Annotated in this window: 44 protein-coding genes and 1 pseudogene (1 of these 45 running past the window's edge); 24 read left to right on the forward strand and 21 right to left on the reverse strand. The window is 71.7% G+C overall.

Going from position 1 to position 57,671, the window contains the following annotated elements:
• Both ACZ5VQ_RS29285 and ACZ5VQ_RS29290 read left to right on the forward strand, forming a co-directional pair.
• The coding region (locus ACZ5VQ_RS29285; protein ID WP_469107499.1) for a cbb3-type cytochrome c oxidase subunit I at positions 1 to 435 on the forward strand (435 nt) is incomplete at its 5' end.
• Positions 432 to 788 (forward strand): hypothetical protein, encoded by a 357-nt coding sequence (locus ACZ5VQ_RS29290; protein WP_469107500.1) that lies wholly within the window; start codon positions 432 to 434, stop codon positions 786 to 788. The genes ACZ5VQ_RS29285 and ACZ5VQ_RS29290, both read left to right, overlap by 4 nt.
• A 184-nt stretch (positions 789 to 972) precedes the next feature.
• On the opposite strand, the gene ACZ5VQ_RS29295 is transcribed toward ACZ5VQ_RS29290, so the two are convergent.
• Entirely contained in the window at positions 973 to 1,734 is a 762-nt protein-coding gene (locus ACZ5VQ_RS29295; protein ID WP_469107501.1) for an SDR family oxidoreductase, read from the reverse strand.
• A gap of 106 nt (positions 1,735 to 1,840) precedes the next feature.
• Between ACZ5VQ_RS29295 and ACZ5VQ_RS29300 the strand changes: the two genes are divergently transcribed.
• Positions 1,841 to 2,725, forward strand: a complete 885-nt coding sequence (locus tag ACZ5VQ_RS29300) for a sigma-70 family RNA polymerase sigma factor (protein ID WP_469107502.1) — start codon at positions 1,841 to 1,843, stop codon at positions 2,723 to 2,725.
• An 82-nt stretch (positions 2,726 to 2,807) separates the two neighbouring features.
• Positions 2,808 to 4,043 carry a glycosyltransferase gene (locus ACZ5VQ_RS29305; protein ID WP_469107728.1) on the forward strand — a complete coding sequence of 412 codons (1,236 nt, stop codon included), beginning with the start codon at positions 2,808 to 2,810 and terminating at the stop codon, positions 4,041 to 4,043.
• A 63-nt stretch (positions 4,044 to 4,106) separates the two neighbouring features.
• On the opposite strand, the gene ACZ5VQ_RS29310 is transcribed toward ACZ5VQ_RS29305, so the two are convergent.
• The gene (locus ACZ5VQ_RS29310; protein WP_469107503.1) at positions 4,107 to 5,546 is read right to left on the reverse strand and encodes a M6 family metalloprotease domain-containing protein; all 1,440 of its coding nucleotides are present in this window, start codon (positions 5,544 to 5,546) and stop codon (positions 4,107 to 4,109) included.
• A gap of 186 nt (positions 5,547 to 5,732) precedes the next feature.
• Entirely contained in the window at positions 5,733 to 6,395 is a 663-nt protein-coding gene (locus tag ACZ5VQ_RS29315; RefSeq protein ID WP_469107504.1) for a TetR/AcrR family transcriptional regulator, read from the reverse strand.
• 156 nt (positions 6,396 to 6,551) lie between these two features.
• On the opposite strand from ACZ5VQ_RS29315, the gene ACZ5VQ_RS29320 reads away from it, so the two are divergent.
• The gene (locus ACZ5VQ_RS29320; RefSeq protein ID WP_469107505.1) at positions 6,552 to 7,802 is read left to right on the forward strand and encodes a YncE family protein; all 1,251 of its coding nucleotides are present in this window, start codon (positions 6,552 to 6,554) and stop codon (positions 7,800 to 7,802) included.
• A gap of 123 nt (positions 7,803 to 7,925) precedes the next feature.
• On the opposite strand, the gene ACZ5VQ_RS29325 is transcribed toward ACZ5VQ_RS29320, so the two are convergent.
• Positions 7,926 to 9,785 carry a cellulase family glycosylhydrolase gene (locus tag ACZ5VQ_RS29325; protein ID WP_469107506.1) on the reverse strand — a complete coding sequence of 620 codons (1,860 nt, stop codon included), beginning with the start codon at positions 9,783 to 9,785 and terminating at the stop codon, positions 7,926 to 7,928.
• A 98-nt stretch (positions 9,786 to 9,883) separates the two neighbouring features.
• Positions 9,884 to 11,851 (reverse strand): GTP-binding protein, encoded by a 1,968-nt coding sequence (locus ACZ5VQ_RS29330; protein WP_469107507.1) that lies wholly within the window; start codon positions 11,849 to 11,851, stop codon positions 9,884 to 9,886.
• Between the two features lie 259 nt (positions 11,852 to 12,110).
• On the opposite strand from ACZ5VQ_RS29330, the gene ACZ5VQ_RS29335 reads away from it, so the two are divergent.
• The 6 genes from ACZ5VQ_RS29335 to ACZ5VQ_RS29360 all read left to right on the forward strand — a co-directional run bounded on the left by ACZ5VQ_RS29335 (position 12,111) and on the right by ACZ5VQ_RS29360 (position 19,506).
• Positions 12,111 to 12,617: a (2Fe-2S)-binding protein gene (locus tag ACZ5VQ_RS29335; protein WP_469107508.1), complete on the forward strand. Its 507-nt coding sequence runs from the start codon at positions 12,111 to 12,113 to the stop codon at positions 12,615 to 12,617.
• Entirely contained in the window at positions 12,614 to 15,007 is a 2,394-nt protein-coding gene (locus ACZ5VQ_RS29340) for a xanthine dehydrogenase family protein molybdopterin-binding subunit (RefSeq protein ID WP_469107509.1), read from the forward strand. The genes ACZ5VQ_RS29335 and ACZ5VQ_RS29340 overlap by 4 nt, the downstream gene beginning before the upstream one ends.
• Positions 15,004 to 15,864 carry an FAD binding domain-containing protein gene (locus ACZ5VQ_RS29345; RefSeq protein ID WP_469107510.1) on the forward strand — a complete coding sequence of 287 codons (861 nt, stop codon included), beginning with the start codon at positions 15,004 to 15,006 and terminating at the stop codon, positions 15,862 to 15,864. The genes ACZ5VQ_RS29340 and ACZ5VQ_RS29345 overlap by 4 nt, the downstream gene beginning before the upstream one ends.
• A gap of 430 nt (positions 15,865 to 16,294) precedes the next feature.
• Positions 16,295 to 17,194 carry an AAA family ATPase gene (locus ACZ5VQ_RS29350; RefSeq protein WP_469107729.1) on the forward strand — a complete coding sequence of 300 codons (900 nt, stop codon included), beginning with the start codon at positions 16,295 to 16,297 and terminating at the stop codon, positions 17,192 to 17,194.
• 61 nt (positions 17,195 to 17,255) lie between these two features.
• On the forward strand, positions 17,256 to 18,410 hold the full coding sequence (locus ACZ5VQ_RS29355) for a vWA domain-containing protein (protein WP_469107730.1): 1,155 nt from the start codon (positions 17,256 to 17,258) through the stop codon (positions 18,408 to 18,410).
• Entirely contained in the window at positions 18,403 to 19,506 is a 1,104-nt protein-coding gene (locus ACZ5VQ_RS29360; RefSeq protein ID WP_469107511.1) for an XdhC family protein, read from the forward strand. Before ACZ5VQ_RS29355 ends, ACZ5VQ_RS29360 begins: the two co-directional genes overlap by 8 nt.
• A gap of 36 nt (positions 19,507 to 19,542) precedes the next feature.
• On the opposite strand, the gene ACZ5VQ_RS29365 is transcribed toward ACZ5VQ_RS29360, so the two are convergent.
• From ACZ5VQ_RS29365 to ACZ5VQ_RS29375, 3 genes are all read right to left on the reverse strand, one after another.
• Positions 19,543 to 20,481, reverse strand: coding sequence for an aminoglycoside phosphotransferase family protein (locus tag ACZ5VQ_RS29365; protein ID WP_469107512.1), 939 nt, complete (start codon positions 20,479 to 20,481; stop codon positions 19,543 to 19,545).
• 87 nt (positions 20,482 to 20,568) lie between these two features.
• Positions 20,569 to 21,084, reverse strand: coding sequence for a metallophosphoesterase family protein (locus tag ACZ5VQ_RS29370; protein ID WP_469107513.1), 516 nt, complete (start codon positions 21,082 to 21,084; stop codon positions 20,569 to 20,571).
• Between the two features lie 27 nt (positions 21,085 to 21,111).
• Complete coding sequence (locus ACZ5VQ_RS29375; protein WP_469107514.1) at positions 21,112 to 23,580, reverse strand: SpoIIE family protein phosphatase; 2,469 nt, start codon at positions 23,578 to 23,580, stop codon at positions 21,112 to 21,114.
• Positions 23,581 to 24,160: 580 nt separating this feature from the next.
• Between ACZ5VQ_RS29375 and lanKC the strand changes: the two genes are divergently transcribed.
• From lanKC to ACZ5VQ_RS29395, 4 genes are all read left to right on the forward strand, one after another.
• Positions 24,161 to 26,926 (forward strand): class III lanthionine synthetase LanKC, encoded by a 2,766-nt coding sequence (lanKC, locus tag ACZ5VQ_RS29380; protein WP_469107731.1) that lies wholly within the window; start codon positions 24,161 to 24,163, stop codon positions 26,924 to 26,926.
• A gap of 85 nt (positions 26,927 to 27,011) precedes the next feature.
• Positions 27,012 to 27,128, forward strand: coding sequence for a SapB/AmfS family lanthipeptide (locus tag ACZ5VQ_RS29385; protein WP_055617622.1), 117 nt, complete (start codon positions 27,012 to 27,014; stop codon positions 27,126 to 27,128).
• A complete protein-coding gene (locus tag ACZ5VQ_RS29390; protein ID WP_469107732.1) occupies positions 27,125 to 28,996 on the forward strand; it encodes an ABC transporter ATP-binding protein in 1,872 nt (623 codons plus the stop codon). The genes ACZ5VQ_RS29385 and ACZ5VQ_RS29390 overlap by 4 nt, the downstream gene beginning before the upstream one ends.
• A gap of 113 nt (positions 28,997 to 29,109) precedes the next feature.
• Positions 29,110 to 31,023 (forward strand): ATP-binding cassette domain-containing protein, encoded by a 1,914-nt coding sequence (locus ACZ5VQ_RS29395; protein WP_469107733.1) that lies wholly within the window; start codon positions 29,110 to 29,112, stop codon positions 31,021 to 31,023.
• On the opposite strand, the pseudogene ACZ5VQ_RS29400 reads toward ACZ5VQ_RS29395, so the two are convergent.
• A pseudogene (locus ACZ5VQ_RS29400) lies at positions 30,949 to 31,575 on the reverse strand (LuxR C-terminal-related transcriptional regulator); the annotation flags it as partial. The gene ACZ5VQ_RS29395 and the pseudogene ACZ5VQ_RS29400 overlap by 75 nt on opposite strands.
• Positions 31,576 to 31,736: 161 nt before the next feature.
• On the opposite strand from ACZ5VQ_RS29400, the gene ACZ5VQ_RS29405 reads away from it, so the two are divergent.
• On the forward strand, positions 31,737 to 33,890 hold the full coding sequence (locus ACZ5VQ_RS29405) for a SpoIIE family protein phosphatase (protein WP_469107515.1): 2,154 nt from the start codon (positions 31,737 to 31,739) through the stop codon (positions 33,888 to 33,890).
• Between the two features lie 177 nt (positions 33,891 to 34,067).
• On the opposite strand, the gene ACZ5VQ_RS29410 is transcribed toward ACZ5VQ_RS29405, so the two are convergent.
• On the reverse strand, positions 34,068 to 35,381 hold the full coding sequence (locus ACZ5VQ_RS29410) for a S1 family peptidase (protein WP_469107516.1): 1,314 nt from the start codon (positions 35,379 to 35,381) through the stop codon (positions 34,068 to 34,070).
• Between the two features lie 185 nt (positions 35,382 to 35,566).
• Here ACZ5VQ_RS29410 and ACZ5VQ_RS29415 point away from each other — a divergent pair, with 185 nt between their 5' ends.
• The 6 genes from ACZ5VQ_RS29415 (at position 35,567) to ACZ5VQ_RS29440 (ending at position 43,666) form a co-directional block, all read left to right on the forward strand.
• Positions 35,567 to 35,980: a PaaI family thioesterase gene (locus ACZ5VQ_RS29415; protein ID WP_469107517.1), complete on the forward strand. Its 414-nt coding sequence runs from the start codon at positions 35,567 to 35,569 to the stop codon at positions 35,978 to 35,980.
• 217 nt (positions 35,981 to 36,197) lie between these two features.
• Positions 36,198 to 36,893 (forward strand): type 1 glutamine amidotransferase domain-containing protein, encoded by a 696-nt coding sequence (locus tag ACZ5VQ_RS29420; RefSeq protein ID WP_469107518.1) that lies wholly within the window; start codon positions 36,198 to 36,200, stop codon positions 36,891 to 36,893.
• Positions 36,894 to 37,398: 505 nt separating this feature from the next.
• On the forward strand, positions 37,399 to 37,614 hold the full coding sequence (locus ACZ5VQ_RS29425; RefSeq protein WP_469107519.1) for a type A2 lantipeptide: 216 nt from the start codon (positions 37,399 to 37,401) through the stop codon (positions 37,612 to 37,614).
• Positions 37,615 to 37,729: 115 nt separating this feature from the next.
• Positions 37,730 to 38,536 (forward strand): biotin/lipoyl-containing protein, encoded by an 807-nt coding sequence (locus ACZ5VQ_RS29430; RefSeq protein ID WP_469107520.1) that lies wholly within the window; start codon positions 37,730 to 37,732, stop codon positions 38,534 to 38,536.
• Between the two features lie 44 nt (positions 38,537 to 38,580).
• Entirely contained in the window at positions 38,581 to 40,797 is a 2,217-nt protein-coding gene (locus ACZ5VQ_RS29435) for an NHLP family bacteriocin export ABC transporter peptidase/permease/ATPase subunit (protein ID WP_469107734.1), read from the forward strand.
• Position 40,798: 1 nt separating this feature from the next.
• Positions 40,799 to 43,666, forward strand: coding sequence for an NHLP bacteriocin export ABC transporter permease/ATPase subunit (locus ACZ5VQ_RS29440; protein ID WP_469107521.1), 2,868 nt, complete (start codon positions 40,799 to 40,801; stop codon positions 43,664 to 43,666).
• Positions 43,667 to 43,672: 6 nt separating this feature from the next.
• Here ACZ5VQ_RS29440 and ACZ5VQ_RS29445 read toward each other — a convergent pair whose 3' ends face one another.
• The 3 genes from ACZ5VQ_RS29445 to ACZ5VQ_RS29455 form a co-directional block, all read right to left on the reverse strand.
• The gene (locus ACZ5VQ_RS29445; RefSeq protein WP_469107522.1) at positions 43,673 to 44,197 is read right to left on the reverse strand and encodes an SRPBCC family protein; all 525 of its coding nucleotides are present in this window, start codon (positions 44,195 to 44,197) and stop codon (positions 43,673 to 43,675) included.
• A gap of 6 nt (positions 44,198 to 44,203) precedes the next feature.
• A complete protein-coding gene (locus ACZ5VQ_RS29450; RefSeq protein WP_469107523.1) occupies positions 44,204 to 44,614 on the reverse strand; it encodes an ArsR/SmtB family transcription factor in 411 nt (136 codons plus the stop codon).
• A 111-nt stretch (positions 44,615 to 44,725) separates the two neighbouring features.
• Complete coding sequence (locus ACZ5VQ_RS29455; protein WP_469107524.1) at positions 44,726 to 45,535, reverse strand: alpha/beta fold hydrolase; 810 nt, start codon at positions 45,533 to 45,535, stop codon at positions 44,726 to 44,728.
• A gap of 125 nt (positions 45,536 to 45,660) precedes the next feature.
• Here ACZ5VQ_RS29455 and ACZ5VQ_RS29460 point away from each other — a divergent pair, with 125 nt between their 5' ends.
• Positions 45,661 to 47,169, forward strand: a complete 1,509-nt coding sequence (locus tag ACZ5VQ_RS29460; protein ID WP_469107525.1) for an MFS transporter — start codon at positions 45,661 to 45,663, stop codon at positions 47,167 to 47,169.
• A 100-nt stretch (positions 47,170 to 47,269) separates the two neighbouring features.
• Here ACZ5VQ_RS29460 and ACZ5VQ_RS29465 read toward each other — a convergent pair whose 3' ends face one another.
• From ACZ5VQ_RS29465 to ACZ5VQ_RS29485, 5 genes are all read right to left on the reverse strand, one after another.
• Positions 47,270 to 48,565 carry an MDR family MFS transporter gene (locus tag ACZ5VQ_RS29465; RefSeq protein WP_469107526.1) on the reverse strand — a complete coding sequence of 432 codons (1,296 nt, stop codon included), beginning with the start codon at positions 48,563 to 48,565 and terminating at the stop codon, positions 47,270 to 47,272.
• Positions 48,558 to 50,435, reverse strand: a complete 1,878-nt coding sequence (locus ACZ5VQ_RS29470) for an ABC transporter permease subunit (RefSeq protein ID WP_469107527.1) — start codon at positions 50,433 to 50,435, stop codon at positions 48,558 to 48,560. The genes ACZ5VQ_RS29465 and ACZ5VQ_RS29470 overlap by 8 nt, the downstream gene beginning before the upstream one ends.
• A 15-nt stretch (positions 50,436 to 50,450) precedes the next feature.
• Positions 50,451 to 51,950, reverse strand: a complete 1,500-nt coding sequence (locus tag ACZ5VQ_RS29475) for an ABC transporter substrate-binding protein (RefSeq protein WP_469107528.1) — start codon at positions 51,948 to 51,950, stop codon at positions 50,451 to 50,453.
• A 69-nt stretch (positions 51,951 to 52,019) separates the two neighbouring features.
• Positions 52,020 to 52,553, reverse strand: coding sequence for a GNAT family N-acetyltransferase (locus ACZ5VQ_RS29480; RefSeq protein WP_469107529.1), 534 nt, complete (start codon positions 52,551 to 52,553; stop codon positions 52,020 to 52,022).
• Between the two features lie 16 nt (positions 52,554 to 52,569).
• Entirely contained in the window at positions 52,570 to 53,067 is a 498-nt protein-coding gene (locus ACZ5VQ_RS29485) for a hypothetical protein (RefSeq protein WP_469107530.1), read from the reverse strand.
• A gap of 315 nt (positions 53,068 to 53,382) precedes the next feature.
• Between ACZ5VQ_RS29485 and ACZ5VQ_RS29490 the strand changes: the two genes are divergently transcribed.
• A complete protein-coding gene (locus ACZ5VQ_RS29490) occupies positions 53,383 to 53,820 on the forward strand; it encodes an STAS domain-containing protein (protein WP_469107531.1) in 438 nt (145 codons plus the stop codon).
• Here the strand turns inward: ACZ5VQ_RS29490 and ACZ5VQ_RS29495 are convergent.
• The 3 genes in view from ACZ5VQ_RS29495 to ACZ5VQ_RS29505 are tightly spaced (at most 39 nt apart) and all read right to left on the reverse strand, a layout consistent with a single transcriptional unit that may run on beyond the window.
• Positions 53,741 to 55,714 carry a DUF2264 domain-containing protein gene (locus ACZ5VQ_RS29495; RefSeq protein ID WP_469107532.1) on the reverse strand — a complete coding sequence of 658 codons (1,974 nt, stop codon included), beginning with the start codon at positions 55,712 to 55,714 and terminating at the stop codon, positions 53,741 to 53,743. The genes ACZ5VQ_RS29490 and ACZ5VQ_RS29495 overlap by 80 nt on opposite strands.
• Positions 55,715 to 55,732: 18 nt before the next feature.
• Entirely contained in the window at positions 55,733 to 56,836 is a 1,104-nt protein-coding gene (locus tag ACZ5VQ_RS29500; protein WP_362076177.1) for a LacI family DNA-binding transcriptional regulator, read from the reverse strand.
• Positions 56,837 to 56,875: 39 nt separating this feature from the next.
• Positions 56,876 to 57,671, reverse strand: partial view of an extracellular solute-binding protein gene (locus ACZ5VQ_RS29505; protein WP_469107533.1) — the end only. The gene runs 863 nt beyond the window's last position; the window shows 796 of its 1,659 coding nt (coding positions 864-1,659); its start codon lies beyond the right edge, outside the window — the gene reads right to left on this strand; its stop codon occupies positions 56,876 to 56,878.

The raw sequence follows: 57,671 nt of genomic DNA on the forward strand, positions 1-57,671 counted from the left end.
ACCGGCAAGATGCTCGACGAACGCCTCGGCAAGATCACCTTCTGGACGCTGTTCATCGGCTTCCACGGCACCTTCCTCGTCCAGCACTGGCTGGGCACGAACGGCATGCAGCGCCGGATTCCCGACTATCTGGCCGTGGAAGGGCTGACGGTCCTCAATACGGTGTCCAGCATCTTCTCCTTCGTCCTCGGGCTGTCGCTGCTGCCGTTCTTCTACAACGTGTGGAAGACAGCGAAGTACGGCGAGAAGGTCGAGAGCGACGACCCGTGGGGGTACGGCCGTTCGCTGGAGTGGGCCACGTCCTGCCCGCCGCCGCGGCACAACTTCCTCACCCTGCCGCGGATCCGTTCCGAGTCCCCGGCCTTCGACCTGCACCATCCCGAAATCGGCGCCGCGGGCGCCCAGTTGCCTGTTGCGGAGAGGGTTCTGCGATGACCGCGATGGACGAACGGCCGGTCGATGCGGGTGCGCTGATCAACGAACTGGAGGGACATCTCCTGATCGAGGCCACCCTGGGTGAGGGGCGCGCCGAAGCGGGCCGCTTCACCCGGCAGTTCGGGTGGCTCACCGACAGTCAACGGGCCGAGGTGGAGGAGCGGTTCACCGAGGCGTACGTGGCGCTTGCGGGGGTTTCGTGGCAGCGGACGGTTCAGCGGGGCGCTGAACTGCGGGGTGAGTATGAGGAGGCTTATCGGGTGTTGCGTCGGCGGCTGCTTGCGGTGTGGTTGCTCGGGGTGGGGCTCATCTGCGGGGCTGCCGCTGTGGTCGTCCCTCTCGTCCGACCATGACGTGGAAGGCGTTCCGCTCCGCGGGGACCGTTCGATGGCTGCGGGCCGTCCGTGGCTGGTCACGCCCACGATGGGGGTCCCCCCGCTCGAGCGAAGCCGAGAGTGGGGGAGGAGCCGCAGAATGTCACAGCCCCGCGCCCCTTACGGGGGCGCGCTGTACTGCACCGGAACCCACCAGTCCCGCTCAGCCGACCCTCTCCGCCAAGAAGTCCTCCCACGTCCTTTTGCCCACCGTCGTGTTCGTGAGGGAGAGGTTGTCGCCTGCCCGGTACGCGTGGCCTGCCTTTCCCGGCATGCGGACCGGGAGCAGAGGGCGGCGCTTGCCGTGGGCCTTCAGGTAGGTGGTAAGCAGGTCGGCCAGGCTGTAGACCGTCGGGCCGGTCAGGTCGGGGACCAGGCCGGCCGGCTTGGCCAGGGTCAGTTCCACCAGTCGGGCGGCCACGTCGCGGGAGTCGACCGGCTGGAAACGGAGTCCGCCCGGGACCGGGATCACGGGCAGCCTTGCCATCCCCTGCGCCATCTTCAGGACCAGGTCGTGGAACTGGGCGGCCCGCAGTGTCGTCCACGGGAGGCCGGAGTCGGCCACGGCACGCTCGGCGCCCAGCTTGGCCCGGAGGTAGCCGAGCGGGACCGTGTCCGCGCCGGTCACCGAGATGTACACCAGGTGCCGTACCTCGGCGCGCGACGCGGCCCGCACGAGGTTGCGTGTCGCCTCGTCGTCGCCCTTGGGGCCGCCCGCGAGGTGGAGGACGGTCTCGACTCCGGCCAGCGCGGCCTCGATGCCCTCGCCCTTGAGGAGGTCGGCGGTCACGTACTCGACGCCGTCACCCGATGCGCGGCCGCGCCTGCTGAGGACCCGCACGTCGTGGCCGGCCTCCCGCAGGAGGGGGACGACGTGGCTGCCCAGGGTGCCCGTACCACCGGTGACCAGGATGGGAGTGGTCATGGTTCCTCCGTTATTCGCTCGGCCCGGGAGTCCGGCTCCCGGTACCTTCGGCTGGGTTTTTGTGGATCTACTGCCATGACCCCGGCCGACGAAGGAATGTGACACGGTGAACGAGCTCGACTGGCTGACCGAGGGTTTCAAGGAGCACCGGCCCCGTCTGCACGCGATGGCGTACCGGATGCTCGGTTCCGCGAGTGAGGCCGACGACGCTCTTCAGGACGCCTGGCTGCGGGTCGGTCGCGCCGACACCGACAGCGTGGAGAACATCGGCGGGTGGCTGACGACCGTGGTGGCGCGGGTGTGCCTCAACATGCTGCGCTCGCGGGAGCACCGGCGTGAGGAGTCGCTCGAAGCGCAGGTACCCGTTCCGGCACGTGGTCAGGACGACCGGCGCGATCCCGAGGAGGAGGCGCTGCTGGCCGACTCGGTCGGGGTGGCCCTGCTGGTCGTGCTGGACACGTTGTCCCCGGCCGAGCGGCTCTCCTTCGTCCTGCACGACATGTTCGCCGTGCCCTTCGACGAGATCGGTCCGATGCTGGAGCGTTCTCCGGCCGCCGTCCGACAGCTCGCGAGCCGTGCCAGACGCCGGGTCAAGGGTGCCTCACCGCTGCCCGAGGCCGATCTGGCCCGTCGGCGCCGCGTCGTGGACGCCTTCCTGGCCGCCACCCGCGGCGGGAACTTCGACGCGCTGGTCGCCCTGCTCCACCCGGACGTGGTGCTGCATGCCGACAGGTCGGTCATCCCGACGCCCGAGCCCGTAGTGGTGAGCGGGGCGCACACGGTGGCCGAGGGCGCGATGGCCGCCACGGGCCGGGCCCGGTTCACCGGTGCCGCGCTGGTGAACGGTTCGGTCGGACTCGCGATGGCTCCGCGGGGGCGGCTCTTCCTGGTGCTCACCTTCACGATCACGGACGACATGATCACCAGGATCGACGTCGTCGCGGACCCCGACCGCCTCGACGCACTGGAGCTCGCGGTGCTCGACGGCTGACGGTTGTGCGGCGCGTCGGCGTGCGGACCCTATGACCCGTACGGCACGCGCCGCCATACTGGCCGTCGTGCGAGTAGCGATCATGACGGCGGGGTCGCGGGGCGACGCCGCGCCGTACACGGGACTTGGGCACGGGCTGGCGCGAGGCGGGCACGAGGTCACCGTGGTGACGCACGCGTGCTTCGAGCCGCTGGTGGCGGCCGCCGGGGTGGGGTTTCATCCGCTGCCCGTGGATCCGCGGGCCGAACTGGAATCCGTACGCGGGCTCGCCCTGCATCGCAGTGTCACCGGGATCGGGAAACTGGCCCGGGTGGTCGAGATGGCCAGGTCGCTGGTCGGAAAGATGGTCGACGATCTGGTGGCCGCGGCCGGGGCCGCCGATGTGCTGTTGCTGTCCAGTTCGCTGGGGCCCCTCGGTCATGCCATCGCCGAGGGGCACGCGCTGCCGAGCATGGGTGTCTATCTCCAACCCCTGGCGCCCACCGGGGAGTTCGCACCTCCGGTCATCGGCACCCGCTCCCTGGGTGCGACCGGGAACCGTCTCGCGGGACGGGTCGTCAATGTCGCCGTCGAGCGCGTCTTCGCCGACACGACCCGGTCGCTGCGGGCCCGGCTCGGGCTGCCGCCGCTCGGTTCGCGTGCCGCCCGGCGTGCCCGTGAGCGGCAGAACTGGCCGGTCCAGCACGGCTTCAGCCCGCTGGTGGTGCCCCGGCCGCGCGACTGGCGGCCCGGTCTGGGCATCGCCGGGTACTGGTGGCCGTACGACGGCGAAGCCCAACTCCCGGGCGGGCTGCGGGACTTCCTGGACGCCGGGACTCCTCCGGTCTTCTTCGGTCTCGGCAGCGCGACCGTGCCGAATCCCGAGCGGTTGGGCGAGGAGGTCGTACGGGCCCTGCGCGCGGCCGGGGTGCGTGGTGTCGTGCAGCGGGGCTGGGCCGGGCTGGAGGCCACCGGGGACGACATGTTCACCGTGGACGAGGTCCCGCATTCGGCGCTCTTCCCGCGGATGGCCGCGGTGATCCATCACGCGGGTGCGGGCACGACCGCGGCCGCGCTGCGGGCCGGTGTGCCGGCCGTGCCCGTTCCGATCCAGTTCGACGAGGCGTTCTGGGCCGCCCGGCTCGTCGCGCTCGGGGTGGCGCCGGAGGCCGTTCCGCTGCGCGGGCTCGGTACCGAGGCGCTCGGCGGTGCCGTGGCGCGTGCCGTCACCGATCCCGTGTACGCGCACCGCGCGAGGGCGCTGGCCGGCCGGCTCCGTGACGAGGACGGGGTGGGTCCCGTCCTCGCCGCCGTGGACCGGCTGGCCGGAGGAAACTGAAGCGCCGTGAGCGGCCGGCACCCTGCCTCGCGGTCGGGGCACCGCGGCCCCGGCGACAGCCCTCTACGCCACGGTGATGTGCACCGTCATCTCGTCGGCCCCGGGGGTGCCCACCGTCTCGATGGTGACCCCGGTCCAGGTGCCCTGGGGCAGGTTCAGCGCCGGAGCCGTCTTCTCGCCGACGGTGGTGCTGTCCTTGAACGGGTACAGGTCGTTGCTGTCACCGCGGTTGCCCCGGCCGAACATCCGGGAGAGGTCGCCGCGGCCGTCCGCCTGGAGGAGTTCGATGGCCAGGTTCTGTTCGTCGTTGACGTTGTCGATCGACTCGTCGACGACGTAGACGGCGATCCCCTCGTCGGGCAGGAAGGCGTCCTGGCCGCGACGGCGACGGTACTCGACGAGTATGTACTGGCTGTCGGACATGGTCGCGGGGTTCTGGACGAACACCGCTTCGCCGTCCTCCGCGGCGGGCCGCAGCCTGATGTCCCGGGTGGTCTTGTTCACCACCTGGGGCTCGATCCAGCCGTGGAACATGCGCAGCATGGCGGTCGGGAAGACCGGGGTCAGACCGCCGTTGCCCCATGAACCGCCCGCCATCAGGCAGTAGTTGCCGAGCCCGGCCGAGCGGGTCAGCTGCTGCTGCCCCGTGTCGTAGTAGTCGGCCCAGCGTGCCGCGAGGTGGCCCCACTCGTGTGCGCAGACGCCGACGGCACTGTCCTCGGGGACGGTCAGGAAGGTGCGCGCGGACAGGCCCGGACCGACCTCGACGCCGCCGGGGATCGTCCACTTGAGGCTCCACAGGTCGCCGCGCTGGGTCGTCTGCTCGGCTCCGCGTCCGGCGTGGATGACGAACAGGGCGGTGACGACTCCTTCGTCGAGCGCGTCGAAGGAGGTGAAGTCGACTCCGGCGTCGCGGGCCGCCAGTACGGCGTCACGCGCCAACCCCTGTGAGTTGCGCGGGAAGTTGGCGTTCATGCCCGAGTTGCCGTCCGCGTAGAAGGACAGCGGTTGCGGCATCCGGAACCAGCCGTGCACCGCGCCCTGGACGTCGATGCCGGTACTCGGTGACGTGTCGAAGGCGCTGACGTCGCGGTAGAACGAGCGCATGCTGCCGGTCGGGAACTCGTCGAGGCCGAAGAGCATGCTGTCGTAGTGGCCGGGGCCGTGGTCGACCTCGTGCGGCTGGTCGGGAAAGTCGACGAGCAGCACCAACGTCCGGATGGTTCCCCGGAGTTGGGACGACGGCCGCGTGATGAGCTGTTTGTCGGTGCTGGGGCCCGGGTCGAGGGCTCCGTCGTCGAGGCCGACGAGGTTCTCGCCCCGTCGTCCCGCTCGCCAGACGGTGTAGTACTCCTCGAACGTCATGTTCCCGGGCAGGCGGCGCTGTTTGAGCAGTTCGAGATAGCGGGCGTACAGCTGCGCCAGGGCCTGCGGCGAGAGCGGTACGGGGCAGGCGGTGGAACAGTCGTGGACTGGTCGTACAGGGCTGAGCGTATGACGCATCAGGCACCCCCTTCAGGGGACGAACCCCTCTTGCCGGACACGGAACATCCAGAAAAATCCGGCCATGCGAAGGCCGTACGCCTTCTCATAGTTGGGGGCGGCTTCCCTGTCAATGTCCGCCCGTGGAGCGGAGCTTGACGCCCGGAAGCGGAACCCTCCGGTCCTCGCCCGCTCCCTCACCGGAGCCTACGCGTCCTCCGGCCGCCACCCCGCCGGTCGCAGAATCCCCAGCAGCAGCCCGACCAGTTCGTCCACCACCTCGTCGAGGCTCGCGTCGACCCAGCCCGAACTCCAGTCGTGCAGGAGGCCGTTGACGCCGCCGATGAACGCGGCCGCGGCGACCCGGTAGTCGCGGGGCGCCGCTTCGCCCCGGTCCGCGGCGGCCGTGGCCTCGGTGCAGATGAAGTCGACCCAGCGGGAGCGGCGGGCCAGCCGCTGCCGTTCAAGGCGCGGGCTGACGCCGATGATCTCGATGAAGGTGATACGCAGGCGGCGCGGATCGCCGGTGACGTTGGCGGCGTAGGCGCGGAAGGCTGCCGTGGCGCGTCCCTCGATCGGCAGTCCGTCCGCCTCGGCGAGGCCGGTCAGGGCGGCCTCCTCGGCCCAGTCGTTGACCTGGAGGTGGAGAGCGGCCAGTACGTCTTCGAGGGTGCGGAACTCTTCGTAGAACTGGCGGGTGGACAGGCCGGCGGCCTCACTCAGGGCGGAGACGGTCGTGGCGCGGTAACCGGGGGCGTCCCCGAACAGCTGGAGTCCGGCGTCCAGGAATCTCCGGCGACGCTCGGACTTCCGCTCCTCGGCGGTCTTGCCACCGTAACGGCCGGTCGGCGCTCTGAGCCTGCCCGCCACTGAACCTCCCTGATCGGCCCGATGGCCAATCTTGTCCTGTCCGGAGTCTTGTGGAGAGCGGGCCCCTCTACTTACTTTCCAGTAAGTCCAATCTGAACGCGTGCGTTTTCAGATTCTGTGCCTTGTCATGCTCCCCACACATAGGAGAGATCGGTCATGTCTGCCTTCAGAGCCCGGCACGCCTGGTCCATCGCGACCGCCCTCGTCCTGGCCGTCACCGCGCCGGCCACCGTGTCCGCCGCACCGAACGCCTCCGCGGATCTGCGAGAGGTGATGTTCGTCGGCAACAACTGGGAGGGCACCGCCGACGTCATCAAGCCCACGGGCGACTTCGCGAAGGTCGGCCGGATCAACGTCATCCCGGACAAGGCCGAGCGGATGGCCGAGATCAACGCCGATCCGATCAAGTGGATCGCCTTCATGACCATCCGCAACAGTGTGGGCGAGGGACACGACCAGTTCGTCGACGACATGTACTCCACCCCCGACGGCAGGTCGATGGTGGTCTCCCGCCCGAGCTTCGCCGACGTGGTCTCGATCGACCTGGCCTCGGGCGACATCAACTGGCGCTTCCCCGTGTCGGGTTTCCGCGCCGACCACATGGCGGTCTCCCCCGACGGCACCCGGGTCGCCGTCTCGGCCTCCACCTCCAACACCGTGCACGTGCTGGACATCAACACGGGCAAGCAGGCGGGCTCGTTCGCCACGGGCGACAAGCCGCACGAGAACATCTTCACCAGCGACGGCAAACAGATCTGGAACATGGGGATCGGCGACGTCAACACCGCGACCGACGCCCCCTGGCTGGACTGGACGAAGGGCGACCGCAAGATCACGGTCGTCGACGCGACCACGTTCAAGCAGGTCAAGGTCATCGACATGCGGCAGCGGCTCGACGCGATCGGCCTCACCGACTACTCCGACGCGGTCCGCCCGGCGGCCTTCAGCCCGGACGAGTCGAAGCTGTACTTCCAGGTGTCGTTCTTCAACGGCTTCTTCGAGTACGACATCGCCACGGACCGGATCACCCGCACCAAGACGCTGCCGATGAACCCCGCGACCAGCACCGACCGCACCACCTGGGTCAACGACTCGCGCCACCACGGCATCTCGATGAAGCCCGACGGCACGAAGATCTGCGTCGCGGGCACGATGGACGACTACGCGACGGTCGTCGACCGCGCCACCCTCCAGGAGGGCCCGCTCGTCACCGTCTCCAAGCCCTACTGGGCGACCGTCAGCGGTGACGGCAAGTCCTGCGTGGTCTCCGAGAGCGGCGCCGACCAGGTCACGGCGATCGACTTCGCCACCGGCAGGAAGACCGTGTCCGTGGCCGTCGGCGACCACCCGCAGCGCGTCCGGCTGGCCCACGTCCCAGCCAACTGGACGGGGACGACCACCGACTGACCTGCTCCGCCCGCCTTCCCCGCGCCCCTTGGGGGGCGCGGGGCTGTGACATTTTGCGGCTCCGCCGCGTGGGTGCGACCAGCCACGACGAGCCGGCAGACGGAACACCCGCCGACAGAGCCTCTAGTTGAACTCGGACGCCATCCAGGAAGCCAGCTCCGAACGCGCCGCGCTCAGCACCGCGGCGGACGGGGCGGTCGCGCCGTTGGTGACCAGGGCGTAGTGCAGCACGCCCGAGTCCGCCGCGGTGAGCAGCAGCCGACGGCTGCCGGTGCCGCCCGGCTCGGCCGCCGTGGCGATCGGGGTGGTGCGGGTGTACGCCGGCGGACCGAACACCGTTCCGAGGTCGGAGACCACCGTGGTCGACGAGTTCGGGAAGGACGCCGGAAGGTGCAGTTCCGTCGGCTCGGCGCTGCCGTCGGAGCGCCAGACCTGCAGCGCGTACTGGCCCGAGCCCACCAGCTGCGAGACGTTCGGCAAGGAGCTCGGCACCGGGTTCCACGTCAGCGTCGTGGAGCCGTCCCGTGAGCGGTCCTCGAAGGTGAACGCCAGCGAGCGGCCCGCGGTGGCGCTGGGGTAGACGCGGTCGAGCATCCGCGCGTCCTGGCGCAGCACGGCCTTGCCGGAGTCGTCGAGGCGTACCGCGGACAGGTCCTCGTCGTTCCAGGCGTCGCCCTCTGTCTGCACCTCGTTCGGGTTGTCGTTCATCAGCTCGTGGTGGCGGCCGTTGTAGATGTCCCACTGCCACTGGGAGCCGGACAGGACGGGACCCGAACTCGCCGGGTCAGCCCACCAGCTGGCGCCCTTCACCCGGGAGTCGAGGGCCTGGTACATCGCCTTGTAGACCGTCGGCGCCTTGTCGGAGACGGAGCCGGTGAGCGGGTGCCCGAACTCGCTGATGATCGCCGTCGTCCCGGTGGCCGTGGCCCGGTCGCGGACGGTGCCGAAGTCGCCGACGTACTGGCCGTCCTCGGCCTTGCCCCACATGAAGACGCCGGAGATGGCCTTCTGGTCGTAGAAGTGGGTGTTGAAGACGTAGCGGGACCCGAGGGTCGCGTCGAGCAGTCCGCCCTCCTGCTTCTGGAAGTCGATGTTGGCGTTCCAGAAGAGGTTCGGCTCGACGAAGGCGGGCTTGGCCTGCCAGCCCGCCGCGTCCATACGGGCGCGGAACTTGACGTAGAACGGCCACAGGACGTCCTTCTCCCACACCCGGCTGGTCTGGCCCGAGTCGTAGGTGCCCGCGTGCGGCTCGTTCCACGGGTCGAAGCCGACGACGCCCGCGAACTGGGTCGCGGTGAGGTTCTGCTTCACGTACGCCATCGTCTTCTGGGCGGTGTCGAGGAAGGCGTCCTGGAGCCCGTACTCGTTGTGCCAGAAGTCGTACGTCGCCTGTGTCACGGCCGCGTTCGAGGTGATGTTCTGGCCCCAGAACGGGCAGATGCCGCAGTACTCGTCGGGGTAGTCACCGAGGTCGACGGCCCACTTGGGGGCGCCGTCGCCGGTGTACCAGCTGTCCGGGTCGAACAGCCAGCGGGAGTAGAGGTCCTGGTGGAAGTCGGGGTACACACGGATCCCGGCGTCCAGGAACGCCCGTATCTGGTCGGTCGCGGCGGCCAGGTAGGCCGGGTCCACCTGGCCGCGCGTGGGCTCCGCGTACGCCCAGGAGAGCAGGAAGCGGACCGAGTTGCCGCCGCCGAGTGCCCGCAGCGCGGTCGCGGACTTCTTGGCGTCCGCGACCGAGGCGAAGGGAAGGCCGTTGTTCTCCTTGAGTTTCGTCTCGCCGGAGACGTTGTAGCCGCGGAGCACAACCTCGCGGCCGAGGCCGTCGGTGAAGCGGCCGTTCTGGACCGTGAGGGTCGCGGCGGCGGCCGGGTCGAACCACAGATCGTCGGGGAGGGCTGAGGCGGGCTGAGCTCCGGTGGTCGTCAGGAGACCGGTCAGGAGTACGAGGACGCCGAGCAGATGCGCACGCAACTTCGACATGTGCACAACAGTCGTGGGTGCGTCTTCGGCCCGTCAAGACTCCTGACTTGAGAGTAAGTCACCTTTTCCGGAATGGAGTTGTGCCCATAACCCGCCGATCACCCGCCGATTCGCCGCGTGACGTTCAGCAGGTACTCCTTTCGGTTGAGCGGGTTGTGATCGGTACGCGGCCGCTCCCGGACCGTGCCGCGCGCGAGCGGCGCGTAGTGGTCGAACGCGGCCTCCAGCTCGCCCTCTCCGCTGGTCAGACCCGGTAGCTGTTGTTCGAGGCCGTGTACCTGCGCCGCGGGGATCGCCCCCTCCAGCACACATGACGGGCCCCGCGTCTCCGTCGTCCGGGGCACCGCCCGCAGCCCGGCGAGGACCGGGAGCAGGGCGCCCAGGGTGTCCACCGGGGCCTCCAGGCGGAATCTGTGCATCGGCTCGTACACCTGACTGCCGGCCTCTCGCAGTGCCTCCATCAGCACGAGCGGGGTGAGGCCGCGGAAGTCCGCTCCCGTGCTCGACATGCTCTTGTCGAAGCCCTGGTGTGCGTGGCTCTGCCGGGGCGAGTAGCCGGAGTGGGTCATGGTCACCGTGCAGTCGGGGACCCGCCAGCCGTGGATTCCCTGGTCCAGGGTCTCCCTCACGGTGTCCTCGACGGCCTTGAAGAAGGCGTACGGCATCGCCCCCAGCTCGACCTCCAGCCGGAACTCCACTCCAGAGCCGACCGGCGCCGGATCGACGCGCAGCCCGACCGTGGCGAGGAACGGGTTGGGTTCCTTGCCGTTGAACTCGACCGCCGCGCCGCTTCCGACGGGCCGCTCGACACAGATCGTCGTCGTCTCGCGGAAGCCGACGTCGAGGCCGAACTCGTCGGCCAGCGTCGCCTGGACGACCTCCTTCTGCACCTCGCCGTAGAGGGACACGGAGATCTCCCGCCGCGTGCCGTCCAGACGCAGGTTGATCAGCGGGTCCTGCTCGGCGAGTTGGGTGAGTGCGGTGTGCAGGGCGCCCCGGTCGGCGGGGCGGTTCGGCACGACGACGGTTTCGAGGGTCGGCGGAGCGAAGAAGTGCTCGTACGACGGGCGGGGCACACCGATGCTGTCGCCGATCCTGATGCCGTCGAGGCCCCACAGCTTGCCGATCCGGCCGGCGGACAGCAGGCCGTCCCCGGCGTCCGAGCCGCGTTCGAAGACACGGACCGCGGTGACCTTGCCTTCCCTGCCGCCTCCGAAGGTCACCCGGTCCCGGGTGCGCAGGGCTCCGGAGAACATCCGCGCGTACGCGACCCGCTCCCCCGCCCGGCCCCGCTCGACCTTGAACACCGTGCCGGAGACCTGTCCTTCGGTGTCGCTCTCACCGGCCGGGAGCAGGTCCCTGATGCCGGCGATCAGCTCGTCCACGCCGGCGCCCGTCATGGCGGAGCCGAAGAACACCGGGTGCACGAGGGCCTGCCGGGTCTGGTCCGCGAGTGCCGTGCGGAGCAGACCGTCCGGCACACCTCCCTCGACGTATGCGGTGAGCAGCCGGTCGTCGTGGTCGGCCAGCACGTCGAGCGCGTCCGGGGCGAGCCCCGCGGCGAAACGCGCCTCGGGCGTGCCCTGTCCGACGGTCCGCCCCATCGGGACGACGGCCGGGGTGAGGCGCTCGGTGACGGCCCGGAGCACGGCCTCGTCCCGTGCGCCCCGGCGGTCGATCTTGTTGACGAAGACGAGCGTGGGAACGCGCAGCCGCCGCAACGTCCGCATCAGGACACGCGTCTGCGCCTGGACGCCCTCCACGGCCGAGACCACGAGCACCGCGCCGTCGAGCACGCTCAGCACCCGCTCCACCTCGGCGATGAAGTCCGGGTGGCCGGGTGTGTCGATGAGATTGACCGTGACGTCGTCGATCTCGAACGAGACGACCGCGGACTTGATGGTGATACCGCGCTGTCGTTCCAGCGCGAGGGAGTCGGTCTGGGTGCTGCCGGCGTCGACGCTGCCGATCTCGTCGATGATCCCGACGGTGTGCAGCAGCCGCTCGGTCAGGCTTGTCTTACCGGCGTCTACGTGCGCCAGAATTCCCAGGTTCAGCGTGTGCACCGCTTGTCATGTCCTTTGAAGTGAGGGGGATTCCTTTCTGGGTGGACATGAACGGTGCGCGCATTGCTGCTCCTTGATTCCGGTCGACTGTGCCTCGCGGCTGATCCCTTTCAGTGCATCAGGCCCTGGCATCCGCGAGCAACGGATTAACGCTCAACAAAGCCTGTCGCGGCACTCGCCCCTCCCCGGACGCGGTCCTAGAGTGACGCCCATCACGTCCGGTGGCTGATTTCCCTCGCACGGTTCCCTGGGAGGGCACATGACCCGTATCTCGGTGAAGGTGGACGGCACGACGTACGAGGACGAGGTGGAACCCCGTCTTCTGCTGATCCACTATCTGCGTGACCGGCTGGGTCTGACCGGCACCCCGATTGGCTGCGACACGTCCAACTGCGGGGCCTGCACGGTCGACCTGGACGGCGAGACCGTCAAGAGCTGCTCGGTGCTCACGGTCCAGGCCGACGGGAGCGAAGTGACCACCGTCCAGGGGCTCACCACGAACGGGGAGTGGCATCCCCTGCAGAAGGCGTTCCACGAGTACCACGCCCTGCAGTGCGGCTACTGCACGCCAGGGATGATCATGGCCGCGCGTGATCTGCTCCGCGAGAATCCGCAGCCGAGCGCGGACGACGTACGGCATGCGCTGGAAGGCAACCTCTGCCGGTGCACGGGCTATCAGAACATCGTGCACGCCGTGCTCGCCGCTTCCGGGGCCCCCGAGGCGGACGTGGCTTCCGCGGCTTCCGGCCAGGAGGCGAGGACATGAGCGAGCAGACCACCGAGCGCGAGGTCGGCCGGTCCCGTGCCCGCAAGGAGGACGCCCGGCTGGTCACCGGCCAGACGAACTGGACCGACAACATCAGCGTCAACGGACTGCTGCATCTGGCCATCCTGCGCAGCCCGATGGCGCACGCCCGCATCGACCGTGTCGACGTGACCCCCGCGCTCGAACGGCCCGGTGTCATCGCCGCGTTCACCGGCCGCGACCTCGCAGAGGGGACGGCCTCGCTGCCGTGCGCCTGGCCGGTGACCGAGGACATCGTGCTGCCGGACCACCCGTCCGTCGCGGTCGACGAGGTGCGGTACGCGGGCGACCCGGTGGCGGTCGTCGTGGCCCGCGACCGGTACACGGCCGCCGACGCGCTCGAAGCGATCGAGGTCGACTACGAGCCGCTGCCCCCGGTGCTCGACCTGGAGGCCGCGCTCACCGACGACGCGCCACTGGTCCACTCGGACAAGGGAACCAACCGCTGCTTCGTCTGGCCGCTGGCCACGGGCGAGAACTACGAGGCGGTCAAACAGCGCGCCGACGTCGTCGTGCGCCGCCGCTATCTCCAGCAGCGGCTCATCCCCAACGCCATGGAACCCCGCGCGGTGGTCGTCACCCCGCTCGCCGCGTCCGGCGAGTACACGGTGTACTCGGCGACCCAGGTCCCGCACGTCCTTCGCGTGATGCTCTCCATGGTCACCGGCGTCCCCGAGCACAAACTGCGCGTGGTCGCCCCCGACGTCGGCGGCGGCTTCGGCTCCAAGCTCCAGGTGTACGGCGAGGAGGTCATCGCCCTCGACATCGCGCGGCGCCTCGGCCGGCCGGTCAAGTGGACCGAGTCCCGCTCCGAGGGCTACCTCGCCACCCACCACGGACGCGGCCAGGTCCAGGACATCGAGATCGCCGCGACCCGCGAGGGCAAACTGCTCGGCCTCAAGGTCGACCTGCTCGCCGACATGGGCGCCTATCTGATGCTCGTCACGCCGGGCATCCCGATCCTGGGCGCCTTCATGTACCCGGCGATCTACAAGATGGACGCGTACGACTTCACGTGCACGGGTGTCTTCACGACACGCACGCCCACGGACGCGTACCGGGGTGCCGGGCGCCCGGAGGCGACGTACGCCATCGAGCGGATCATGGACGAGCTGGCCGTCGAACTCGGCCTGGATCCGGTGGAGTTGCGGCGCCGGAACTGGATCGGGCACGACGAGTTCCCGTACACGTCGGTCTCCGGGCTGACCTACGACACCGGCAACTACGAGGCCGCCACCGACAAGGCGCTCACCCTCTTCGGGTACGACGAGCTGCGCGCCGAGCAGGCCAAGCGCAACGAGAGCGGCGACTCCGTGCGGCTCGGGATCGGGGTGTCCACGTACACCGAGATGTGCGGGCTCGCGCCGAGCCGGGTGCTGCGGGATCTGCGGTACGCGGCCGGCGGCTGGGAGGCGGCGAGCATCCGCATACTGCCCACCGGCAAGGTCGAGGTGGTCACCGGGACCAGCCCGCACGGGCAGGGGCACGAGACCTGCTGGAGCCAGATCGCCGCCGATGTGCTCGGGGTGCCCTTCGAGGACGTCGAGGTCGTGCACGGCGACACCAGGTCGGCGCCGCAGGGCATGGACACGTACGGGTCGCGCTCGCTCGTCGTCGGTGGCTCGGCCGTTCATCATGCCGCCCAGAAGGTCGTCGACAAGGCGCGGAGGGTGGCCGCGCATCTGCTGGAGGCGAGCGAGCACGATCTGGAGTTCACGGACGGCGCGTTCTCCGTGAAGGGGTCGCCCGAGGCGCGGAAGACGATCCAGGAGGTCGCCTTCGAGACGTTCTCCTCGCACGACCTGCCCGACGGCATGGAGCCGACCATCAACGCCGAGCACCTGGTCGACCCGGACAACTTCTCCTATCCGCACGGCACACACCTGTGCGCGGTCGAGGTCGACACGGAGACCGGGCGGACGTTGATCCGTTCGTACGTCTGCGTCGACGACGTCGGCCGGGTCATCAACCCGGTGGTCGTCGAGGGACAGGTGCACGGCGGGCTCGCCCAGGGCATCGCGCAGGCGCTGTACGAGGAAGCGGTGTACGACGACGAGGGCAACCTGGTCTCGGGCACGATGGCCGACTATCTGGTGCCCTCCGCGGTGGATCTGCCCGAGTTCACGACCGGCCGCACGGAGACGCCCGCCACCTCGAATCCCTTGGGGGTTAAGGGAGTTGGCGAGGCCGGGACGATCGCCTCGACACCCGCCGTCGTCAACGCGCTCGTGGACGCGCTCCGGCCGCTGGGCGTCCAGGACATCGCGATGCCCTGTTCACCGGGGCGGGTCTGGGAGGCCCTTCAGGCCGCTCGGTCCACTCGACCGGGAGAGGAGGCCGGGTCGTCATGATTCCTCCGGCATTCGAGTACGTCAGGCCCGCGAGCGTCGACGAGGCCGTACGGACGCTCGGCGACGCGGGCGAGGACGCGAAGGTACTGGCGGGCGGGCAGAGCCTGCTGCCACTGCTGCGACTGCGGCTCACCTTCCCCGAACTGGTCGTGGACATCGGCCGGATACCGGGGCTGCGCGGGGTGCGCGAGGACGGCGGCACGCTCGTCATCGGCGCGCTCACCACGCACCACGACGTCCTCGCGGATCCGCTGGTACGCCGTCACGCGGGCCTCCTCGCGGCGGCCACGGCGACGGTCGCCGACCCCGCGATACGCCATCGGGGTACCCTCGGCGGCTCGCTCGCCCATGCCGACCCCGCCGGTGATCTGCCTGCGGTGGCTCTCGCGCTGGACGCGGAACTGGTCGCGGCGGGGCCCGGGGGTCAACGGACCATCCCCGCGCGGGAGTTCTTCGTCGACTACCTCCAGACCTCGTTGCGGCCGGACGAGTTGCTGGTGGAGGTGCGGCTCCCGAAGACCGACGAGGCCGACGGCTGGGGCTTCCACTACGAGAAGTTCAGCCGGGCGGCTCAGGCCTGGGCCGTGGTCGGCGTCGCGGCGCTGGTGCGGCGAGACAACGGGCACATCGCCGAGGCGCGGATCGGTCTCAGCAACATGGGGTCCACTCCGCTGCGGGCCTCGGCGACCGAGGAGGCACTGGCGGGCGTGGGTCCGGACGGCGTGGCGGGGGCCGCGCGGTCGGCGGCCGAGGAGACCCGGCCGACCGGCGATCCGTCCGCCTCGCCCGAGTACCGGGCACATCTGGCACGGGTGCTCACACGGCGCTCGGTGCTGGCCGCCGCGGGGATGGGGTGAGAAGCCGATCGCAAGCATGGGCGGGGCGGGGTCAGGGTCCTGGTCGGAGTCGGGTGCAGGCTCGGGTTCCGGGCCGGGGCCGGGGTCGGGTGCAGACACGGGTGCCGAGCCGGGCTCCGGGCCAGGATCGGGGTCATCGCCGCGGCCGGGGCGCGGGCGAGATGCGGGCACGGGCACGGGGCCGGGCGCGGGCTCCGGCTCCGGCTCCGGCTGGGACACGAACTCGGGCTCGGACACGGGCTCAGAGGCCGGCTCGGCCTCGGAGTCCGGCTCGGGCACGGACACCGGCTCGGGCACGGACACCGGCTCGGGCACGGACACCGGCTCGGGCACGGGCGAGTTGTCCGACAGTCGGTTGGGCGCCGACGGGGCGTCCGGCGAGCGCTCGGGCGGCTTTGAGGCGTCCCTCGGCGACTCAGGCGGTGGCCGGTTGCCCGGTGGCAGGACCGCCTGGCCGACGGGGCCCGGCGACGTACGGGAGCGGCTTGAGAAGACCGGGTACCTCGTCGACGACGGCCTCGCGGTCGCGTGCTTCCTCGCTCTGAAGCTGCGTCGGCCGATCTTCTGCGAGGGCGACGCGGGCGTGGGCAAGACCTCGCTGGCGTCGGCCTTCGCCACCGCGCTGGACGCACCACTGATCCGGCTCCAGTGCTACGAGGGCATCGACGCCTCGCAGGCACTCTACGACTGGGACTTCCCACGCCAGTTGCTGCATCTGCGGGCGGCCGAGGCGGCCGGAGTCACCGACGCCGACCGCCTTGAGGGTGAGTTGTACGGGCGGCGGTTCCTGGTCGCCCGGCCGCTGCTGCGGGCCCTGGAGACCCAACCGTGCGTGCTGCTCGTCGACGAGATCGACCGGGCGGACGACGAGTTCGAGGCGTTTCTGCTGGAGCTGCTGTCCGAGTACACGGTCACCGTCCCCGAACTCGGCACCCTGCGCGCCGAGTCGCCGCCCGTCGTGGTCCTCACCTCGAACCGGACCCGCGAGGTGCACGACGCGCTGAAGCGGCGCTGCCTCTACCACTGGTTCGACCATCCCGGCTTCGCCCGTGAACTCGCCATCGTGCGAAGGCGGTTGCCTGGTGTGACAGCACGGCTCGCCGAGCAGGTGACCGGCCTCGTACAGGCGCTGCGCGCGGAGGATCTGGTGAAGCCGCCGGGGGTCGCGGAGACGATCGACTGGGCGGAGGCACTGGACGCGCTCGGCGCGACGGAGGTCGACGCGGAGCTGGCGGTGGCCACGCTGGGGTCGGTGCTGAAGTACCGGGAGGACCTGGAGCGGGCCCGGGGGCTCGATCTGGCGGCGCTGCTCGCTGTGCGTGGCGCGTGAGGCGTGTGAGGTACGCGGGGAGCGGGGGCGTGAGGTGACCGGGACGGAGCGCGAGGCCGGCGTGCAGGAGCGCGCCGGGGCGCCCGTCGACGTGCCCGCCGTCCTGGTCGGCTTCGCCCGTGCCCTGCGCGCCGCCGGGGTCGAGGCGGGGCCGGACCGCGTGCAGGCGTTCCTCGGCGCGCTCGACGTACTGCGACCAGGGATGCGGTCCGACGTGTACTGGTCGGGGCGGCTCACGCTGTGCGGGAGCCGGGACGATCTGGAGCGGTACGACCGGGTGTTCGCCGCCTACTTCGGGGGCGCGGTGTCCGAGGGCCGGGGGATGCGGGCCGCTCCCCCGCCGCGGCTGCGGATGACCGTACGGGAGGCGGGGCCCGCTCCCCGTGCGCAGGTCGAGGGCGAGCGGGATGCCGTACCCACGGCGGCCTTCGCGAGCTCCGCCGAGGTGCTGCGGCACCGGGACTTCGCCGGGCTCACCGACGCCGAGCGGGGTCAACTCCGGCGGCTGCTGGCCGAGTTCGCGCTGCGCGGCGAGCTCCGGCGTACCGCCCGGCTGCGGCCGGCCAGGCGCGGGGTCGTCGATCCGCGGCGCACCGTGCGGGAGGTGCTGCGGCGGGGCGGCGAGCCTGCGCCGCCCCGGATGCGGGCGCGTGCCGAGCGACCGCGCCGGGTGGTGCTGCTGGTGGACGTGAGCGGCTCGATGGCGGCGTACGCGGACGCGCTGCTGCGGTTCGCGCACGCCGCCGCGCACGCCGCCCCGCACGGCGGCGGCCGGGCGCGCACGGAGGTGTTCACGATCGGTACGCGGCTGACCCGGGTGACCCGTGAGCTGACGCACCGCGACCCCGACACCGCGCTGGCCGCGGTCGCGGCGGCCGTGCCGGACTGGCGGGGCGGCACCCGGCTCGGCGAACTGCTGCGGGGCTTCCTCGACCGGTGGGGGCAGCGGGGTATGGCGCGCGGCGCGGTGGTCGTCGTGCTGTCGGACGGCTGGGAGCGTGGCGATCCCGATCTGCTCGCGGCCCAGATGCGACGCTTGCACCGGCTGGCGCACCGGGTGATCTGGGCCAATCCGCGCAAGGCCCGTCCCGGCTATGCGCCCCTGGCCGCGGGTATGGCGGCGGCGCTGCCGAGCGTTGACTCATTCGTCGAGGGACACAGTCTGGCCGCGCTGGAACGTCTGGCGGCGGTGGTGAGAGGAGCGGGCGATGCGTGAGATCCTCCCGGCGCTCGGCCGGTGGTACGCGGAGGGCTCCCCCTTCGGTCTCGCCACGGTCGTCGCCGTCAGCCGGAGCGCGCCACGGGACCCGGGCGCCTCCATGGCCGTCGGTCCCGGTGACGAGGTCGTGGGCAGCGTGTCCGGCGGCTGTGTCGAGGGTGCGGTGTTCGAGCTGGCCCAGGAGGTGGTGGAGTCCGGCGAGGCACGGCTGGAGACCTTCGGATACAGCGACGACGACGCGTTCGCCGTCGGTCTGACCTGCGGCGGGGAGATCACCCTCCTCGTCCGGCCCGTCACGGCCGCCCTCGATCCGTCCTTCGGGGCGGTCGCGGAGTCGGTGGCCGCCGGCCGCCCGGTGACCGTGGCGACGGTGATCGACGGCCCGGCCCAGCGCGGCGCGACCCTCGCCGTCTGGGAGGACGAGGTGTCGGGCACGCTCGGCACGACGGGCCTGGATGTGGCGGTGACCGCCGACGCGCGGGGCGAACTGGCCCTGGGCGCCACGGGGCAGCGGCACTACGGCCCGCGCGGTGAGCGGCGCGAGGACGCCGTGACGGTCTTCCTGCACTCCTTCGCTCCCCCGCCGCGGATGCTGGTCTTCGGGGCGATCGACTACGCGGCTGCCGTGGCCCGCATCGGCGCCTTCCTCGGCTACCGGGTGACCGTGTGCGACGCCCGGCCCGTCTTCGCCACTCCGAAGCGCTTCCCGGCGGGCGTGGAGGTCGTCGTCGAGTGGCCGCACCGCTATCTGCACTCCACCCCGACCGATGAACGCACGGTGATCTGCGTCCTCACCCACGACCCCAAGTTCGACGTGCCGCTCCTGGAGGAGGCGCTGCGCCGGCCGGCCGCGTACATCGGGGCCATGGGCAGCCGGCGTACGCACGACGACCGGATGAAACGGCTGCGGGACGGCGGGCTCGGCGAGGCCGAACTGGCCCGGCTGCGCTCCCCGGTCGGCCTCGACCTCGGAGCGCGTACGCCCGAGGAGGTGGCCGTGTCCGTCGCCGCCGAGATCGTCGCGCTGCGCTGGGGCGGCACCGGCGCCCCGCTGACGGCGACGGCCGGGGAGATCCACCCGCGGGTGCGGTGACGCTGCATGACTCGGTGAAGGTCGAGTGTCCTCGTGTCAGGTCTCGTCGCGGTGGTCGGCGATGATCGCTTCGAGGTGGCGCAGGGCGGTGGTCACGCGGGCCGGGTCCTCCTGGAAGAAGGGGTCGTCGAGTACGGGCAGTGATCCGGCGAGCGCCCAGCCGCGTCCGCGTGCCCAGGTGGCGTCGTCGTCGCCGAGCGCCTCGCGGAAGGTGCCGCGCGCCGCGTCGGGCAGGAACTTCCACGCGGGCAGCACGTCGACGGCGGGGTCGCCGACGCCCAGCGTGCCGAAGTCGATGACCGCGCTGAGGTGGCCGTCGACGGACAGCAGGTTGCCCGTCGCGAGGTCGCCGTGGAACCAGACCGGCGGTCCGTCCCAGACGGGTGCCGCGAGCGCCGCCTCCCACACGGCCGTCACCGCGTCGGTGTCCACCGTGCCCTTCAGTTTGGCGATCTTCGGCCGGACCAGGGCGTCGGCGGCCAGCGAGTCGCGTTCGTCGCCCATGGGCACCCCCCGGAACGCGTTGCTCCACTGCGGTCCCGGACCGTCGGTGGCGTCGATCTTCCGCAACGCCCTGATGAACTCGGCCAGTTGTGCGGCCGCCCGCACCGGATCGGCGAGCCCCTCGGTGGTCGCCGTCTCGCCCTCCAGCCACCGGTAGACCGACCAGGGGAAGGGATAGCCCTCTCCCGGGACCCCCACCGCGAGCGGTTCGGACACCGTCAGCGGCAGATGCGGGGCGAGCAGCGGCAGCCAGCGGTGCTCCCGCTCCACCTGCCCGACCCAGCGCGGGTAGCGGGGCAGCCGTACGGACAGGACGTTGCCGAGCCGGAACGTCGCGTTGTCCATCCCCGACCGGGGCACCGGCGAGATCGGGAGCTCGGCCCACTGGGGGAACTGGACGGCGAGCAGACGGCGGACGAGATCGGCGTCGATGGTCACGTCGTCGTGGGCGTGCGGGTCACCGGATGACAAGGGTCAACTCCTGGGTGCGGACCGGGAAGCGGCCGACCCATCCCATCCGCCGGAACATTCACCGTCCACTGATTTTCTGCCGGACCGTCAGCCGTCCGCCGGTTTTCGGGGCGGCAGCCGGTGGAGTCGTACGTCGGTGAGCTCGCCGTTCCTCACCGCCGCCGTCATGTACGTGCAGTGCGGCTGGCGTCGGCGGTCGGTGGGCGAGCCCGGGTTGAGGAGGCGCAGACCGGTCGGGGCCGTGGTGTCCCAGGGGATGTGGCTGTGGCCGAAGACCAGGACGTCGAGGTCCGGGAAGCGGGCGGCACAGCGCGCCTCGCGGCCCTGGGCGGCGCCGGTCTCGTGGACGACTCCGACGCGCAGGCCGTCGAGGTCGGCCCGGGCGATCTCGGGGAGGCGGGCCCTCAGCTCGGGCCCGTCGTTGTTGCCGTACACGCCGACGAACCGGTTCGAGCGGCTCTCCAGGAGGTCGAGGGTGGCGGTGTCCACCCAGTCGCCGGCGTGGATCACGACGTCGGCGCGCGGGAGTTCGGCGAGGAGTGGCGCGGGGAGTTCCTTGGCGCGCTTGGGGAGGTGGGTGTCGGACATCAGGAGGAGGCGCACGTGATCAGCCTAGGGCGGGCTGTTCCGTCACGGCGGTTCGGTCAGGGGCGGTTCGGTCACGGCGATCTCGGCCCACACCTGTTTGCCGCCGCTGACCGGGACCGTTCCCCAGGTCGCGGAGAGGGCCTCGACGAGGAGGATGCCGCGGCCGCCGGTGGCCTCCCAGCCGATGCTGGTGGGCTTGATGGGCGTACGCGGTGAAGCGTCGGCGACGGCGATGCGCAGGCGGTCGTTGATGAGGGTGAGGTCGAGGCGGACCTGGCCGTCGGTGTGCACGAGGGCGTTGGTGACGAGTTCGGAGACGACCAGGAGGATGGCGTCGGACTCCTCCATGACGCCCCAGACGCGCAGGGTGCGCCGGGTGAAGCGGCGGGCGTGGCGGACGGCCTCGGGTACGCGCCACACCGTCCAGCTCTCGCGCAGCGGCCGCAGGTCGAGTCCGTCGTAGCGCATGAGGAGCAGGGCCACGTCGTCGCTGCGGTTGGCGCCCGCGAGCAGGGCGTCGGCGACGAGTCCGAGGTGGGCGGGGTCGGCGGCGGACAGCTCGTCGCACAGCCGGTTCATGCCGTCCTCCATGTCGAGCTCGGAGGACTCGACCAGGCCGTCGGTGGTGAGGGCCACGATGGTGCCGGGCCGGAGCGGCAGCGGGCTCATCGGGAAGTCGGCCTGGGTGATGACGCCGAGCGGCGGCCCGCCCTCGGTGACGACGATCTCGGTGGTGCCGTCCGGGTGGCGCAGGACGGGCTGCAGATGTCCGGCACGTACGCACCAGGCCGTGCCCTCCGCCATGTCGACGTCGACGTAGCAGCAGGTGGCGAAGAGGTCGGTCTCCATGTCCATGAGCAGCCGGTTGGCGTGCGAGACGACCACGTCCGGCGGGTGGCCCTCGACGGCGTACGCGCGCAGGGCGGTGCGCATCTGGCCCATGAGGGTGGCGGCCTGGGCGTTGTGCCCCTGGACGTCGCCGATGACGAGGGCGACATGGCTGTCGGGCAGCGGGATCACGTCGTACCAGTCGCCGCCGACCTCCAGGCCCGCCGTGGTGGGCAGATAGCGGGCCACGGCCTCCGCGCCCGGCAGCGGCGGCAGTCTGCGCGGGAGGAGGGTGCGCTGGAGCATTCCGACGAGTTCGTGTTCGGCGTCGAAGGCGTGGGCGCGCATCAGGGCCTGGCCCGCGAGGCCGGCGGAGGCGGTGAGCAGGGCGCGCTCGTCGGGTCCGAAGTCGTGCGGGGTGTCCCAGCCGATGAGACAGGCGCCGGCCATTCTGCCGCCGGCGGGCAGCGGGAGGATGGCGAGTCCGCCGGGGCCGACCTCGGCGAGCGTGGCCTCCAGCGGGGTTCCGGCCGGCCAGATGGCCGCGCGTCCGTCGCGCAGGGCGGCCGCCAGGGTCGGCATGGTGCGGACGGGCGCGTCGGGCCACTCCGAGCGCCACTCGGAGCGCCAGACCTCGGGCCAGGCCTCCGGTTCGGGCGGGTCCAGGACGGTGACGACGAGGCGGTCGCCCTCCAGTTCGGCCAGGGCGATCCGGTCGGCCTTCAGGGGCCGGCGCAGGGCGGTGACGACGGCCTGGCTGACGTCGTGGACGGTGCCCGCGGTGGCGAGGGCCGCGGCGAGGCGCTGGACACGGGCGACCTCGTTGCCGCCGGAGCGCAGCTTGGAGGCGTCGGCGACGGTGCCCACCAGCCGGGAGGGGCGTCCGTCGGCGGCCGGCAGCAGTCGCGCGCGCAGCCTGAGCCACCTCTGGTCGCCCGAGGGCTGGAGGATGCGGAACTCCAGCTCGCGCTCGCCGATGGACATGTGGTCGGACTCCACCACGGACATCAGCGAGGGCAGATCCTCCGGCACGGCCATGCCCAACAGGGTCTCGACCTTGCCGTCGAACTCCTCGGGGGCGAGCCCGAACAGCTCCAGCATCTCGTCGTCGACCTCGACGCGCCCGGTGTCCATGGCCAGGCTGAAGGAGCTGCTGGGCAGGTCGTCGGTGTCCGCGGTTCCGGTGGAGGGCGGGAAGGAGACGGCCTCGGCGAGCAGTTCGAGGCAGGTGCGGTCCTCGGTGTCGAAGCCGCCCGGGTTCTCGTTCACGGCGACCAGACAGCCGCCGCCGCGCGGGTCCGGGGGCAGCGGCAGGGCGGCCAGCCAGAAGTCTCCAGCGGGCATCGGGCGGGCGCCGGGGCGCACGGCGAGCTCTTCGGGACTGAGCCACAGGGGCCGGCCGAGCCGGTAGGCGTCCGCCGCGGGCGAGCCTCCGGAGAGCGGGTAGCTGTCGCGCAGCCCGTACAGGGACCGGGGTACGCCCGCCGCCTCGATCAGACACAGTTGGTCACCGCTGTCGCCCGGCGCGTAGACGGTGGCGAGCGTCGCGCGCCCGAACACGAGTACCTGTTCGAGCACGCTCCGTAGCCGTTCGGGGGTCCCGAGGTCCGCGTGAAGCGTCTTGAGGGCAAGTTCGGTACGCAGCGTTCTCGTTCTGCGTTCCGCAGCGCCCTCACTGACCACGTCCGCAATTACAGCGCTTCCGGGACGGCGGCGCAGCCCCTGTGACCGTTCGGAGGCAGGTCATGGGTCGGACGGGCCCCGGAAGCGGGGCTTCCGGGCGACCCGTCGGCCCGTATGTCTCCGTATGTCCAGGGGCACGGCAGCTCTCGCCATGGCCACGACAGGTCTCGGGCATGTCCTGGGAGCACGGCGTGTGGAGGGGGACGTCCGGCATCAGTTTCTGCCAGCGGTCCCGGTCGACGGAGGGCCCCACCACGTCGCGGATGGGGCGCGTCGCCCGGCCGGCGCCCAGGTCCCAGAGCTGGATGTCCCGTCGTTGTTGCCCGTGATCAGGGTGCGGCCGTCCGGGGTATGGGCGACGTCGAACGTCATGCCGGCGTGGTTGTCGAGGACCGCCAGGGAGCGTCCCGAGCGTGCGTCCCACAGGCGCGGGGTGCTGCCCTCGCCCACCGAGGCGATCGTCGGCCCGTGAGACCGAACGCGACTCGACCCGTGCATTCCTCACGGTCACCTTGTGACAGCCGTGACTGTGCGGGCCCTTCGTGGGGTGGAAGGCTCGGCAGCCGTCGAGGGGAATGCGATGGACGAGCGGTACGAGGTCTACGCGCTGGCCGACAGATTCTTCTACGAGACGCCGGACCGGCTGACCGGGGAGGGGCGCGGCGAAGCGTCCGGCTACGAGACGGCCCGGCGTCCGGTGCCGGAGGGGTGGCGGGCGTCCCGGATCGGGGACTGGCTGACGATGACCCCCGTCGACGGGGAGGGCCGGCCGCGGTCCGGCCCGGTCCAGGGGTGGAAGATCCACGCCTCGGCCACGCGGGAGAACGCGGAGCGCGTCGCGGCGGCCGTGTGGGACTACTGCGTGCCCCGGCTGATCCCCTTCAAGTTCGTGCCGGGTCCACAGCTGCTGCATCTGCGGAACGTCAAGTACGCCGCCCGCGACGCGAGTGGCAAGTTCGTCACCGTCTATCCGGCGGACGAGGCCCAACTCCAGGTCGTACTGGAGGAGTTGGGTGCGCTGCTGGAGGGTCTCGAAGGGCCGTACATCCTCACCGACCTGCGCTGGAACGACGGCCCGCTGTATGTGCGTTACGGGGCGTTCGCGCGGTCCTTCGTCGTCGACGAGCGCGGCACGCTGGTGCCCGCGGTGACGGACGGCGAGGGGCGGCTCGTGCCGGACCGGCGTGCACCCTCCTTCCAGGTGCCGGAGTGGGTGACCCTGCCCGCGTTCCTGGAACCGCAGCTCGCCGCGCGCAACACGACGACGGTCGGCGAGCTGCCGTACCGCATCGAGAAGGCGCTGCACTTCTCCAACGGCGGTGGGGTGTACGCGGGTGTCGACACCCGCGACGGGAGCAGGGTCGTCCTCAAGGAGGGCCGTCCGCACGCGGGGCTCGCGGCCGACGGAGCGGACGCCGTGGCCCGGCTCGCCCGGGAGAAGTACGCCCTGGAGCGGGTGTCCGGGCTCGGTGTGGTGCCCGGGGTGCGCGACTGGTTCATGCTCGGCGACCACCGCTTCCTCGTCATGGACTTCCTGGAGGGCCAGCCGCTCAACTCCTTCTTCGCCGAACGCCATCCGCTGCTCACCGCCGACCCGGATCCCGCCGCCGTCGCCGACTACACCGCCTGGGCGCTGCGCGTTCACGGACTGGTCGAGGAGGCGGTCGAGGCGGTGCACGCGCGTGGCATCGCCTTCAACGACCTGCACATGTTCAACATCATGGTCGCCCCCGACGAACGGTCGGTCGCGCTCCTCGACTTCGAGGCGGCGGCGCCGATCGAGGAGGGCGGTCGCCAGGTCGTCGCCCATCCGGGGTTCTTCGCACCGCCGGACCGGACGGGCGCGGACGTGGACCGGTACGCGCTGGCGTGTCTGCGGCTCGCGATGTTCATGCCGGTCACCACGCTGTTCGTGGTGGACCGCGCGAAGGCGGCACACCTGGCCGAGGTCATCACGGACCAATTCCCTGACGTACCACGGGAGTTCCTCGCCGAGGCGGTCGGCGAGATCACCCGGGGCCCCGCGTCCCGCACGACCGCTTCGCCGTCCACTGCCGCCGTGACATCGCCCTCCCCCGCCGCCGCTTCGTCGTCCTCCGCGGCCGTCCTGCCCGTCCCCGCGGACGCCTCGCCGTTCCCCGCGAACGCCTCGCCGTACGCCGCGCTCGCCGAGCCCGGTGACTGGCCGTACAGCCGCGACTCGATGGTCAAGGCGATCCTCGCCTCGGCCACCCCGGAGCGCGACGACCGGCTGTTCCCGGGCGACATCGCGCAGTTCTCCGACGGCGGCGGACTCGGGCTCGCGTACGGGGCCGCGGGAGTGCTGTACGCCCTGGCGGAGACCGGCGCGGACCGGTACGAGGAGGGCGAGCGCTGGCTGCTCGACCACACCGACCCGGTGCCGACGGGAACGCCGCTCGGCCTGTACGACGGTCTCGCGGGCGTCGCGTACGTCCTCGACCTGCTCGGGCACCGGCAGCGGGCGCTGGACCTCGTCGACACCGTGCTCAAGGAGAAGTGGCGGAAGCTGTCCTCCGACCTGAAGGGCGGGCTCGCCGGGCTCGGCCTGGTGCTCGACCGGCTGGCCCGTACGACCGGCGAGCCGGAACTGGACCTCCGGGCGGCGGAGGTGGCACGGATCCTCCAGGAGCGGGCGGCCGAGCCGCGGCCCGAGCCGAAGAAGCGCCGCGCCGGACTCCTCCGCGGCGCGAGCGGACCCGCGCTGTTCCTGCTGCGCCGGTACGAGTCGACCGGTGACCCCGAGCTGCTGACGTCGGCCGCCGAGGCGCTCCGGCGGGACCTGGAGTGCTGCGTCGTCCAGCGCGGCGGCGGCCTGGAGGTCGACGAGGGCCGACGCACCCTCCCCTACCTCGGCGACGGCAGCGCCGGAATCGGCCTGGTCATCGACGACTACCTCGCGCACGCCGGCGGTGACCGGAGCGAGGACAGCGGAGACAAGTACGGCCGGAGCCAGCACAGCCGGCGCGCGAGCGGCCAAGGCTCCTACGGCCGGGCCGAGTTCGAGCGAGTCCGATCGCAGATCCTGACCGCCGCCACCTCGCGCTTCTACGCGCAGCCCGGGCTGTTCCAGGGCCGGGCGGGCATGATCCTGCACCTGAGCCGCACCGGCGCGGACCCCGGGCAGCTCGCCGCGCAAATCGCCGGGCTCGGCTGGTTCGCCATGCCCTACCAGGGCCAACTGGCATTCCCCGGGCACCAGATGATGCGCCTCTCCATGGACCTGGGCACCGGAACGGCAGGGTGTCTGCTGGCGCTCGCCGCCGCACTCGACGGTGAGGCCCTCGCCCATCTGCCGTTCCTCCCGCCGCCTCCACGGCGGCCCTGATACGCGGTTCCGCCGCTCGGCGGAGTCGTGACACCAAACCCCGTCCCCACAGGGCGACTTCACACAGAGAGAAAAGGACATCACCATGGCACTTCTCGACCTGCAGACGATGGAATCCGACGAGCAGACGGACGGCGGCGCGAACAGCACCCTCAGCCTGCTCTCCTGCATCAGCGCGGCCAGCGTCACCCTGTGTCTCTGACATCACCGCGTTCACACGGCTCCGGGCGGTTCCCGACCCCCAGTGGGGAGGGGCCGCCCGGGGCCTCGCACGGCGGTGCGCTGTTGCGTGCGGCGACCCGGCACAGCGGCGTCCGCTGCGCGACCCTCGCCTTCCTCTCCCTGGCCGGGACGGCGGCGGGCCTGCTGCTGCCGGCGGCGCTGGGCCGGGCGCTCGACGCCCTGCTGGCCGATCCCTCCCGGGCCACGAAGTGGGTCCTCTACTGCACCGTCCTGGTACTGGTACTCGCCGTGCTCGACGGGTGCGAGACGGTACTGGGCGCGACCACGAACGCCCGGGCCACCGCGTGGCTGCGCGCGCGGCTCACGGGACATGTGCTGGGCGTGGGACCGCGAGCCGGGCACCGGTTCGGGCCGGGTGAACTCGTCGCGCGTCTCGTGGGCAACGCCGCGCAGGCCGGAACGGCCCCCGCGACGCTGGCCGGCCTCTTCGCCGCGCTGGCCGCCCCACTCGGGGCGATCGTGGCGCTCTGGCTGATCGATCCCCGGCTTGCTCTCGTGTTCCTGGCCGGGGTGCCCGTTGTCGTGGCGCTGCTCCGGACCTTCGCGCGCAACTCCTCGCGGTGCGTGGCTCGTTACCAGGACGCGCAGGGGCGGATCGCGGGCGCGCTGGCGGAGGCGATCGGCGGCGCGCGCACCATCGCGGCGGGCGGGACCGCCGACAAGGAGGTCGCACGGATCCTGCGGCCACTTCCCGAACTGTCCCGCGAGGGCCACCGGATGTGGCGCGTCCAGGGGCGCGCCGCCGCACAGGCCGTCGGGGTGGCACCGCTGCTGCAGATCGCGGTGCTGGCCACGGCCGGCCTGCTGCTCACCCAACACCAGCTGTCCGTAGGCGAGTTGCTTGCCGCCTCCCGGTACGCCGTACTGGCGACCGGCGTCGGCGTGCTCGTCGGCCGGCTGGGCGGGCTGGTCGAGGCCCGGGCTTCGGCACGCCGACTCGGCGAGGTGCTGGACGAGCCGGAGACCACGTACGGGATCCGCCATCTCCCGCCGGGGCAGGGCCAGTTGGAGCTGCGCGCGGTGACCGCCCGGAACCGCGGCGGCCGTGCCGTGCTGGACGGTGTCGACCTCGTCGTGCCCGGCGGAACCACACTGGCCGTCGTCGGGCGCTCGGGGGCGGGCAAGTCCCTGCTGGCCGCGCTCGCCGGGCGGCTGGCCGACCCGGACTCCGGCGAGGTGCTCCTCGACGGAGTACCGCTGCGCGAACTGGACCGACACACGCTGCGGCGCGCGATCGGTTACGCCTTCGAACGCCCCGCCCTGCTCGGCGGGACCGTCGAGGACACGATCGGCTTCGGCCACCCGCAACCGCCCCCGGACCGGGTACGGGAGGCCTCCCGTACAGCCCGCGCCGACGACTTCGTACGTCGTCTTCCCCACGGTTACGCGACCCCCTGCGACGCGGCCCCGCTGTCCGGCGGTGAGGCCCAACGCCTCGGTCTGGCACGGGCGTTCGCACGCGGCGGACGACTGCTGATCCTGGACGACGCGCTGTCGAGCCTCGACACGGTGACGGAACACCACGTCACGGAGGCGCTCTTCCGCCGCACACCGGGGTGCGGCCGCCTGGTCGTCGCCCACCGGGCGTCGACTGCGGCCCGGGCGGACTCGGTGGCCTGGCTGGACGGCGGCCGCGTGCGGGCCGTCGGTCGACACGCGGAGTTGTGGGCGCATCCCGAATACCGGGCCGTGTTCGGGAGCGACGCGGCCGTGCACGCGGCTGACGAGGCCGTTTGCGTGTGCGACACGGCCGTGTACCCGGGCGACTCTGCCGTGTACGCGAGTGACGCGCCTCCGAGCGGCAAGCGGAACGGAGGGAGTCGGTGAGCGGGAACCCGTCGGCCGGCCTGCGGCCCGGAAAGCCGCCCCGTGGTGCCCTGCGCTCCGGCACCACCGCGCCGGACAGGCACAACAGCGTCCACCGGCGCGGGCTCCGCTTCCTGCGGGCCAGGCCACGCGTGGTCGGGCGGCTGGCCGCATGGTCGGTGCTGGAGACGGCTCAGACCTTCCTCACCGGGTACGCGCTGGCGCGTGCCCTCGACGCCGGGTTCCTGGCGGGTCGGGTGGACGTCGGGCTCGGCTGGCTCGCGGCGGCCGCCGTCGCCGTGGTCGTCGGGGCGTACGGAACCGGGCGGGTCTACGGAGCCGTGGCCGCGCTGGTCGAGCCGTTGCGGGACCGGCTCGTGCGGCACGTGGTCGAGCGGGGGGTGCGGGACGCGGACCGGGGCGCGCTGTCCCGGCTCACCCAGCAGGTGGAGATCGCCCGGGACACCTTCGCCGGACTCGTGATGGTGTCGCGCTCGTTCGTGTTCACCGCCGCCGGTGCCCTGATCGGCCTGTTCTCGCTCGCGCCGCCGCTGCTGCTCGTGGTGGCGCCGCCGCTCGCCGCCGGCGTGGGCCTGTTCGCACTGACACTGAGGCCACTGACCCGCCGCCAGGAGGCGTTCCTCGTAGCCGACGAGGACCTCGCCGAGCGGCTCGGCGCGGTCTGCCCCGGGTTGCGCGACATCACGGCCGCCGGTGCCGAGGACCGGGTCGCCGCCGACGCGGGGGTACGTATCGCGGCCGAGGAGCGCGCCGCGCGGTCCCTGGCCCGCTGGGGTGTCCTGCGAGTGGTGGCCCTGGCGATCGGCGGACAGCTCCCGATCGTCCTCCTGCTCGCGACCGCACCCTGGCTCCTCGCCCACGGGGTCACACCCGGCGCGCTGGTGGGTGCCCTCGCCTATGTCACGCAGTCCCTGCTCCCGGCCCTCCAGAACCTGATCCACGGCCTGGGCACGAGCGGCTCCCGGCTGGCGGTCGTCCTCCGCCGCCTCGCACCGGACACTCCGGCACCCCCGAACGCGCCCGTCCCCGCCCCGTCCCCCGCCCCGAGCACGACATCCGCACCGGGCTTCGCGCCTCCCGGCCCACCGGCGGCCGTCACCCTCTCCTCTCTCACCTTCGCCTACGGCCCCGCCAGCGAGCCGGTGATCGAGGACCTCGACCTGTCCGTCCCCCACGGCACCCACCTCGCGATCGTGGGCCCCAGCGGCATCGGCAAGTCCACGCTCACCGCCCTCATGGCCGGGCTCCTCGCACCGACCGGGGGCTCCGTCGACGTACGCCCGGCCCTCGACCGCCCTGTCCCCGGCCACCCCGCGCACCGCGCCCGCGTACTGATCCCGCAGGAGGCGTACGTCTTCACCGGCACGCTGGCAGAGAACCTCGGCCAGTTGCGGCAGGCCCCCGTGCCCGAGCGGGAGCTGCTGGCCGCGGCCGAGGCCGTCGGGACGATCGCGCTGCTCGACAGGCTGGGCGGGCCGACGGCCGAGGTCGATCCGGGGGCCCTGTCCTCGGGCGAGCGCCAGCTCATCGCGCTGACCCGCGCCTACCTCGCGCACGCCCCCCTCGCCCTGCTGGACGAGGCGACCTGTCACCTGGACCCGGCGGCCGAGGAGCGCGTGGAGCGCGCCTTCGTCCGGCGGGGCGGCACGCTCGTGGTCGTGGCGCACCGCATCAGCTCCGCCGTCCGCGCAGACCGGGTGCTGGTCATGGACGGACGGCGGACCGCGTACGGCAGCCACGACGAGCTGATGGAGCGGTCCGCGCTGTACCGCGATCTGGTCGGTGCCTGGTCGCCGCTGGGCGAAGCCCCTGCTGTACCGGCTGTCCCAGCCGCCCCGGTCAGCCCGGCCGCCCACTGGCCGGAGGGGTCACAGCCAGCCCTCCCCCTGCGAGATCCGGATGGCGTCGACGCGGTTGCGGGCGCCGGTCTTCCGCGTGATCGCCGCCATGTAGTTGCGTACGGTCCCGTTGGACAGATGGAGGCTTCCGGCGATCTCCGCGACGGAGGCGCCCTCGGCGGCCAGTGAAAGCACGCTCAGCTCCCGGCTGGTCAGCGGCATCCGGGCGGCTCGGAGAAAACCGAAGCCGAGCGAGTCGTCGACGAACCGTTCGCCCACGGCCACCCGCCGTATCGCGGAGACCAGCCGCTCCGGCGAGCTCTCCTTGTCCACGTAGCCGAGCGCCCCGGCGTCGAACGCGCGCCGCAGAAGACCAGGTCTTCGCGCCGTGGCCAGCACCAGCAGCCGGGGGTCCGCCGTGCCCGGCCCCCGCAGGTCGCCGAGCGGCGGCATCTCGTACGAGTCCGCGCGGTCGAGATCCGCCGCGCAGACGTCGGGCCGCAGCGATCGGGCGCTGCCGGGCGCACCGCGCCACTCGGCGTCGAACACCGTCAAGTCGGACACATGGCGCAGCCACTCCGCCAGGACCGACCTCACCAGACACACGTCGTGCACCAGAAGCACCCGGATCACGTCCGTCCCTTCCGCCCTCCGCCTGCCGATTGCGTCGTGCTCTGCGCGTGTGCCCAATGACAGGCGCGTCCCACTTCTCTCCTGTCCCGGGCGTGAAGAACCGGCCATGGTCGGTGACCGTGGCGTCGAAGCCGGTGACGGTGGCGTCGAGGGCGGTGGCCGTGGCGTCAAGGCCGGTGCCGGTGGCGCCCCGGCCCCCTCGCCGTGCGGGAACCGCCCTCCCGAGGGAGCCTTGTGCCCTGGGCTCCTTCGCGTGTCCGAGGGAGGAGGTGGTCGGCGTGTCCGACTGGCAGGTGTCCGGGCAGGAACGGGACGCCGCCCCGCCGCCGGTCGGCCGGCCGCTGCTGTCGCTGACGCTCGCCGCGCTCATGGACGACGTGCACGCGCACTCGGGCGCGGTGTATCTGCTGACCCCCGGCGAGCCGGTCCTTGAGATGGCGGTGATGGCCGGGCTGCCCAGGGCCTTCGCGGCGCCCTGGGAGCGGGTGGGCCTGAGCGCGCCGATCCCGGTGGCGGAGGCCGCGCGCGACCGGCGGCTCGTGTGGGTGGGCGGCGAGGAGGACATGGCCCGCCACTATCCGCGGATCGCCGTCGTCCTGCCGTACCCGTTCGCGCTGGCCGCACTGCCGGTCGCGACCGACCGGGCCACCTACGGGGCGGTCTTCGTCACCTGGCCGGGCTCGCACCCCTCGGAGCTGTCCGAACGGGAGCGGGACCATCTCACCGCCGCCTGCGACCGGCTCGCGCTGCGCCTGGAGCGGGCCGTCGAGGAGGGCCGGCCGATCCATCCCGAGCCCGATCTGATCGCCCCGGCGTCGGTGGCGACGGTGGCCGGAACACTCGGCACGGTGGAGGCGGTGCGGATGGTGGCGCGGCTGCCGTACGGGCTGTGCGCGCTCGATCTGCACGGCCGGATCAGCTTCGCCAACGCGTCGGCAGCGGACCTGCTCGGCCTGCCGGTCAGCGGGCTCCTTGGCACCCAGCTGTGGGCGACCGTGCCGTGGCTCAACGATCCGGTCTACGAGGACCGCTACCGGGCCGCCCTGCTCAGCCAGCAGGCGACGTCGTTCGTGGCGCTCCGGCCGCCCTCGGACTGGCTGTCGTTCCGGCTCTATCCCAGTACGAACGGGCTGAGCCTGCGCATCACCCGGGCGCGGGCCGTGGCGCGGGAGGGCCCCGCGGGGTTCCGGCACGCGGACACCGGTACGCGCCTCGTGACCATCTCGCAGGTGCTGAGTCTGGCCGGGGCGCTCACCGAGGCGGTGGGTGTGCAGGACGTGGTGCAGCTGGTCGCGGACGAGATCGCGCCCGCCGTCGGCAGCCAGGCGCTCGTGCTCCTCGGCTCCCAGGCGGGCCGGCTGCACGTCCTCGGGCACCGCGGCTATCCGGATCCGCATGTCGTGGAGCGCTTCGACGGGATGCCGCTGACCGAGCAGACTCCCGGGGTACACGCCCTGAGAAGCGGTGTGCCCGCCTTCTTCGACTCCCGCCAGCAGCTGGAGCGCCTCTACCCGGCCCGGAACTCCACACCCGACGGCATGGCGGCCTGGGCGTTTCTGCCGCTCATCGCCTCCGGGCGGCCGGTGGGCACCTGTGTCCTCGCGTACGCCGACCCGCATCCCTTCCCGGCCGACGAGCGTGCCGTGCTGACCAGCCTCAGCGGACTGATCGCGCAGGCGCTGGAACGGGCCCGCCTCTACGACGCCAAGCACCAGCTGGCGCACGGTCTGCAGGCCGCGCTGCTGCCGCACTCGCTGCCGTCCCTGCCCGGCATCGAGGCGGCCGCCCGCTATCTGCCCGCGACGCAGGGCATGGAGATCGGCGGGGACTTCTACGACCTGGTGCCGACGGGCGGCCGGGCAGCGGCGGTGATCGGGGACGTGCAGGGCCACAACGTCACCGCGGCCGGACTGATGGGTCAGATCCGTACCGCCGTACGTGCGTACACGACCGTCGGCCAGTCGCCGGGGGACGTCATGAGCAGCACCAACCGGCTGCTGATCGACCTGGGTACGGAACTCTTCGCGAGCTGTGTCTATCTGCGTCTGGACCCGGCGCACGGGCAGGTCGTGATGGCCCGGGCCGGGCATCCGCCGCCCCTGCTGAGAAAGCCGGACGGCAAGGTGCGGGTCCTCGACCTGGCCGGCGGGCCGCTGCTCGGCATCGACCCGGCCGCCACCTACCCGACGACCGACGTCGCGCTGCCGCCCGGGTCACTGCTCGCCCTCTACACCGACGGGCTCATCGAGTCCCCCGGCGTCGACATCGAGGACGCACTGGCCGGCCTCGCGCAACGACTCACCGAGATCGGCGACCGCCCCCTCGACGAGATGGCCGACTCCCTCGTGGAACACAGCGGAACGGCGGAGCAACGAGTCGACGACGTGGCCCTACTGCTGCTCCGCGCCCGCCCCACCCCGTGAAAGGGGCCCGGCAGAGACGCCCTCAAGGGGCGCGGGGAACTGCGCGACCAGCCCCCGCGGGCCCGCGGACGACGCACCACCCCAAGGCCTCCACTCCATGCAGAGCGGCCCGGCTCTCCACCAGGAGAACCGGGCCGCTCCACATCAACTGGGCGCCGTTACCGACGTACGTTCAGGTCACTGGTTGTTCGTGAGCCCCGACTCGTCGTCCACACCGTCACCGTTCTGGTCGTTGACGCCGCCGACCTGCTCCTCGCCGCCGACCTCTTCACCGCCGACCGCGTCGCCACCGGCACCGGCTTCCTCACCGGCACCGGCCTCTTCACCAGCACCGGCTTCCTCACCAGCACCGGCCTCCTCGCCTGCACCGGCACCCGCGTCGCCCGCCCCGAGCGTCGCGCCGACCGCGGCCAGCGCGGTGGTCACCGGCTGGAAGAAGGTCTCGCCGCCGACGGTGCAGTCGCCGCTGCCGCCCGAGGTCAGGCCGATCGCGCTGCCGTCCGCGGTGAACAGGGAGCCGCCGCTGTCGCCGGGCTCGGCGCAGACGTTGGTCTGGATGAGACCGGTGACCGTGCCCTCCGGGTAGTTCACGGTGGCATTGAGGCCGGTGACCTCACCGTCGTTCAGGCCGGTGGTGCTGCCCATCCGGATGACGGCCTGGCCGACCGCCGCCTCCGCGGCCTGTGTGATCTCGACCGACTGCTGGCCGGTGTTGACCGTGCTGGGTGCCTCGGTCGCCGGGTCGTCGTACTTGACCAGGGCGAAGTCGCCGTCACCGGGGAACGTGGCGGCCTCGACCGTGCCGATCGGCGCGCCTGCCTCGGAGTCCGACCACTGGGCCGCTGCGACACCGCAGTGACCCGCCGTCAGGAAGGCCGGGGCGCCGTCGTCGGCGACGACGTTGAAACCGAGCGAGCAGCGTGCGCCGCCGCCGAAGATGGCGTCGCCGCCCTCGACGAACGTCTTGAACGTGCCGGCCGACTTCTTGATGGTCGCCATGCCCGCACCGAGTGTGTTGACGGTCGACTCGAGCTGGTCCCACTTTGCGCCCGTGACGGTGCTGTCGGCGGTGACCTGGATCTTGTTCGTCCTGGGGTCGACGGCCCACGAGGTGCCGGGGATGGTCGCGTCGGCCTTCAGCGTCTGCGAGGCCGCCGTGAGCTCCTTCGTGCTGTTGTCGACCTGCTGGACGACGGCACCGGCCTCCTCCGCCTGGACGATGATGTTGTTGTCGTCGCCCACGACGTTGATGATGAGCTGCTGCTTGCCCGAGTCGTAGTACGCACCGGCATAGGCTTCACCGAGCAGTTCGGCCAGCTGCGAGGCGAGGTCGGACGCCTCCGCGGCCTTCACCGTTCTGGGGGCGGCACCTTCCGTCGCATCGGTCTGGGACGCCATCGCGTTGGGCAGGATGAGTGCCGCCGCGCCGAGCGCCACCACGCTTCCTGCGGCTATGACGGCCTTGCGCTTGGGTATCCGCTTGTGACTCAACTTCTTGACCTCCTGGGGACTGGGGGGTCCGAGCCGCCGTCTGGCAGCTGACTGCGGGCGCCTGGATGGCTGTAGGTACGCAAGCGGTGCGTGTGGCGTTCAACGTCTTTCCTCAACTTCCTTTGCGAAAGCGCGATTCAGTTGTCCCGGGTGACCCGTCGCCGACGCCGGGGAACAATGCCCGCATGACGCTGACCACCGCTGATGCGGACAAGATCCTCTCGGTGAACTTCGCTCCCTGGGTTCTCGAACTCGCCCTGAAGGTCGAGGAGTTGGGCGACTCTCGGGCGGTGCTGCGGCTGCCCTGGTCCGATCGGCTCGCCCGGGAGGGCGGTTCGTTGTCCGGGCAGGCCCTGATGGCCGCGGCGGACACGGCGACGGTGATCGCGGTGTCGGCGGCGCGCGGCGCGTACGGGCCGATGACCACGGTCCAGCAGTCCACGACGTTCCAGCGCGCGGTCATGGACGCGGACGTCCTGATCGAGGCGGTCGTGACGAAACTGGGCCGCCGGACGGCGTTCACCGACATCACGATGACCGCCGAGGGCACGGAGGGGATCGCGGCCCGCGCGAGCGCGGTGTACGCGCTGCTCGGCTGATTCGCGGCCCGTTGCGGGCCCGGATCGGCCCAATGCCGGGCCCCAATTCGTTTCCCGACCGGGATCCGCCACGCATTCCAGCTGCGGGTGACGAAAGGACGACATTCGGGCGCACCGACGGCCATTCGGGTCTATTCCCGTGATGCCATTGGAAATCCGATGCCCTCCAATGGATCCCCTATTGGATCTCCGTGTCCCGTCGGCCTACCTTCGAGGCATGGCAAAGATTCTTTTCGTAGTGACCGGCACCGACTTCTGGACCCTCGCCGACGGCACCAAGCACCCGACCGGCTTCTGGGCCGAGGAAGCCGTCGCCCCGTACAAGGCGTTCAGGGCGGCGGGGTACGAGGTCGTCGTGGCCACCCCGGGCGGCGTCGTGCCGACCGTGGACCGGGGCAGCCTGGCTCCCGAGTTCAACGGCGGCGAGGAGGGCGCCGCCGAGGTCGTCGCCGCGCTCGGCTCGTTCGCCGAGCTGCAGCACCCCGTCCGTGTGGAGGACGTGGACCTGGACGAGTACGTGGCCGTCTTCTACCCCGGCGGCCACGGCCCCATGGAGGACCTCGCCGTCAACGCCGACTCGGGTCGGCTCCTCACCCTGGCCCTGGAGTCCGGCAAGCCGCTCGGTGTCGTCTGCCACGCCCCGGCCGCGCTGCTGGCCGCCACGAAGGCGGACGGCGGCAACGCCTTCGCGGGCTACCGGCTGACCGGCTTCACCAACACGGAGGAGACCCAGGCCGGTTTCGCCGACAAGGCCAAGTGGCTGCTCCAGGACCGGCTGGTGGAGATCGGCGCCGATTTCCAGGAGAGCGAGCCGTGGGCTCCGTACGTGGTCGTCGACCGCAACCTCGTCACGGGCCAGAACCCCGCCTCCTCCGCGCCGCTCGCCGCCGAGCTCCTGAAGAAGCTCGGCTGACACCTCTTCGGCAACACGGCTGACGCCACTCCCGTAACAGAGGCCATCGGCTTGCACTCCGCCACCACGCGGTAACAGCCCGTTCGGGCGAGGGAGCGGAATCCCGGCTTCAGCAAATCTGCACATCGAATACGCACCCGGGTCACGGCACGCGACGAATCCACACAGTGGATCGTCGCGTGCCGTGTCTTTGGCGAGGTGTGCCCGATTCCGACCCACACCCTTCGTTGCCGAAATGTGAATCCCCCTGGGCGCATGTGAAGAAGTCGCCACCGAGACGTGCGCACGCCTGCACCGTTGAGTCGATCCGGCACTCAAATGCCCTGATCACATGGGCCGTTGATTGGATGAGTGGCGCGGCACCGTGCTTTGATCCATTGCACCGCGGGGGTCGTTCGACGGTTCCCGGTTCCGGGTTCCGGACGCCCGCGGTCGCGGCCGTCCATCTGTCCCCAGAGGGGGCCGCTCCCCCCTTGTGAATATCAATAGGAAGGGAAGTTCCATCATGAACTCCACCCCCCAGGTTGCCACCGTCGAGATCTCCGACGCTGAGCTCGACAACGTCTCCGGTGGCCTCTCGGTCAACGCGCTCGGCACCGTCACGGGCATCGTCGACGGCATCGCCCCGGTTTCCGGCCTGGTCGACACCGTCGTGGGCACCGTTGAGGGCACGACCGGCCTGAACACCGCCCCGGTCACCGGCCTGGTCGCCGGCATCTGATCACTCTGTGATCGCATAGCGTGCCGTGAGTCCCGGAACCGCTTCCCGGTTCCGGGACTTACGGATGTCGTAGTTCGGAAGTTCGGATCTCATTTCTCGCAGGTGAGGGAAGACCGTGCAGTTCCGCCAACAGGCCCTCGCCAAGCTGCAGTCGCCGGAGGAGCTCGACCTCCCGGTGCGCTTCGCCCGCCCCCAGGGCTGGCTCGTGCTGTTCGTGACGGTGGTCGTCATGGCGGCCGCGTCGGTCTGGGCCGTGACGGGCTCCGTGGCGTCCACGGTGAGCGCGCCCGCCATCCTCACGCACGGGCAGGGCAGTTACCTCCTGCAGAGCCCCGTCTCCGGCCAGGTCACCGCGGTCGTCGCCGAGCAGGGACAGCGGATCGCCGCGAACGCCCCCGTACTCAAGGTCCGTACGGCGAAGGGCGAGACGGTCGTACGCAGTGTCGCCGCGGGCCGGGTCACCGGGCTCGCCGCCACGATCGGCGCGATCATCAGCACGGGCACGAACGTGGCCGCCGTGGAGAAGGTCGCCGACGCCGACGACCCGCTGTACGCGACGGTGTACGTGCCCGCCGAGAACGCCGCCACGATTCCCTCGGACGCGGCCGTGGACCTCACCGTCCAGTCCGCGCCGACCCAGCAGTACGGCGTGCTGCGGGGCCATGTGAAGTCGGTCGACCGGGCCGCCCAGTCGCAGCAGCAGATCGCCGCCTTCCTCGGTGACAGCCAGCTGGGCGAGCAGTTCACGAAGAAGGGCAGGCCGGTGGCCGTCCTCGTCCGGCTCGACCGTTCGTCGGGCACGAAGTCCGGCTACAAGTGGTCCTCCGCGGACGGTCCGCCGTTCCGGCTGAGCTCCATGACCGTGGCCTCCGGCGCGATCCGCCTGGAGGACCAGCGCCCGATCGATTGGCTGCTGCCGTGAGCGCGACCGACGAGTCCACCACCGCGGCCGGCCGGGAGTCACAACTGCCGCCGCCCGTACGGGGCCGCCGCCGCGCCACCCCGCCCAAGCGCACCGTCCCCAAGGGCCGGGTCAAGACCGTGCGTACGCCCACCGTCCTCCAGATGGAGGCCGTGGAGTGCGGCGCCGCCTCGCTCGCGATGGTGCTCGGGCACTACGGGCGGCACATCCCGCTGGAGGAGCTGCGCATCGCCTGCGGTGTCTCGCGCGACGGCTCCCGGGCCAGCAACCTGCTGAAGGCGGCGCGGAGTTACGGCCTCACCGCCAAGGGCATGCAGATGGACACGGTCGCGCTCGCCGAGGTGCGCGCACCGGCGATCCTGTTCTGGGAGTTCAACCACTACGTCGTCTACGACGGCATGGGGCGCCGCTTCGGCCGGCGCGGGGTGCACATCAACGACCCCGGCAAGGGCCGCCGTTTCGTGCCCATGGAAGACTTCGACACCAGCTTCACCGGTGTCGTGCTGGTCCTGGAGCCGGGCCCGGACTTCAAGAAGGGCGGCCGCAAGCCGGGCGTCATGGGTGCCATGCCGGCCCGGCTGCGCGGCACGTCGGGCACGATGCCCGCCGCCGTCCTGGCGAGCCTGCTGCTGGTCGCGGTCGGGGCGGCGGTGCCCGCGCTCAGCCGTACGTACATCGACATGTTCCTCATCGGCGGGCAGACCTCGCTGCTGGGGGTGCTGTTCTCGTCGATGGGCGCGACGGTGCTGCTGACGGTCGTACTGACCTGGCTGCAGCAGACGAACCTGCTGCGCGGCCGCATCATCTCGTCCACGCTCAGCAGCGCGAAGTTCCTCCGGCATCTGATGCGGCTGCCGGTCACCTTCTTCTCCCAGCGCAGCCCGGCCGACCTGGTACAGCGCCTCCAGTCCAACGACGCGGTGGCCGAGACCCTGGCCCGGGACCTGGCCGCGGCGGGCGTGGACGCGGTGGTCGTCGTCCTCTACGCCGTGCTGCTCTATACCTACGACCCGCAGCTCACGGCCGTGGGCATCGGGGTCGCGCTGCTGAACATCGTGGCGATGCGGGTGGTGATCCGGCTGCGCGCGACGCGTACGGCCAAGCTGCGCGCCGACAGTGCGCGGCTGACCAACACGGCGTACACGGGCCTCCAGTTGATCGAGACGATGAAGGCGACCGGCGGGGAGGAGGGCTACTTCCGCAAGTGGGCCGGGCAGCACGCCACCACGCTGGAGGAACAGCAGCGACTCGGCGTGCCGAGTGCCTGGCTGGGTGTCGTCGCGCCGACGCTCGCGACGCTCAACAGCGCGCTGATCCTGTGGATCGGCGGTATGCGGGCCGTGGAGGGGCACATATCCGTCGGTCTGCTGGTCGCGTTCCAGGCACTGGTGACCCGCTTCACCGCGCCGATCACCCGACTCAACGGCGTCGCGGGCCGCATCCAGGACTTCGCGGCCGACGTGGCCCGCCTGAAGGACGTGGAGAACTTCGCGGCCGACCCGCTCTACTCGCGCCGCGGCGGGGGCGACAGCACCCGCAGGCTGCACGGCCATGTGGAGCTGGAGAACATCACGTTCGGCTACAGCCCGCTCGACAAGCCGCTGCTGTCCGGCTTCTCGCTGACGGTCGGCCCGGGCCAGCAGGTCGCCCTGGTCGGTGGCTCGGGCAGCGGCAAGTCGACGGTGTCCAGGCTGATCTCGGGACTCTACGCGCCCTGGGAGGGCGTGATCCGTATCGACGACCAGCGGCTGGAGGACATCCCGCGCGGCGCGCTGGCGGCCTCGGTCTCCTTCGTCGACCAGGACGTGTTCCTCTTCGAGGGCTCGGTCCGCGACAACATCGCGCTGTGGGACCCCTCGGTCCCGGACGAGGCCGTGGTCACCGCGCTGGAGGACGCGGCCCTGTACGACGTGGTGATGCGCCGCCCGGGCGGTATCCAGAGCCGGGTCGAGCAGGACGGGCGCAACTTCTCCGGCGGCCAGCGTCAACGCCTGGAGATCGCACGGGCGTTGGTGCGCAGGCCCAGCATCCTCGTGCTCGACGAGGTGACGAGCGCCCTGGACGCGGAGACCGAGCAGCTCGTCATGGACAACCTGCGCAAGCGCGGCTGTGCGTGTGTGGTGATCGCGCACCGGCTCAGCACCGTGCGCGACAGCGACGAGATCGTGGTCCTCCAGCACGGCACGATCGTGGAACGCGGGCGTCACGACACCCTGGTGGCGGCCGGCGGCGCGTACGCCGAGCTGGTCAGGGAGCGATGAGATGACGTCCGCGTACCCGCAGAACCAGCCGTACCAACCGGACGGGCAGCCCCAACAGCCCGCCGTCGAGGGCGACTACGTGCTCGGCGCGCTCGGTGGCGTGGGCACCCCGGTCGACGGCTCCGGCCTCACCCGCCTGGACCTCGAAGGGCCGCACGTGCTGTGGCTCGTCGTGTCCGGCGCCATGGACCTGTTCGCGGTCGACGCCGCCCAGCAGGGCCACTGGCACCACCTCGGCCGCCTCGAAGCGGGCTCGCTGCTGCTGGGCCCGGTGGCGGGACCCCAGCACACCCTGGTCGGCAGACCGCTGCGCGCCTGCGTACTGCGCCGGATCGCGCTGCGCGAGCTGTACCAGCCCCCGCAGACCGAGACCTGGACCTACGACGCGTACGGCAACCCCCAGTACGTCCCCCCGGCCACCAGCCCCCTGGAGTACGCCCTCTCGCTCGGTGTCGGCCGGGGCCTCGCCATCCTCTTCGAGGCGCCCCTCGCGACCGAGCGGGACGCGGTGCTCACGGACGACAACGTGCTGTGGATGCAGGTGCCGCCGGGCAGTGTGCAGTACGGCTCCCTGTACGGGGCCGAGGCCGCGGCGGACCTCCTGGTCGACCCGGCGATGTGGCAGGCGATGGTCGACCAGCAGTACCGGCTGCTAGCCACCCTCGACCGCTGGATCGAGCAGTTGGAGCGCACGCACGAGACCCGTACGGCCGCGGGCATCAAGGCGGGCGAGGCGGTCCGCGCGCAGGCCGACCGGACGCTCATCGCCTCCATGTCCAAGCGCTCGGGATCGGGTCCGGGCGCGGCGGACGCCGATGCCACGTACGCCGCCTGCAAGCTCGTCGCACACGCCGCCGGGATCACGCTCGCCGACCCGGCGCAGGGCGGCGCGGAGAGCGACCGGCTCGACCCCGTCGAACAGATCGCGCTCGCCTCCCGGGTCCGGGTGCGTGCCGTACGCCTCGACGGGCGATGGTGGCGCGACAACATCGGGCCGCTCGTCGGGCACCGGGTCGCGTCCGGCGCCCCGGCCGCGCTGCTGTGGCGGCGCGGCGGATATGTGGCGGTGCATCCGTCGAGCGGTCGTGAGACGCCGGTCGAGAAGGCCAACGCGGCGGAGTTCGAACCGCGGGCCGTCATGTTCTACCGGCCGCTGCCCGAGCGCCGCCTGAGCCCTCTGCGGCTGCTGCGGTTCAGTCTCCGGGGCACCGGCGGGGACATGCGCAACCTCGCGATCAGCGGTCTGGTGACGGTGGCCCTCGGCGCGCTGGTGCCGATCGCGACCGGCAAGGTGCTCGGCGAGTTCGTGCCGAAGGCCCAGGAGAGCCTGATCGTCCAGTTCTGTCTGGCCATCATGATCGCCAGTGTGGTGTCGGCGGCCTTCATGCTGATGCAGAACCTCACCATGCTGCGGCTGGAGGGCCGTATCGAGGCCACGCTCCAACCGGCCGTGTGGGACAGGCTGTTGCGGCTGCCGACGAAGTTCTTCACCTCCCGCTCCACCGGTGAACTGGCCAGTGCGGCCATGGGAATCAGCGCGATCCGCCGGCTGATGGCGGGCGTCGGCCCGGTGGTGGTCCAGTCGGTGACGGTCGGCGCGATGAACCTCGCGCTGCTCTTCTGGTACAGCGTCCCGATGGCGCTCGCCGCGATCGGCATGCTCGTCGTCATCGCCGGGGTTTTCCTCGGGCTCGGCCTGTGGCAGGTGCGCTGGCAGCGCCGACTGGTCGTGCTGAGCAACAAGCTCAACAACCAGGCGTTCCAGACCCTGCGCGGCCTGCCCAAGCTGCGGGTCGCGGCGGCCGAGAACTACGCGTACGCGGCCTGGGCGGGCGAGTTCGCCCGCAGCCGTGAACTCCAGCAGCGCGTGGGCCGGATCAAGAACCTCACGACGGTGCTGGGCGCGGTGTATCTGCCGCTCTGCTCACTCATCATGTTCATGCTGCTGGCGGGCCCCGCGCGCGGTTCGCTGTCGGCCGCCGCGTTCCTGACGTTCAACACCTCGATGACCATGCTGCTGACCTCGGTCACCCAGGTGACGGGTGCCTTTGTGTCAATGGTCTCCGCGCTGCCGATGTTCGAGGAGATCAGGCCGGTCCTCGACGCGACACCCGAGGTGCGGGTGGCGAGCACACGCCCCGCCGAACTGTCCGGCGCCATCGAGGCGAAGAAGCTCTCCTTCCGGTACACCGACGACGGTCCGCTCGTCCTGGACGACGTGTCCTTCGCGATCCGGCCGGGCGAGTTCGTGGCGATCGTCGGTCCCAGCGGCTGCGGCAAGTCCACCCTGCTGCGGCTGCTCATCGGCTTCGACAAGCCGGTCTCGGGCAGCGTCCTGTACGACGGCCAGGACCTGGCCGCCCTCGACCAGTCGGCCGTACGCCGTCAGTGCGGTGTGGTGCTCCAGCACGCACAGCCCTTCACCGGGTCGATCCTGGACGTCATCTGCGGCACCGAGCCCTACACGCCCGAGGAGGCGATGGCGGCGGCCGAGATGGCCGGGCTCGCCGAGGACATCAAGCGCATGCCGATGGGCCTGCACACCATCGTCTCCGGCAGCGGTGCCGTGTCCGGCGGCCAGCGCCAGCGTCTGATGATCGCCCAGGCGCTGATCCGGCGCCCGCGCATCCTGTTCTTCGACGAGGCGACCAGCGCCCTCGACAACGAGACCCAGCGCACGGTCATCGAGAGCACCCGCGCCCTCAACGCCACGCGCGTGGTGATCGCGCACCGCCTGTCCACCGTCATGGACGCGGACCGCGTCATCGTGATGGAGGACGGCAGGGTCGCCCAACAGGGCCCGCCCGCCCAGCTGTTGGCGGACACGGGCGGGCGGCTGCACGAGCTGGTGCGGCGGCAGATGCAGTAGGGGCCGTCAGGTGTCGAGGCCCGGTACCAGGCCTCCCGAGGGGACGCCGGCGTCGACGTACGCCTGGTAGATCTCCTGCCAGGGCGCGTCGGCACCGCCGTGCGGGCCCTCGAACGTCTCACCCCGGGCATGCGCGTCGAGGGCGGCGAGACACACCTCCCAGCCGGTGCTGACGCGGGCGGCCGTGTTCTCGGCCCCCAGAACGTTCGTCAGTGTGAAGCGGGTGCGCCTGGCGTCCAACTCTTCAAGGTCGAAGTGCAGTTCGTCACCGTCCCAGCTGAAGGAGAGGTGCCGCGGTGGATCGACGGCGATCACCTGAGCCGGCGAGCCCTCCAGGTCTCCGCTGAACTTGATCGTGCCGCCTTCCCTCAACTCGATCTCCGCACGGGCCGGAAACCAGTGAGCGAGCTCGTCGGGCTCCGTCACGAACCGCCAGACACGGTCGACGGGGTGGTCGTAGGTGCGGGTGAAGCGGACGGCGGGGCGGCCGTCGGCCAGGGTGAGGTAGGTACCGGTGGGTTCCGTGGACATGGTGGCTCAGTCCTTCGGGGAGGGGGTTGAGGTGTCTGCGTCCGACGGCTCCCCCGCCGTCGAAGTCTCCGGGGCCGTCACCGGCCCTGTGGCCCGTGCCGACACCGGCGCCGTCTCGTCCAGGCGTCGGCCCAGCGCGTCCAGGCTCGTGTTCCAGAGCTTGCGGTACGGGGCCAGCCACGCGTCGAGCTCCGCGATCGGCGCCGGGTCGAGCGCGTAGACGCGGCGCTGCGCGTCCTGTCGTACGCGCACCAGGCCGGCATCCCGCAGCACCTTCAGATGCTTGGAGGTGCTCGGCTGGCTCAGACCGCACGCCTCGACGATCTCACCGACGGGCCGCGGCCGCTCCAGGAGGAGCGCCACGATGGCCCGTCGGTGCGGATCGGCGAGTGCGGCCCAGAGGGAGGCGTCGGACATGGTTCCAATATGCCTCCACAGTTATATTCCAGTCAAGGAATAGACAGCCGAGGCAGGCAGGCATTTGCAGGCAGGCAGTCTCAACCTCACCCGAGCCAGCCCCGGGGCACCTCACCGCCCCGCGTCCACATCTGCGTCGCCAGGACCCGTACGGCTGCCGCGAAGCCCACCGGGCGCGGCCAGGAACTCCATGTGGATGCCGGGGAACTCCACCCACGGCACCCCGATCCGGCGGGCGATCTCGATCGAGGGCCGCGCGTAGTACGTGCCGCGGTCCGCCGAGCCCGCCCCGAGGACGATCGGAAAGGGGGCCGCGGAGAGAGCGGCCTCGTCCGGCAGGAAGGCGGCGAAAGCTGGCCACTCCCGACCGAAGAGGTAGTCGCCATTGCCCAGGAACCTCTTCCAGAGATCTTCGGGCCACAGGTACGTACCCTCGCCGCGCACGGTCCGCGCGAAGAGACGGCCCGCCGCCGGGGCGCCGCCCTGCGCGTACGCCTCGGCGACCTCGGCGAAGAAGTCGCGCGCGGGGTCGCCGTCGGGCAGGACGTTCACGGCGGGCGGCTCGTGCGCGATCAGCCCGGCGACCGATTCCGGGTGACGGGCGGCCAGCGTCAGACCGATGATCGCGCCGCCACTGTTGCCGAACACCAGGGCGCGACCACCCGCCAGGCCGTCGATGAGCGCGCAGGCGTCGGCGGCCTGCCGGGCCAGATCCATGGGCGCGTCACCGTGGCCCGTGCTGCGGGAGTTGCACCGCCGGTCGTACGTGATCACGGTGAAGGCGTCCGCCAGCTCGTCCGCGACCCCCGTGAAATAACCGGCGTCACCCCCTGCGCCGCTGATCAGCAGCAGTGCGGGCCCTTCGCCGCGCACCTCGTAGTACAGCTCGGCGCCGTCGACCTCGAACATGCCCCTGCGCATGTGAGCCCTCTCTCAGTAGCGAAACTTTGCCGTTTCGATAAATGTGGTCTAGCCTCAATGCGTACGAAACGGTTTCGTTTACGTAGCCGTCATTCCGAGCGAACCTTCCCTGGAGTGGTGCTCCGATGTCTCAGACTCAGACAGTTTCCGAAGGTGCCCGCAAGGGCACACCCGACACGGCGGGCGCGCCGTCGTCGGCGAAGCGGTGGTGGATCCTCTCGATCATCGCGATCGCCCAGCTGATGGTGGTGCTGGACGCGACCATCGTGAACATCGCCCTGCCGTCGGCGCAGGCGGACCTCGGCTTCTCCGACGGCAACCGCCAGTGGATCGTCACCGCGTACGCGCTGGCCTTCGCCTCACTACTGCTGCTGGGCGGCCGGCTGGCCGACCTCTTCGGGCGAAAGCCCACGTTCCTCATCGGTGTCGCGGGATTCGCCGGGGCCTCCGTGCTCGGCGGCGCGGCGAACAGCTTCGGAATGCTGGTCACCGCGCGCGCTCTCCAGGGTGTCTTCGCCGCGCTCCTCGCACCCGCCGCGCTCTCACTCCTGAACACGACGTTCACCGACGCCAAGGAGCGCGCCAAGGCGTTCAGCGTGTACGGCGCCATCGCCGGTGCGGGCGGTGCGCTCGGACTGCTGCTCGGTGGTGTGCTGACGGACGCGCTGGACTGGCGCTGGACCCTGTACGTCAACATCATCTTCGCCGTGGTCGCCCTCGTCGGCGGCTGGATGCTGCTGAGCAACCACCGTGACGCCGCGAGCTCCAAGCTGGACCTGCCGGGCGCGCTGCTGGTCTCCTCCGGTCTCTTCGCCCTCGTCTACGGCTTCTCCAACGCCGAGACGCACGACTGGAGTTCGCCCCAGACCTGGGGCTTCCTGATCGCCGGCGGTCTGCTCCTGACGGTGTTCGCCTGGTGGCAGACCCGTGCCGCGCACCCGCTGCTGCCGATGCGCGTCCTGCTCGACCGCAGCCGCGGAGCCTCGTTCCTCGCCGTGCTCGTGACCGGTGCGGGCATGTTCGGTGTGTTCCTCTTCCTCACCTACTACCTGCAGCTGAACCTCGGCTTCAGCCCGACCAAGACCGGTGTGGCCTTCCTGCCGATGATGGCGGCCCTGATGGTCATGGCCCAGGTCTCCACCACGAAGCTGGTGCCGCGCATCGGGCCGAAGGTCGTCATCCCCGCGGGCTTCGCGATCGCCGCGGCCGGCATGGCCTGGCTGACCGGTATCGGCCTCGACTCCAGCTACTCGACCGACGTGTTGCCCCAGCTGCTCCTGATCGGTGTGGGACTCGGCATCGTGATGCCGCCCGCGATGGCCCTGGCCACGAGCGGGATCGCGCCGGAGGACGCCGGTGTCGCCTCGGCGACGGTCAACGCCATGCAGCAGGTCGGCGGTTCCATCGGCACCGCCCTGCTCAACACGCTCGCCGCAAGCGCCGCCACCAGCTACCTGTCCGGCAAGGACGCGACCGACAAGCTGGTCCAGGCCCAGTCGACGATCGAGAGCTACACCACCGCCTTCTGGTGGTCCGCGGGCTTCTTCGCGGTGGGCACGGTGATCGCCCTCCTCCTCTACCGCCGCGGGGTTCCCGAGCAGGACGCGGAAGCCGCGCCGGTCGTCCACATGTGACCCTCCGAAAGCCGAGGGGCCGCCGTCTGCAGGGAGACGGCGGCCCCTCTTTCATGTCGGCCTTTCATCCTGGCCTTTCGTGTCGGCGGTTCGCCGTGTCTCATTTCCTCGGCTCGGCGCGTTGCTGCCGGGGCAGCAGGGCGACCGCCGCCACGGGGAGCGCGGCGAGCACCAGCCAGGGCACGGCCGGGGGCAGGCCCGTGTCGAGGAGGGAACCGGTGGCCGCGCTGCCGACGAGCACGATGAGGCCGGAGACCGAGGACAGCGCGCCGGTGTAGAGGCCGAGCCGGCCGTCGTCGGCGAGGTCGGGCACCCAGGCACGGGCGGCGGGCGCGACGAGCATCTGACCGAGGGTGAGCAGGACGACGTAACCGGCCGCGGGCAGGAGCCCCACGGTTCCCGTCCATGCGGCCGGCCTGGCCACGGCGACCACCGCGAACCCGGCCGCGATGAGCAGCAGTCCCGCCGCCATGGACCGACGCAGGTCGAGCCGGTCCCCCGCCCAGCGTGTGAGAGGGAGTTGGGCCGTCACCACCAGCAGCGAGGAGAGCGCGAACAGCCAGGCCAGCGGCGCCTGCGAGCCCGCCGCACGCTCCACCTCGACGGGCAGGAGCTGGTACAGCTGGTTGTACGCCAGCAGGTAGGCGCCGTACGCGCAGCACAGCGCGAGGAAGCCGCGGTTGCTCAGCAGCCGCCGGACACCACCGCCGCTCTGTACGCGGGTCCGGCCGGGGATGTGCTGCGGCAACAGCCACGCGTGCCCGGCCAGGACGAGTACGAAGACTCCGGCGCCGGCGAGACAGACCGCGCGGAAGTCCACGGCCAGCAGCAGCGCGCCGATGAACGGGCCGAGGAACGCGCCCGCCTGGCCCGCCACGGTGAACAGGGCGAGCACGTGGGTGCGCGGGCCCTCCCCCGCCTCCTCCCGGCACACCGCCTGCCGGGCCACCTCCGACTCGACGGCCGGCGAGAACAGCGCGGCGGCGAAGCCGATCAGGAGTACGGCTCCGACGACCGCCCAGCTCGCTTCCGCGAATCCGAGCCAGCCGAACCCGGCGATCCGCAGCGCGCAGCCGGCGAGCACCACCGGCCGTACGCCGTACCGGTCCGCCAGCGCCCCGCCCACCACGAACAGCCCCTGCTGGCTGAAGGTCCGCAGCCCCAGCACCAGCCCGACCATCCAGCCCGCCATGCCGATCGCCGTACCGAGGTGCTCCGCGAGGAACGGCAGCACCACGTAGAACCCGATGTTGAAGGCGAGCTGCGTGAGGATCAGCAGCCGGAGCAGCGGAGGCAGGGAGGCGAAGGTCCGCAGCGAGGAAAGGATCCTGCGGCGGGGGCGGCCGGTCTGGGTACGACCGTCGGCGGAGGCTCGCGGAGGCGATTGCTCAGGCATCGGACGTCACGCCTTCGGCCCGGACCGGGCGGGCGGGGTCCGGTGGTCCGGGCCGCTTCGCCGTCTCGGTCTCGGTCTCGGTCTCGGTCTCGGTCTCGCCGGTGTCGCCGGTGTCGTATCGGCGTGCGCGACGCGGCCGCCCGGGCCGCTTCACCCCGCCCCCGCCCGTGACGGCCACCGCCCCCAGCAGGGCGAGTGCGGCGGCGGGTGCCAGTACCGCCCAGGGGGCCCGTTCCGCGTACGGCTGGTTCTCGGAGAGGAGCAGGCCCCACTCCGGGGACGGCGGTTGTGCGCCGAGGCCGAGGAAGCCCAGGGCCGCGAGGGCCAGGGCGACACCGGGCAGGCGGAGCAGTGCGTGGCGGATGACCGGAGGCAGGACGGCCGGGAGGAGTTCGTGGCGGAGCAGTTGGAGCGGGCCCGCGCCCAGGCCACGGGTGGCGGTCAAGTGCGTGGTGGCGCGCTCCTGTTGGAGCAGTGCCGAGGTGTGGGCCGCGAGCGGTGCCCAGGCGACGGCGGTCACCGCGAGGGCCGGGGTCGAGGGGCCGCTGCCCGCGACGCCTGTGACGAGGAGGGCCGCGAGGACCGGCGGTACGGCGTTGACCGTGTCGACGAGCGGCCCGGAGAACCGTGGCAGCAGCCCCAGCAGAACGCCCACCACAAGCGCGGCCGTGCTCACGGCTACGGCCAGGGCCAGGGTGCTCAGCGCCCCGTGGCCGACCCGGGCCAGCACATCGCGACCGAGCCCGTCCGTGCCGAACGGGTGTGCCCAGGAAGGGGATTGGAGCCGGGCGGTGGTGTCGAGCCGCAGCGGATCCCGGGCGAGGCCCAGCGCGACGACCGCGAGCAACAGCCCGCCGTACAGCAAGGGCAGGGTCGTGGGCCGGGGCGATGTCGGGCGGTGCAGCGACGTCAACGCGCCGTCGCGCAGGGCCGGGCCGATCAGAAGCCGCGCCGTGAGCCGGGCCACCCCTCCTGCGATCGCCGCCAATAGGACGAGTGCGAGGGTGCCCGCCTGGAGGACGGGCAGGTCCTGCGCCACCGCGGCCTGGAGGGTCAGCCGGCCGAGCCCGGGGATGTCGAAGACCTGCTCCACGGCGACCGCGCCGCCGGTCAGCCCTACGACGAACAGGCCGAAGTTCGGGAGCAGTCCGGGCACGCACCGGCGCAGTGCCTGCCGAGCGATGCCCCGGCCCGGGACTCCTCGCGCGGCGGCTGCCAGCGCCCACTGCTCGGCGAACGCGCCCGGGAGCAGGTCGTCGAGCATCCGCCCGAGCAGCGCGCCCGCGGGCAGGCCGAGCGAGAGTGCGGGGAGCACCATCCACTGGGGCCCGTACCAGCCGAGCGCGGGCAGCCAGCCGAGCTGCACCCCGACGACGGCGGCGAGCACCGAGGCGGTCAGGAAGTCGGGCAGCGTGGACAGGAGCGCCGACCCGGTCCCCGCCGGGCGCCGGCCGTCGAGCCGCCGCCCCGCACCGAGCCGCAGCGTCCGGGCGCACACCGCCCCCGCCGTGACCACCGCGACGGCCAGCGAGCCGCCCATCAGCAGGAGCGAGATCCCGAGCGCCTGGAGCACCGACGGCGTGACCTCCGCACCGGAGATCCACGACCGGCCCGCGTCACCGTGCAGCAGCCCGCCGAGCCAGTCACCGAGCAGCCTCACCGGCCCGGCGTCCAGGCCGAGTTGGGCGCGGATCGCGTCAAGTACCTCGGGCGTCGGGGCGCGTTCGGCGGACCGTGCCTTGAGTACGGTGAGCGCCGGGTCCGTGCTCGACAGCCAGGGAAGCAGCCCCACACCGCACAGGAGGGCGGCGGCGATGGCGGCGCGCCAGAACAGCACCGGCGCCCCGCCGCGTGCGACGGCCCTGAGCACGTACGCCGCCGCCCGTCAGCGCCGCGTGCCGACGCCGACGAGGCTGCGCTCGTACGGGTCGAGCAGCAGACCACTGACCGCGGCGCCGACGCCGGTGATGATCCGCTGGTGGACCAGCGGCACGACGGCGTCCGTGCCGAGGATCGCCGCTTCGGCGGTCATCGCCGCATCCTGCCGCTTCGCGGTGTCGGTGACCGTCTCGGCCTCGGCGACGGCCTTGTCGACCTTCTTGTCGCACAGCAGCGCCAGGTTGTAACTGCCCTTGCAGGTGTAGTCGCTGGCCAGGATCGAGACGGGGTCGCCGGTGTCGAGCATGGTGTTGCGGGCGGACACGAACGCGTCGAACTTCCCGGCCAGCGCGTCGCCTTCGAGCCGCGAGTACTCGCGCACCTCCAGCTTCACCTTGAACCCGGCCGTCTCCAGCTGCTGCTTGAGCACCTGGGCGACCTCGGGCAGTTCGGGCCGGTTGTCGTACGTGGCCACGGTGACCGACGTGTCGTCGGCGGCCGCCGCCCCCGCCCTCCCGGTCGGCTTGACGCGCTTGTCGGCCGCCCAGGTCAGGGCGGGTCCGTAGATGCCGACGCCGGGGTCGGCGTGCCCTTCGTAGACGCCCCTCGCGAGGTCGGAGGTGTCGATCGCCTCGCGGGCGGCGGCTCGTGTCTTCGGGTCCTTGAAGGCACCCTTCTCGGTGTTGAGCAGCAGGCTCGTGGTGCGGGTGGTGGCCGTCTCGCGGCGGGCCACCTCGTCGAGGGAGGTCGCCTGCGAGACCGGCACGGCCTCGGCGACGTCGACGCCGCCGGTACGCAGCGCGTTCGTACGGGCCGTGCCGTCGGCTATGAACTTCGCGTCGACGCCGGAGGCCTGGGCACGGCCGCCCCAGTAGTCGTCGAAGCGGTCCAGAGTGGCCGCGGTGGTGCCGGTGACCTTGGTGAGTTCGAAGGGGCCGGTGGCGGTGCCGACCGGGCTGACGGCGTCCTTCTCGGCGTACGCCTTGGAGGAGAGGACCACCAGGCCGGGGCTGGACAGGCGCAACGGCAGTGCGGGGTCGGGCTCGGCGGTGGTCACCCGTACGCGTCGGTCGCCCGCGGCCTCGGCGGTGAGCTCGACGCCGGACAGGGCTGCGGTCACGGGCTCGGCGCCCGCGGCGCGGGTGAGGGCCGTGACGACGGCCTTCGGGGTGACCTCGGTGCCGTCCTGGAAGGCCCCGTCACGCAGCGTGAACAGCCAACTGCGGTCGTTCTCACGGCTCCACGACTCGGCGAGCGCGGGGACGGCGGCGCCGTTGGCGTCGAGGCGGGTCAGGCCCTCGGTGACGCCGAGCCGGCTGAGGAGCGTGGCGTCGGCACCGTGGGGGTTGAAGTTCTCGGCGGGCGGGAAGGCGAGCGCGACCTTGAGCCGGGAGCCGTCACCGCCGCCGGAGGACTCCTCCCCGCTCTCGGAGGCGAAGCAGCCGGTGAGCAGAGGGGCGAGCAGCAGGCCGGCGACGAACCGGCGGCGGCGCGGCAGGGAGCGCATGGTCTCTTTCTTCGTGGGGGGATTCGTGAGGATAGGGATTCGTGGGGCGACGCACGCACAGCGTGTCCGTCAGGGCAGGGGGACTTCGAAGTGCACGATCCGTTGCCCGCCGCCCGGTTCCTCGCGCTCGTCGTGGACCACCTTGCCGAGGGACCGCCAGAACGCCTCGGCGCCGGGTACCGCCGGGTCGGTGTGCAGATAGACGGCGCGGTAGCCGCCGTCCGCCGCAGCGAAGTCGAGCAGTTCGCCGACCAGCCGCCGGGCCAGGCCCTGTCGCCGGTGATCGGCGCGCGTGTACACGCGGCGCAGCTGGGCGGTGTCCCCGGAGGGGTAGCGCTCGGCGAGATCGCGCGGGTTGGGCGGGTGCGCCGGGCCCCGGGAGTCGAGCGCGGCGGTCGCGGCCACCGTGCCGTCCCGCTCGTCGACCGCGACCAGCAAGGTGTGCCGGTCGGGTGCGAGGTAGAAGGAGTCCAGGTCGATGATGTCGCGGTGCCAGCGCGGTACGTACCCGGTGCCGAAGTCCCGGTAGACGGTGTCGAGCATCACGGACCGCGCGCCGTCGAGGTCGTCGGGGGTCGCCGTTCTTATGCAGTAGTCGCGCACTTGCGCATCATATGCATTAAGGCTTGGCGGGCCCGTCCGGGGTGTGGTCGCCGCTTCCGTCGGAGGTGGCGTCCATCCGCCACCATGAGCCCCTCCACACGACCCAGACATGACCGTCCGGCCCGTGGTGCACCTTCAGCCCGTCGACGACGGCGAGGAGCGGCAGGTTCTTGGCGCCGACCTGGTCACAGGAGTCCAGCGAGACCTTGACGTCGTCGGTGGCCGCGACCGTGATGCCCGTGGGATCCGCGGTGAGCACGATCCGGCAGGTGTCGGCGGCGCTGCGCGCCAGCAGGCACCTGCTCGCGGAGCGGCCGGCGTCGAGGACCGGGGTGACGAAGGACGGCGGGGCGTCGATCACCCGCGTCACCGCCACGGCGGCCGCATCGGCCGCGAACTCCCCGTCCGCACGGGAGAAATGGGCGGTGAACTCCATCTCCTGCACCGGTTCCATGACCCCGCACTCGGTCAGCAGTGGTGGCCCGCCCGACGGAGTGCGTACCGGCGTTCCCACCGCCAACCCTCCTTGGTCAGACAGTTCATGGTCAGTCATACGAACACGGCTCGTGAACAATCGCGCGGACAACGAAGCGGACAACGAAGCAGAGATGCCGCCCCGGACTGGGGCAGCACGGCGACCCTACGTCCGCAACACCCCCTTGCACAGGGCATGTTGAGTAAACACAAAGACCAAAAGTCAACCGCTGCAGCTGAAATTCACTGGGTCGAGTGAACTAGATCTTGTGGACGGCGCGGCATGGATGGTTCCGCCGCCGGCGGGGTAGCTACCGAGATCGAATACGCCCTCCCCTGCAGAGGTGGAGCCGACATGTCGCCGGAATCCCAAGACCAGGCCCCCGGGCTGCCCGAGTGCGGAACGGCGGCGTACGGAGTCCCCGCGGCGAATCCGTACGCCCACAGCTACCCCAGCGGCGGGTTCACCGTGGTCGAGGTGCTGGGCGAGATCGACATGGCGACGGCCGACGCCCTGGCCGAGCACTTGGACGCGGTGACCGCGGGCCGGACGCCCCAGGTCCTGGTCGACCTCCGCCGGGTCACCTTCTTCGACTGCTCCGGGCTGCGGGTGCTGTGCAGGGCCGACCGCCGGGCGAAGGAGCGGGGCGGCTCCCTCCGCCTCGTCTCCGACCAGCCCCGCATCCACCGGCTGTTACGCGCCTCCGGGCTCCTCAGCCGCTTCCCTCCCCTGCCGGCACTTCCTCCTCCGTCCCATCCGGGAAGCGCACCACCACCGCACCCGCCGCGGTGACACGTGTACCGGCCCGCGCCCGCAGCGCTTCGGGGTCGCAGGGCCGCTCCGGATCGGCGCTCAGTACGACGAGCGTGACCAGGAGGTGCGGGCGCCCCGGGTGGGCGGGCAGCCGCAGGCAGGGTGTGGCGGAGTACTCGCCGTAGGCGTTGGCGCCGCGGACCTGTACGACGGCGCCGTGCGGCAGGCCGTCGGCCCCGGGCCCCTCCCACCCGTACAGCGCCACGACCGCGCTCGTGAGACCGTCCGCCTCGCGGCGCGCCAGCGCCCAACCGGGCCCCGCGGCCTCGGTCAACGGCCCGCTGTCATCGGCCAGGGCCCATCCCCCTTCGCGTACGACGGCTCCCGGCGGGCCTTCGACGCGGTGGACCCGCACCTCCCAGGGGCCGTGGACCATGCTGGTCGTCTCGATGCGGTGGCCCTCGTCGGAGTCCGGCAGGACCGCCCGGTGCCAGGACGCCGCACGGCGGCCCTCCGCGCCGAGGGGATGGATCCGGCCGCGTCCGGAGGCCGTCCCGTCCCCCGTGAGCAGGGCGATGTGGCTGTCCGGCCCGGTCGCGGAACCGTCCGCCGGGGTGTCGGGTGCCGTGGCGCTGGAGTACGCGAACTTCGCGTAGTGCGGGCTGTCCTCGGCCTCGGCCGGCGGCGGTGGCAGGCGGTCGCTGCCGTGGTTGACGAGTCGTACGATCCCGTCGGCTGCGGTCAAGTGGAGGAGCCAGCCGGGAGCGGGCAGCGCCAGATACGCGTCCGCCGTGTCCACCGGGCCCGGTTCCTCGAGAGCCGTCCAGACGGGATGGCCGGCGGGGAGCAGCAGGCCGAGGAACGCCTTGCTCGCCCAGTACGGCGAGGCGGGACCCGAGTACCGCTGGGTGACGGGGAGGAAGGGCCGGTACCAGCCCAGGCTCAGCAGTCCCCGTTCGTCGGGCACCCCGCGCTCGGTGAAGTGCTTGAGGGCGCCCGATGCCAGACGGCGGGTGCGTCCGGGCGTCAGCGGGGTCGCGTCGGCGAGCACTCCGGCCCACAGCGGGGCGGCCGTCGCGTAGCGGTAGGTGAGGGAGCGGCCCTGGTGGACGGGGGCGCCGTCCGAGCCGAAGAAGTACTGGTGCGTGCCGAGGAAAGTGCGCAGGCGGGCCCGGTGGACCTCCGTGAGCGAGGCGTCCGCGCGGGGTCCGGCGATGCGCGCCCACAGGATCGGGTACAGGTGCAGGGCCCAGCCGTTGTAGTAGTCGAACTTGCGGCCGTCGCCGTCGGTGTACCAGCCGTCGCCGCGGTACCAGTCCTCCAGCCGCGCCAGACCGCCGTCGATCTCGGCGCGGCTGTGCGGGGCACCCACCGAGGCGAGGAACTCCTCCGTGACGACCTGGAAGAGCCGCCAGTTGGAGTCGTTGGCCCGGGCGCCGACGAATCCGCCGAGCCACGCGGCCACCCGCTGGCGTACCGCGTCGTCCAGTTGGTCCCAGATCCACGGTCTGGTCTCGTGCAGGGCGATCGCGATCGAGGCGGCCTCGACCATGGGCTGGGCCCGGTCGGCGATGGGCGGCCAGCGGTCGGCGCCCTCCGGGTCTGTACCGGCGGCGAGCCCGGCCGCGTACCGCTCGACCAGCCCCGGCGGGACGCGCCCGCCGGAGCCCGCGATGCGGCAGGCGGCGAGCAGGAACGAGCGGGCGTACCCCTCCAGGCCGTCGGACCAGGATCCGGCGTGCCCGGTCCTGCCGGGCAGCCGGTACTGGGCCAACTCCCTTGACGCGTAAGGGAGCAGGCCGTCCAGGAGCCGGTCGGCCGTCGCCTCCCAGTGTGCGCGGGTCCAGCCGGTGACGGGTGACCGTACGCAGTCGGGGGGCGGCAGGAAGGACGGGTGCGTCGGGTCGGTGAGCGACACGTGCGGCGCGGTCATACGGGGGTGGGTCCTCCGTCAGTGGGGGCGGTCGGGCGCCGCGTCGCGCGCCGCCTGCGGGGGCGGCTGGACGCTGTCGCGTACGACGATGTGGGTGCCGAGCAGATGGTGGGCGCCCGCGGCGTGCTCGGGGTCGCGCAGGGCGATGCGTACGGCGGCCCGGCCGAGTTCCTCGGCGGGGGTGCGCACGGTGGTGAGCGGCGGGTTGAAGTCCTCGGCGAGCGGGATGTCGTTGTAGCCGACGACGGAGATGTCGTCGGGCACGCGCAGCCCGGCCTCGGTGATGGCCCGCAGGGCTCCGGCGGCGACCATGTCGTCCCCGGCGAAGACGGCGGTGAAGTCCGGTGTCTCCTTGAGGAGTTGGGTCATCGCCCGGTGGCCCGCCGCGCGGCCGAGGCCGCAGTCGACGACATGGGCGGCCTCGGGCGGCAGCCCGTGCTCGGCGAGCGCCGCACGGTACCCGGCGACGCGCGCGTCGAGGGCGGTGTTGCCGGGCAGTCCGCCGAGGAACACGATCCCGCGGTGGCCCGCCGAGAGGAGATGGCCGGTGATGGCATGGGCGCCGGCCTCGTTGTCGAACTCGACGACGAGCGCGGGGATGTCGGGGTCGGGCGCGGGCCGTCCGCACAGCACGAGGCGCGCGCCTGCCGAGTCGAGGGCCTGGGCGTAGTGCGCGACGCGCTCCCGGTAGGCGTCGTCCTCGACGACCCCGCCGACGAGGATGACCAGCCGGGCGCCCTCCTCGCGCATCAACTGCACGAACTCCAGCTCACGTTGCGGGTCCCCGCCGGTGGTGCCGACCAGGCACAGCCAGCCGCGCGAGGCCGCCTCGGCCTCGACACCCTCGGCAACCTGCGCATAGAAGGGGCTGGTGACCTGCCGCAGGACGACGGCGACCATCTTGCGGCCGCCGCCGACCAGGGCGCGGGCGTGCGCGTTGGCCACGTAGTCGAGGTCGCGGGACGCGCGCAGCACACGGGCCCGGGTCGACGCGGGCACGGGGTGGTTGCCGCTGAGCACACGCGAGACGGTGGCCATGGACACGCCTGCCCGCTCGGCGACCTCGCGAATGGTGACGCGTCGCTTCGCCGTCGGCTCCGCCTCTGCCATGTCGTTGCCCATCTCCCCGTGTCTCCCCTCACAACCGCCCGACCTGCCGCGTCAGTTGTTGGCGGCGTGGTCCTTGGCGAACTCCTCGGCCATTCTGTCGCCACCCCGCTGCCGCCAGGTCTTGACGGTGGCGTCCCATTCGGACAGCGGGGTGCGCCCCGCGATGATCCCGGTGGCGGTGTCCTTGAGGAGCGTTTCGAGGGTGGTGCCCCGGTCGGTGTACGTCCGGGACTGCAGCCCGTACGAGGCATTGCGGACGGCGTGCGGAACGGTCTTCACCTGCCAGGCGTGCAGGGCCTTCACCGCGTCGGGCATCCCGGGCACGAACAGCGCCTGGGGTCCTTCGGCGAGGTACTTCAGCGGCAGGTTGGTGTTGTTCTCGACCTGACCGAGCGCGTTGGGCTCGGGCGATCCGTCCTCGGCCCGGGTGAAGTGGGTGCCCTCCATGCCGTAGTGGACGAGTTCCCACTCCTTGCTGCCGAACGGAGCCGCGAGATAGTCGAGGATGCGCAGCAGCAACTGCACGCGCTCCTTCTTGGCCTTCTTGACGACGGTGTATCCGAACGAGCGGCGTGCCCCGACGATCCCGCCGGGCGTACCGCCCACGCTGTACGGGAGAGCGGGTGCGGGCGTGTACTTGCGGCCCTTCTCAAGGAACTTGGGGAGGTAGCCGCCGAATCCGTCCTGCAGCGAGCCGACCGTCCCGTTGTAGTAGAGGGCGATCATGTCGATCTGGGAGATGGAGGTCGCGTCGGGGTGGTAGGAGCCCGCCTTGCGCAGTCCGAGCTGGAAGTCGAGCATCTGCTTGTACCGTTCGTCGGCCACGACCGGCAGGAACGTGCCGTCG

It is taken from the genome of Streptomyces sp. NPDC033178 (genome assembly GCF_055577685.1).

Excerpts from the sequence above, each read along its gene's own strand:
- ACZ5VQ_RS29290 (WP_469107500.1), top strand. The coding sequence starts at position 432 with ATGACCGCGATGGACGAACGGCCGGTCGATGCGGGTGCGCTGATCAAC.
- ACZ5VQ_RS29295 (WP_469107501.1), bottom strand. The coding sequence starts at position 1,734 with ATGACCACTCCCATCCTGGTCACCGGTGGTACGGGCACCCTGGGCAGC.
- ACZ5VQ_RS29305 (WP_469107728.1), top strand. The coding sequence starts at position 2,808 with ATGACGGCGGGGTCGCGGGGCGACGCCGCGCCGTACACGGGACTTGGG.
- ACZ5VQ_RS29310 (WP_469107503.1), bottom strand. The coding sequence starts at position 5,546 with ATGCGTCATACGCTCAGCCCTGTACGACCAGTCCACGACTGTTCCACC.
- ACZ5VQ_RS29320 (WP_469107505.1), top strand. The coding sequence starts at position 6,552 with ATGTCTGCCTTCAGAGCCCGGCACGCCTGGTCCATCGCGACCGCCCTC.
- ACZ5VQ_RS29325 (WP_469107506.1), bottom strand. The coding sequence starts at position 9,785 with ATGTCGAAGTTGCGTGCGCATCTGCTCGGCGTCCTCGTACTCCTGACC.
- ACZ5VQ_RS29335 (WP_469107508.1), top strand. The coding sequence starts at position 12,111 with ATGACCCGTATCTCGGTGAAGGTGGACGGCACGACGTACGAGGACGAG.
- ACZ5VQ_RS29340 (WP_469107509.1), top strand. The coding sequence starts at position 12,614 with ATGAGCGAGCAGACCACCGAGCGCGAGGTCGGCCGGTCCCGTGCCCGC.
- ACZ5VQ_RS29345 (WP_469107510.1), top strand. The coding sequence starts at position 15,004 with ATGATTCCTCCGGCATTCGAGTACGTCAGGCCCGCGAGCGTCGACGAG.
- ACZ5VQ_RS29360 (WP_469107511.1), top strand. The coding sequence starts at position 18,403 with ATGCGTGAGATCCTCCCGGCGCTCGGCCGGTGGTACGCGGAGGGCTCC.
- lanKC (WP_469107731.1), top strand. The coding sequence starts at position 24,161 with ATGGACGAGCGGTACGAGGTCTACGCGCTGGCCGACAGATTCTTCTAC.
- ACZ5VQ_RS29385 (WP_055617622.1), top strand. The coding sequence starts at position 27,012 with ATGGCACTTCTCGACCTGCAGACGATGGAATCCGACGAGCAGACGGAC.
- ACZ5VQ_RS29415 (WP_469107517.1), top strand. The coding sequence starts at position 35,567 with ATGACGCTGACCACCGCTGATGCGGACAAGATCCTCTCGGTGAACTTC.
- ACZ5VQ_RS29420 (WP_469107518.1), top strand. The coding sequence starts at position 36,198 with ATGGCAAAGATTCTTTTCGTAGTGACCGGCACCGACTTCTGGACCCTC.
- ACZ5VQ_RS29425 (WP_469107519.1), top strand. The coding sequence starts at position 37,399 with ATGAACTCCACCCCCCAGGTTGCCACCGTCGAGATCTCCGACGCTGAG.
- ACZ5VQ_RS29440 (WP_469107521.1), top strand. The coding sequence starts at position 40,799 with ATGACGTCCGCGTACCCGCAGAACCAGCCGTACCAACCGGACGGGCAG.
- ACZ5VQ_RS29445 (WP_469107522.1), bottom strand. The coding sequence starts at position 44,197 with ATGTCCACGGAACCCACCGGTACCTACCTCACCCTGGCCGACGGCCGC.
- ACZ5VQ_RS29450 (WP_469107523.1), bottom strand. The coding sequence starts at position 44,614 with ATGTCCGACGCCTCCCTCTGGGCCGCACTCGCCGATCCGCACCGACGG.
- ACZ5VQ_RS29455 (WP_469107524.1), bottom strand. The coding sequence starts at position 45,535 with ATGCGCAGGGGCATGTTCGAGGTCGACGGCGCCGAGCTGTACTACGAG.
- ACZ5VQ_RS29460 (WP_469107525.1), top strand. The coding sequence starts at position 45,661 with ATGTCTCAGACTCAGACAGTTTCCGAAGGTGCCCGCAAGGGCACACCC.
- ACZ5VQ_RS29465 (WP_469107526.1), bottom strand. The coding sequence starts at position 48,565 with ATGCCTGAGCAATCGCCTCCGCGAGCCTCCGCCGACGGTCGTACCCAG.
- ACZ5VQ_RS29475 (WP_469107528.1), bottom strand. The coding sequence starts at position 51,950 with ATGCGCTCCCTGCCGCGCCGCCGCCGGTTCGTCGCCGGCCTGCTGCTC.
- ACZ5VQ_RS29490 (WP_469107531.1), top strand. The coding sequence starts at position 53,383 with ATGTCGCCGGAATCCCAAGACCAGGCCCCCGGGCTGCCCGAGTGCGGA.
- ACZ5VQ_RS29495 (WP_469107532.1), bottom strand. The coding sequence starts at position 55,714 with ATGACCGCGCCGCACGTGTCGCTCACCGACCCGACGCACCCGTCCTTC.
- ACZ5VQ_RS29500 (WP_362076177.1), bottom strand. The coding sequence starts at position 56,836 with ATGGGCAACGACATGGCAGAGGCGGAGCCGACGGCGAAGCGACGCGTC.